Below are 56349 nucleotides of genomic sequence, written 5' to 3'. Positions count from 1 at the left end.
GCCGAGGAAAGATCAAGCAACGAACCCTCGATCAGCATCCTCGCTGGAATATATCCGCATGAGCTTCAGCCAGATGAGCGAAACCCGTTCTCGGATCAGATGCTCAGCTGTCCCGAAAAACCTGACGACGGACAGGCCAACGTCGAAACTATCCGATTGTTTCTTTTGATCTTCCTGGCAGAAGCGACATTGTATCTGCCGCCCCACCGGTGCTATAGTGCTTCGGTCTCAATTTCAGTTCGCAGACGTTTCAGCAGAACGTTGACCCACGACGAGAACCCTCGCCATAGTCATGATCGATAATATCTTTCGGCCAGTCAGTGTCCGCCGCGGCTTCGAGGAAGTCTTGGAGCAGTTTGAAGGTGCCATTCTGGAAGGGCATCTGTCGGCTGGTGACCGACTGCCTCCTGAGCGGGAGCTGGCGGCGAAGTTTGGCATCTCCAGAAATTCCGTTCGCGAGGCTTTACGTGTCTTCGAGGCTTTAGGCGTCGTCAAAGTTCAACGTGGCGCGGAAACTGGTGGATCAATAGTTCGTCGCGAGCCGGGTGACGCATTTGTTCAGCTCTTGAAGCTTTATTTGCTTCTGAAGCACATTTCGATCGAGCATGTCGTCGATATGCTTATCGTTATATCCTCCTGGGCGGCACGCAAAGTCGCTTCCTCGCCGAAGCATGAGGAGATTGCTGCCGACCTAGGCAAATTCGTAACATCCATGAAGAAGTCGGGCCAAAAGCATGAGTCTTATGATGAGATTGATGCAGAATTCCATGTGGCCGTTGTCGCAGCCGCAGGAAATGAGCTCGCCAACTTGGTCATGGAGGGCTGCAGTAGTGCGCTGAGGCGGTTGATCCGTGCTCCATTTGCCGAAAGCCCAGTATGGGACTCCATACACAACCAGCGCGTTAAGGAGCACAGCAGAATCGTTCGGGCGATAAAATCCGGCGACGCAAGTGGCGCCGAGAATCTCATGCAACGCCATATACGGACGTGGAGCGACCGAGCGATAGAGGTCGCGCGTCTGAACGAAATTCCCCTCACTTGATAACAAGGCGCCTTAGTAGGGCATCATAGAATCGCGTCGCTTGTTCGATCCGCGATACCTCGATGTACTCGTCGCAACAATGAGCCAAAGCCGGGTCACCTGGCCCCCAGATGACGGTCGGCACGCCGCCAAAGGCGGGCGTCAGAGCCGACGCATCGGTAATGTAAGGGGCGGCCTCGATGGCCGGCGTTGCTCCGGTCTCCGATTTCACGATCTCAAAGATATCACGGACAAATGGCCCTCTTGGGTCCGTCCATATCCCGGAAAGATCGGCGAGAGTATCAATACGTGCGCCCGTCGCGGTTAGAGCCGCTTCAAGGGCGTCGCGAATGTCCGCATGCCTCATCGTTGGCAGCGTGCGAATGTCGACCTCGACGAAAGCGCGATCAGGAACCGAATTGATGTTCGCGCCGCCACCGATCTTACCGATATTGAGCGTTGCGCAACCCATCAGCGGATCGAGGTCGTCGGGCAGCTTCAGCGCCCGCAACGCCTGAACTGCGTCAGCAATCTTGTGAATCGCATTGACACCAAGCTGCGGCGTCGAGCCGTGGGCGGCAACCCCTTCCGTCTCCGCCCGCACCCACAGCACGCCCTTGTGAGCGATCACCGGCCTGTTGTTGGTTGGCTCCGCGAGCACAAGTCCGCTGACGTTCCCGAGCACGCCAAGCTTAGCAAGATGAAGCGCGCCCTGGCACGCCGTCTCCTCTGCGGCAGTAATGACAAGGAGAACGCCAGCGGTGGACTCGAGTTCGCGTCGCAATCCAGCGACAGCGCTGACAAAGGCTGCGATTCCACCCTTCATGTCTGTGGAGCCGCGACCATAGACCCGGCCGTGCACAATATCGCCGCCGAACGGATTGACCGACCATTCCTGATCTCCGAGCGGGACGACATCGAGATGCCCGCTAAATCCAAGTGGCGGCCCGAGATCCGACCGGCCCAATCGGGCGAGAAGGTTTGGCCGCCCCGGACCATATTCATGATACTCGACGCGGAAACCTGCATCAGTAAGCCATTGGCCAAGATCACGCCCGCAGGCATTTTCAGCTTGAGGCCCGGTGATAGAGTTGTAACGCACCAAGCGGCTCGTCAAAGCCACCGGATCCAACAAAGTATTCATGCTTAGCGCTCCATTGAGGCAGGTGGGGCAGTCAGCCGTTAGAGCGTTGCCGGAATCCCGTAAGAATGATTTGCATAGAGGAGAGGCAAGCCCGGCTTGGAAAGCTTCAAATCCGCCACCTCGCCGATGAAGATCCAGTGCGTGCCATACTGCATTTCGCTCTTCAGCTCGCAGTCAAACGCGACCAGCGCGTCCGACAAAATAGGCGAGCCCGTCTTGAACGTATGCCAGTTCGCGTATTCAAATTTCTTATCTGAGTGCACCTGGGATCGACCTGCGAAAACATCCGATAGCTCCGCGTGTTCCTCGCGCAAGATGTTGACACAGAAAACGCGATTACGATGCACGGCTCCGGCTGCATGGCTCAGGTGATGCATGCAGACCAGGAGCGAAGGACGAACGCCATCGGCGGAGACTGACGTCAAGGTGCTGACGGTCGCTCCTCCCCGCCCCGCTGGTCCGTCCGTCGTTACCAATGAGACCGTGCAGGCTGCTCTACTCATCCCTTGAAGAAAGAGATCTTTTGTCATTGGCCGTCTCAAATTGGAACCAGCGGATAGAGGCGATATTCGTAACAACGCGCGTGGCTTCGAGCGCGTGTCAAGCGGCCTTGCCCCGCTTCGGTTCGATGGAAAGCTCCGGTATCACAGCATCATAGTACGGGAGTGAATCGACACGCGGCTTCCACCGCCCATCCGCAATGCATGCCTTCACATGGCGTGCGATCTCTTCGAGCGGCGCAAACCAAACATTGCCGCGATCGAGCATCTCCTCGATCATTTGAGAGACGCGTACACACCGCGCGAGCCTGCCCGACACGAAGGGATGCCAGACCGTCACCCAAAGGCCGCCGTGGGTCCACATGGCGTCAAATTCCGACATGAAGACATTCATCGCTTCATCCGGCGCTTTTATCGGCATCGAGTAATGCATATCGGGCAAGTGGGTGTAGTGCGGCCAGTCATCCATCGCCCAGTGAGTCGGCAACTCGACAACGTCGCCGGAGACCGTCCGGAGAATGTAGGGAATATCATCACCCATGAGACTCGAATCGTAGATCAAGCCATTGCGTGCGAGATACTCAGCGGAGCACTGGGAGAAATTGTACAGCGGCGCGCGCCAGCCGCGCGGCGCCTGTCCCGTTGTCCGTTTGATGATGTCGATCTGCTTTTCTAGCCAAAACAACTCCTCTTCTGGCGGGAGCTGGTTAGGATTCTCGTGTAAGTAGCCGTGAGCAGCGATTTCGTGGCCATCCTTCAGAATCATCTCGACGAGCCGCGGATAGCGTTCGATGCACCAAGCCGGATAGAAAAACGTTTGGCGAATGTTGAAGCGACGATACATTTCGAGGATGCGAGGTATCGCGACCTCATCGTATTTCAACCACGACATTGTCGAGACGAGCTGTGGCGCGCGCTCCTTATGCTCAAGATGCAAGATGCAGTCGGTGTCAATGTCGAACGTGATGGCGCAAGCGCAACGCGCGCCATTTGGCCACGGAACGGGATTTTGAATCATGGGCGTTTCTCCAAGAAAGTCAGGCAATTTGGGGCGTCATGGCGCGACAGGGGCTAGCTACTTAGCGGGATCGCCGTAGCCCGCCTTTATGAGTTCGCCAAACAGCCCGCAATCGACATGCGCCGCGATGTCGACTTTGGTTTTCATGACGCCGAGCTTTATCCACCAGTCATTGATAGTCTTGAGGCTGTCGAAGATTTGTCCCTTCTTCTGACCAGCCGGCATTTCGCCGTCGGCTTGACCGCAGTAAGTTGCCGCGTAGGAAAACGTGTCGACGTGGAGTGGACCGTCGGTTCCTGAACCGGTCGACCCGATCGTACCTGTCACGTCAGCGAGCGTAAATTGCAGAGCCTTGGCCATAATCGCGTTGGCCTCAGCCGGATTCTTCCTCCAGTAAGCGACTCCGTCCCAATAGGCCTTCATCGCCTTGACCGCGATCTCGCGTCGCTGCGATAAAAATTTATCCGACATGTACATGGCGTCGGCAACGATCGCCGCTTTCTGCAAGTCGGGATCGAGGGTGCTATACACTACGCTCGAGCCCTCGAGTTGTTTGAGAAGTTGGCTCGACCACGGCTCGAAGAGATAGCCGACCTTGATATCTCCGGTGATCATAGGGGCGACTGTCTGCTCGGGGCCGATGCTGACCCATTTGACCTTGTCCACTCCGACGCCGTTCTTCTCGAGCCACATACCCATCATGATCTGGCCGATGAATCCTTCTTGAACAGCAACTTTCTGACCAATGATTCCTGCAGGGATGTCGACGCCGGGCCGGATTAGAATCTTGTCGGCACCATAAGATGCGGTGTGACTGGCGACGATCTTGAGAGGCAGTTTATTTTCCGCGGCGACCGGTGCGTAGTCGACCGTGCTGTCGACGACGTCGATGGCCCCGGCCGCCAAAAGGGCTTGGCTTTGCAATGGATCACTCATGATAGTGATTTCAATGTCGAGGTCCGGAGCGAGGTTTTTTTCCTTCGCTAAGTACCAAAAGCCGTAGCCGGCCCAGGGGTAAGCGAGGCCTATTTTTACGCTCTCTTTCGCAATCGATGGTGCCGCGCCAAGCAGTATTCCGACTGCGGCCAGGGCAAATGTTTTACCGATGCTGAGGCGCGACATAGCAAGTGGGGTGTCAAGCATGGGAACTCCTCTCTGTTGGAAGGGCGACCGGATTCACTGAAGCGTGGTGGGGCTGTCCGCCCGCATCGTGCAGCGGATCTTGCGTTCGAGCGCGATAAAGGCTGGTGTAGTCCTGAGGCTTTCCTTGTCGCCTGCGTTCTTTTCGAGGGCAGGCTCTATGACTTCGCGAATGCGTCCCGGGTTCCGGCCCATGAAGACAATTCGGTCGGCGAGAAGTATGGCTTCCTCGACGTCATGCGTAACCATGATGACCGTGGTTTTAGACTTGGCCATGACGTCCGACATGAGGTCGTGCATCTGCCAACGGGTCTCGGGATCCAGTGCGCCGAATGGTTCGTCCATCAGCAGCACCTCTGGTCTGTTCGCGAGCGTCCTTGCAATTGCGACGCGCTGCTTCATCCCACCCGAGAGTTGGTAGGGATAGGCATCCATGAACCGTTCCAGGCCGACAAGCTCTATGAAGTGCCGCGCCTGACTGGTTCGTTCCTTTCGAGGCATTCCCCTCAACCGCATCCCATACTCGACGTTCTTACGCACCGTGAGCCAAGGAAATGAAGTGTAGGTTTGGAAGATGAGCCCGCGGTCGCGGCCTGGGCTCGTGATTTCACGACCTTCGGCAAAAATCCGACCCGCGGAGGGAACTTCGAGACCCGCGATCATCCTCAGAAGGGTTGATTTACCGCATCCTGATGCCCCAAGCAAAACGACGAATTCGCCGTCATGGATTTTCAGGGATATGTCTTGGAGGGCAGTGGTCCGGCCCATCCTGGATGTAAACCATTTAGAGACGCCGACGATGTGTAATTTTTCTCTCGTGGGCTCCGTCGATGACGGAGTGGGCATTGGCGGTGAGGGCGACATGGCATGTTCCTCCATCTCAAGTTCCTCCGCGTTCGTAGGGAAAGAGAAAGCGCTGAGCGCAAGCAAATAGGAAGTCGAAGACAAGCCCGAGAAGGCCGATCATCAGGATGCCTGCCATGACTTCGTCTGTGCGAACGAAGCGGCTGGCCCGCATCATCATCGCCCCGATGCCGTCGGTCGCCGCGACGATCTCGGCGATGACGAGATAGGTCCAAGACACCGCTAGTACCTGACGCAAGGCGATAAATATGTTTGGTAGGGCTGCGGGAACCACTACGGTCCATAGGATCTGTCTGGAGGTTCCGCCCAGCGTCAGTGCAGTCTCGACGAGTTCAGTGCGCACGGCCTTGGTGTAGTCCATCACGAGTGTGATGAGAAACCAAACGACGCCGAGAAACAGCAACGCCAGCTTCTGGGTGTCGCCGGTGCCGAACCACATCAATAGCAGGGGCACGAACGAGGGCGCGGGCAGGTAGCGCCAAGCTGCAACAATAGGATTGACTAAGGCTTCGATCGGACGGAACGCTCCCATGACAATGCCGAGGGGAACAGCAACGAGGCAGGCGGCGAGGAAGCTCTCGAGCACACGAACGATACTGGCTGTCACGTCGCCGATGAAATCGCGTTCGGCAAACAGCCTGTATAGCGCCGACACGACTGCTGCTGGACCTGGGAGCACCAAGCTCGACATTGATCCTGTCTCGGCGAGAAGCTGCCAAACGGCAAGCAGCACACCCCAGCCCACAATGCCTAGTAGTAACGTGGTTGATCGCGGTAGCACCGCACCGAACTTGAACACACGCAATGGAGCATCTTCGTCCTGCTCCATGCGGGAAAGGTGTTCGGGTGTTGTCGTTGTTTGTTCCGGAGGGATCTGCACTGCAAAGGCCATTTCTCGCTCTCAAATCCAGAGTACTGGCGGGCTTGATCCCACCCGGATTTCCCCTTCGCTTAGCCGGACTCTCACTGCGCAGTAGGGCTCAGCTGAACTACCGACCCAATCCCGGCACGGGCGGTCGTCTGGCGTCAGCGCTCTTAGTGAGGCGCCGACGCCAAATCCGTCGGCTAGGCTAGCTCCGGAACGTAGGCAATGGCCTCAACCTCGATCAGCAAGTCTGGGTAACCCAGTCCGGGGATCCGAACTGCGGTTCCACAAGGCCCGGGCTCCTTTAGGAACTCGAGGCGAACCCGCGTCATTCGCTCCCAATAAGGCGTTAGTTCCTCGTCGGGACCGTCAAAGACATAAAAGGTGTTGAACTTCACGATGTGGCGCATCTCGGCGCCAGCTTCTGCAAGTACGTTTTTGATGGCCGTGAAGACGTTTCGCGTCTGGAGTTCGATATCGCCAACGCCAATGGTCCGGCCCTTGTCATCCGCCGAAATCTGGCCACCGACGTAGATAAACGGGCCGCATTTCCAGCCCTGGGAAAATGGAACTGGCATCGACCAGTCCCAATGCCCTGCAGGCATCAAACGCTTCGCCGGTGTCCATCGGCTTGCAATTGTGTTCATACTAGTTCGTCTCCTCTCTCAGAATCAGTCAGTCGTGTATTGATCGAGTCCGGTTGCCTCGCGGATGAGCCGTGTCGCAGCAGCGACATCGTAAGATTGGTAGACCTGCTGCCGAACCGTCGGCGGCGGAGTCGAGTTGACGTTCTCGAACAACGCCACCCGTGCGGAGTGGGAACTGCAAGTCAGATCCCACACGAAATTCATGAGGCGATTCTTGCCGCGGCCAGTTATGTGATGACCCGGGAGGAACTCATCGACCCATTTGCCGATGTCGGCACGTTCAAGATCCTTGGCCGTAAAGCGGCTCACCAATCCTTGCCCGCACAGCTCACGCACGATCTGCATAACGACGGGCAATTGGGTAATGGCGTAGAGGCGTCCCGAGGTGATCAACGCTCGATCGGGGACGTACACTCCATGAGGACTCTGAGCGCCCTTTTCTTCTCCCGCAAGAATGAAGGCTTCCAAGGCCGAAGCATAGCTGTAAACTTCCGCGACCTGGGCGCGGACTTGGGGAATTTTCTCGGTTCCAAGGACGTCGACGATCAACTTGGCCGTCGCTGCAAAATATTGCGCGCGACGTGCCATGCGCGCGAGGATAGCCCAGTGGGCCAGCAGACCGACATCCAGGTAGTACGCCAGCGTTGCTTTGTTGCGGAAGCTGAACACATGCTCCCAAGGAATGAACACGTGATCAAAAATGATCAGGGCGTCCACTTCTTCTCCGAGATGGTTTATCGGGTGATCTTCCGCGCTGTCGGCAGCGCTCGTAACCTGCTCGCGGGCGACAAACGTTATGCCTTTGGCATTCATGGGTACGTAAGCCCATAAGACCGCGTCCGGATCCATGTTGGGACTGATCAGGGTTGCGACGCCGCCCCAGTTTCCCATGCTCGCGGATGAGGCCACGGGCTTTGTGCCATAAACCGTAATGCCCTCAGCTGTTTCCTTGACGCAGCGAAGCCGGCCAGGATTCTCAGCATGCGGAAGCGATCTATCCGCTTGGGCGTCCGCGATTAAGTCCGTGCTAAGAAGATTGTTCTCACGGCCGAACTCGATGAATTTCTTGATCTTTGCCGACGCATCCGGCTCTGCACCTTCAATAAGGTGCATTGCAGCTAGAAAGCCCATTGCAAGCGTCGGACCGTAGTCGGGCGGCCGGCCGTAAACGCCAAATGTTTTGTCGGTGCTGAATTCGAGCAGCCTGCGGCGCTGAGCGAGATCCTCTTTCGAAGTTGGCACGAGCCACCCTGTGCTCGCTCGCGCGCCGAGCTGGGGATCGAAGTAGGTCGTTATGTCTTGCGTTGCGGGGTCGTGCTGCGCATCAAATAGCTCCGCCCACAGGTCGACCGAGCGGCGAAAGAGAGGATGCGTCGTTACGTCGGCGATCTCGTCACCTCCGTAAACAACGCGCCGTCCGTCTCGAAGGCTCGCGCGAAACTCGTCTCCAGTTTTTAGATAGGGCGAGCGGCCAGCCGCCGCTTTTTTTTCACCGACGTTTTTCACCATATGGGCTCCCCTGGGTCATTGGTTCTACCATTGACCCAGTAGAAGGCTTCGTCAATACCCCAGCGAGGCTGAATATTGAACATTTCGAGCCGATTTTTTGTGCACTGCGCGACGTGGGAAAGCGACGGCGAGCTCGATAAGATGCCCACCAAATCCTTCATCAGGACATGACGAGGAGGACGCCGTAGTCGGGCATCAAGGGCGAAGCTTGTTGGGTCGCAGTCGTCAGGACTTCGTGTGCTTGCGAAATCGTCGAGCTCATTGCACGAGCGAACGGCTTGCAAAGATTTGGGCCACCAAATCAAGATGTTCAGGCGGAAGTCTTTCAGGCAAACCACCCGCCGGGAGACGACGGATCGCCTCGTCAACAAGGTTCTGCGCGGTTTCCCGGGTGACCGGATTGCCCGCATGTTCGCAGTACCATTTTTTGCGATCCTCACCACTGAGATGGTCAGGCATGCTCGGCACATAGGGCCAAACATAAATCGGGGTATCGGGCTCAATCCTCCAACTTGCCGCTAGCGTGCCCGTGTCCAGCGCATCAAACCCGATCTCATCCATGAATCCGGCGACGATGCTTTTCGCTTCTTCGTCGTCGCCGGCAATCGGCAGCGTAGTGCGCTCAGGATGCCTGTGCGGACGGGCGTTGGTAAGCAGGTGATGGAAGTCGAGATTGAAAAGTGCCTTGACCACCGTCGAGCCTTTGATGTGCTGCTGGACTAACTCGCTCGAGGTCAGTTTAGCCTCGTCGAGAATAGGGATGTGGTCATCACCGGTGGGATAGTAGTTCATCGTGTCGATAACAATCTTACCTTTGAGCAAGTCGCCCTGTAGGCTTCGATAGGCGCTCATCGGGATTGCGGCGATGACAATGTCGCCAGTCACTGCAGCGTCTGCGACAGTCGAAGCGGTGGCGCGCGGCCCGAGGTCAGCAACAAGGCCACGCAAACTTTCAGGTCCGCGCGAGTTGCTAAGTAAGACGTCGATGCCGGCAGCAATTGCAAGTCGCGCCAAGGTGGTTCCAATCATTCCAGTGCCAATGAGTCCGATCGTCCGTGTCACAGTCCTACTCCTATTTGGTCGCGCCTTCTCAGGGCAGCCCATCTCGCGCGAAACCGCGCAGAAGAATTTTGAGATGCCACTGAATCTGAGCGGCTGCAATGTGCGAAGCTTTCGTCGTGGTCCAGCATGACCAGAAACATCCCAGCCCTCCCCAGCGTGCCGCGACGCGTCATCGGCGCCCCAGCGGCCATTGGCTGTTGCAGGATGCGAAGGCGCGCTTCAGCGAACTTGTCACGTGTGTGCACAGCGAGGGAGACCGCAGCATGCCACGATGCATGGGCGGGCCGAAGTCGTAGTGATTTCGGCGGAATAGTTTCGCCGTCTGAATGGTGACGCCCTCATCGCGGCGCTCGCAGCATCGCCTCATCGCGATATTTATTTGCAGCCAAGATGCTCGACTATGCCCCAGCGTAAGGTCGAGTTGAGAGTGGGGTGGCTTCTTGACACCAATGTCTTGCCGGAATTGCGCAAGCCGAAACGCGACGCGAAGGTGTCGTCGCCTTCGTGTCGTCAAAGGCGTTGGTGGACCTCTATGTGAGTATCGTGACGTTTGCCGAGATTCGGTTTGGCATCGAAAGCATCGCCGATGCGGTGAAACGCTCAGACCTCAATGCTTGGCTTAGTCCCAAGCTCCGGCCGATGTTTGACGATCGGGTTCTGCCGGTTTACGAGGACTTGATGTTTCAATGACGGCTGCTGGCGGAAAAAGGCGAAAAGTCGTGCACACGTTCTCGCCGCCGGACTTGTTGATCGCGGCAACGCCGCTTTGCCAAGGGCTTACCGTTGTTACGCGCGATGCGGTTGATTTTGAGCGGGCCGACGTTCCAGTGTTGAACCATTGCAAAGCCGATTGAGGACTACTGACTCGGGTGAGATGCCTCTGACCAGGCGAGAGGCCGGCGCACGGGGGAATTCCCCGGGCGCCGGCGAGTCGTTTCAACGCGTCGTGCCGTTGGCGTCAACTTGTCGACGGCGTTCGGCAGGAGATGGGTGAGCTTATCCGTCATCTTCTCCGCCGTGATGCCGGCCTTGTCGGCCAGCCCCTTGAGGGTGTCGGCACCAAGCACTTTCTGCAGCTGCTTGCGCCGACAAAGGGACGAAAGCTGCATTTGCAGATTTGAAGGGAGCGATTGATCGGATCGAGAGCGCCTTCTCTCGGAAAAATCCGAAAGACGTTCTTCGGATGACAACGTCCTTTTATCAGATGTTATTTGAGATCGCCGAGAAACCGGTCGCTTGGAGCGTTGTCCAATCGCTTAACGCTCAGATAAATCATCTTCGCGCGATGACAATTGCTACGCTGGAACGCGCACAACACGCCATTGCCGAAATGCGCGCGCTACACAAAGCGATTTGCCAGCGCGATAAGAAAGCTGCCGCGGCGGCAAGCTTAGAGCACATCCAGCGTGTCGCTGAACTGGCTCGCCTAGCAATCGAGAAATCGGAATTCTGAGGGCAGTCGCGAGCGTTTCAACTCCCGCTCAGAACTCCAAACTTCGAGTTCGAAGGAAGCGCTCGCGCTCATTTCGGCACTGGATTTTGCTCCTGATATCTGCTACTCGAAAGAGCAGTAGCAGGACAAATTATCATTAAAAATCAATTGCTTATTCCCCGCCCCCCCCCCTACGGGGCGCCAAGATCCTTATATTTCAAGGCCTTGTGTTCCCGAACCGGGGGCCATTTTCCCCGAACCTTCCCGCCGTTTCCCGCATCGCTTTCCTATCCCGCTATCGGCGGTCGACGATCTTTCGGTTCGCCTCGTCGTGGAGCATTCGGCTCTGCGTCGCGCCGGCCAGGAGGAGGCAGACGACGAGATAGACGCCCCAATGAATGCCCGGCAGGAAGTACCAGATAACGCCGACGAAGATCCCAGACATCAGTGCGGCGACGATGACGAGTTGCGTAGACTTCGGCATCCCGTTTCTCCGTTTCGGGACGTGTTGCGCCGGGGAGGATAGCGTGGGGCCGGAAACGAAAAAAGGCCCCGCGTCCGGCGCGAACCGGGGCGGGCGCCGCCGCGCTCTGCCTCTGATGCTTCGGCCGCCTCTATGTCAACGAGGCTCAAACTTCCCACACCGTCATGTCCAGCGGAGAGAGAAGACCAAGCTCGAGGTCATACTTCCGGAGCAGTGGAATTCGCGTTCAATCCTCCGGCATTACCGGCACAGGAGCCGCGAAGCTTGCGCGTCGTTCGGTGCGCGCAATCGGATCACGGCGTGCACTTGGGACCCAAATATTTTCCGTCGACAGTCACGCCCATGTGCGAAATGCCCTGTTGCGGCGGATCGAAGGTCATCTTCGACATGGCTCGATACCATGTCGCGAAGTCTCCGGTGAGAACCGTGCTCGTCTTCTGCGATCCGGCATCGGCTTTACACTCGAGATCGACGTAGAGTTCGCCGCCAAGGCGCAGCACTTTCGATATGCTGCAGTTTTTCTGGCCGACGCCGGTGATAATGCTATCCGCCGGCGTGATGCATGTCTCGAACGTCTTCATACCGATGCTCTCGGCTACAGTCGTCAGTCGCCAGAGCCCCGGCCTTCTGACGGGCAACTCATCGGCGCAAGCCGGAGCTGTCGCTTCGATGGCCGTGATCGCAGCGCCGATTAGGGCGAGCGGAATTGCCCGCAAAAGCCTTGGCTTCATTGCATTTATTTCAGTTCGACGAAACTTTCGGCGGCTCGATCGCGATATTTTCGCCGACCACGAAAGTGCCGTCGAAGAGTCGCTTATCGGGTTCCGTCACTGGAGCAACGATATTGCGCGCGGGAAGCCCTGTCGCTTTATCGACGTAGACGCTTTGCTGGTTGGGAACAGAAACTGCCGAAACGCGCGGTCCTTTGTCCTTTGCATCAGCGGGCAGAGGTGTCGCGAGCACGCCTTGGTAGACGGCATATGTCTTGCCTTCGAATTCCTTGTCGCCCGCGCATTTATAATCGGTCGCGGCCTTGGGCGCGTCGGTCACCGTCTCCTTAATTTGATTGGCAACAGTGTTCGAAAAGGCCTCGGGAAGCTCGACCCAGCCCGCCCCCTGGTTGGACCAGGCTCGCTTGCCCACAACAATCATTTCCATCGGGACGCCGTCCTTACCCAGCACCACTTTCTGATGCATACGATCGGGCAGGACGTAGTCCGAACTCATCTTCAGCGAACCTTCGGCATTGGTGATCGTCGTTTCGAACCTGAAGGATTTGGCCGCGCGCAATTTCGCGAATGCAGCGTCGACCTGCTCCCTGCAGCTTTGTTCTGCGAAAGCGGGAGCCGAAGTGAGGACGAGAATGGCGGTCAAAAATATGCGCATGACATATCCGAGTTGAATGACAGAAAGGCGCAAAAGGAATTGCGCGAACACGACTGCCAAGTCATGGCAATTTTTCTACCAGTACTTCCCGGTCCTTGACGTCGGCGCGGGCCGCTCGCCTATCCCCTGGCCCGACATCTCGGGCAGGTGATCAATTGCAATACGCATGAGCTCGGGAAGCGACTTGACGCCAAGCTTCCCTTTGATCTGCGAACAGGTGTTGGCAATTGTCTTATAGCTGACGTTAAGCTCCTCGGCGATTGCCGTGTATTGCTTTCCTTGGGCGATTAGCTCGAGCGTCTGAAGTTCTCTCAGCGTCATCGCGCTCAAAGGATTGGATCGGCCTTTCGTTTCCATAACCGCAATCGCTGATGCGATCGCGTGACTGAGAAATGGTTTACCTTGGCGGACGGCCTGCAGCGCCTTGATGATGTCGACGGAGGACGTGTCCTTCAGGATGTAGCCGTTAGCGCCGAGCCGCAACGACTGACTCGCGATCATCGGATCTTCATGCATCGTCAGCACCAGAATGGGCGTATGTTTGTCGTGAACCCGAAGCCGCCTAATGAATGTCAGCCCGACGAGAACTCCCTTCTTGATGGCGAGATCGATGATGATCACGTCCGGCTTGTCGCTTCTGTAAGCACGGAAGCCTTCGATCAAATTCGACGCTAGCGTAATATCGGTGATGCCTGCGTCCTCCAGAACTCGGCGGCAGCCCAGCAGCACAATCGGATGGTCGTCGATAACAAGAATTTTGGTCATGCGGATGCCCTGTTGGCGTCATCCATAGCGCGTCTTTCGAATTCGCTGGGTAACGCCGGAATTTTTATCGATAGTGTCGTACCAATCGGCTCATGACCTTCGACAATGAGACTTCCTCCGGCGGAGAGCACGCGTTCGCGCATCGCCGATAATCCGAAGCCTGCCTCGGTGCCGGGCTTCAGCCCCGTCCCTTCATCGCTCACTCGAAGACTGATGAGACTTGGTGCATTCTGTCCATGTTTGCTGCCGCTATCTCTCTCCTCATTGAGTTCAACCACGATATTCGCTGCCTGACCGTGGCGAATGGCATTCGTCAGAGCCTCCTGTGTAGCGCGATACACGATCAGGTCGATTTTATCTCCATAGACCCGCGCGAAATTGCCCACGGACGAAACGATGCGCACATCGGGGTGACGGCGTTCAAAATCGCGGATCAAATCCTGAATCAACGCTATCAATGGAACCTTGCCGATGGAAATTGGATGCAGACGCTTCAGAAGCGCCCGGTTCATCACTTTCAATCGATCCGCTATCGCCAGAATTTCGTCGGTTCGCTTGGCAATCTGATTGGCGTCTTCCTCGCTCAGCCTTCCCGCGAGTCTGGCGACCGATTCCGCATTCGCCGTGATTCCGAACAGACACGGCCCCGCTTCGTCATGCAGTTCGCGCGCGATCTCTCGTCGTTCCTCTTCTTGAACAGACTGTATTTGACGATAGAGCGCGCCATTTTCCGCGCGCGCTTGATCGAGCGATGCGGCGAGTGAATTGAACTTCCTCGCTATGTCGGCGACTTCTCCGACCTTTGGAATGCTGAGACGCTGAGATCGCTCGCCCGCTTCGAGGGCGACCAACCCGCGAGCAAGTGCTACCAGGGGATCGAGAATCCACCCGAGCACGAAATAGAATGCTGCGACGAGCAAAGTTATTGCCACGATCGCGACAATGGCCAAGGCCGAAAGCTCACGCCATTTCTCCGCGATTTCATCGTCCGGATCGCCCTTGAGAAAAAGAGATCTTTCGCCTTTCGGAACCATGATCAGACGCGAATGATCGTTGCCTCCCTTTGGCATCATCAGATTTTCAAACCAGGCAGGCGTCTGATCGAGTGTTTGGCCGTCGTCCTCCAACGTCGGTTCGGGCTTCAACAGCTTCGGAGGGGCGCCCGGATCTTGGACATAAACGCGCGCGTGCCTCAAATGCTTCACTTCGCGGGACACGAGATAATCGAGATCGGCTAATCTATTCTCGGCCGCTATGCGCTGTACAAGCTCGCGGATATTGCCCTCGGCAAAGTCCATCGAGGCTTCTATTTCAATGTCGACCGCTTTGCGTCCGTTGAAGACAGCGACCGTCGCCGCGACGAAAGCTGCGAACACGAGCAGCGCGGAAATTGCCAGCATCACCTGGTTGCGAATCGAGCGACCGATCCACACCCTGTCCGACAGCCGGCCAACAAAAGTGTGAGGCGAGAGCGTGGGCATGGCTCAGCCCTCCGGACCGTAACGCTTGGATAGTTCATGGAAGGCGCGCTCGCTGGTAAAGCCAGCCTTTCGCATGTTGTAGTATTGCTCTCCTGCCGCACCAAAACTTGCGATGCGTCCCGGCAGGAAGGCCTTGGTTAGCCCGCTAATCAGCAAAACCGCGGTTTCATCGCCGCCTTCTTCCCTCAGCATTTTCTCAAGCTGCACGGCGCGATTGGCGACCATCCGCGGTGAATCCTTGAACCTCGCCGAAGCATCGGCGAGCGACTGACGAAGCTTATCGGCGTCACCCGGAACAAGTTTGGCGCCTGACTTCATTTCGCGCGCAAGCAACCAGTCTCCCGGCGCAGTTTCGTCCTGCATCGAAAGCCAATCCGTTTGTTCGGCTTTGATGAGACCGGAACGTTTTTCACCGCTTTGCTGACGCGGCTGCTCGTCACCGCACCCTGAGAGGAGCAACGAGAAGATGAAACCCGAGAGCGTCAGTATGGTCCGTGTCGATTTCACGATGATGGCCGTTTTCAGAGCTGATTGAATCCAACGCGGCGACATATGGCAGACGCCTCCAACATCTTCCAGGTCAACGGTTGCAGGGTTCTTTGCCGAATCTTCCCGGCTCTATTTGCCGCTCCATCTAAAGACCGGCTGTGCACACATCGATAGGTTCGCCCCGTACCGCCCGCGAAAATGCCGAACAACCAGCAATCCGGACGGTACGCATCGAAGGGTGGATAGGGGTTTGATCGCCCATGATCCGCTCGAGCCTCAAGGAGGAAGCACCGGCACTCAACCGTCTTCGGTTGACCGGCGCTGTCCGACAAAAAAAGCTGGCTTTGGAAACGCGAGGTTATATGGGCATGAAGAAAGTCATTGGCGCTTCGATGCTGATGTCGGCGTCCTGCATGGCGATGGCAGTCGCACTGCAAATGGGCGTTGCATCCAGCGCTCAGGCGAATGAAAAGCTTGTCGAGCTCTCAAAGAGCAAAGAAAACTGGATTATGCCGGGTCGTAACTACGACTCCAACAACTACAGCGAAGACGACCAGATCAACGCTACGAACGTCAAGCAGCTGAAGCACGCTTGGTCGTTCTCGACCGGCCTGCTCCACGGCCACGAGGGTGCTCCTCTCGTCGTCGACGGCATCATGTACGTCCACACCTCTTTCCCGAACAAGACGTTTGCTCTCGACCTCAACGATCCGGGCCATATCCTTTGGCAGCACAGCCCGAAGCAGGATCCCGCCGCTCGCTCGGTCGCATGTTGCGATCTCGTGAACCGTGGCCTTGCGTATTGGCCGGGTGACGGAACTGTTCCGGCGCTGATCATCAAGACGCAGCTCGACGGCCACTTGGTTGCCCTCAACGCCAAGACCGGCGAAGAGTTCTGGAAGGTCGAGAACGCGGACATCAAGGTCGGCCAGACGGAAACGCAAGCGCCTTATGTCGTGAAAGACATCGCGATCGTCGGATCATCGGGCGCTGAGCTCGGTGTTCGCGGCTATACCACGGCGTACAATATCAAGACCGGCGAGATGATCTGGCGCAAGTACGCCACGGGTCCGGACAACGAGATCGGCATCGGTGACGACTTCAACAAGGCCAACCCGCACTACGGTCAGAAGGGACTCGGCACGGCAACCTGGGAAGGCGACGCCTGGAAGATCGGCGGCGGCACGAACTGGGGCTGGTACGCTTATGATCCAGGCACGAACCTAGTTTACTACGGATCGGGCAACCCTGCGCCTTGGAACGAAACAATGCGACCGGGCGACAACAAGTGGACCATGACGATCATGGCCCGCGACGCCGACACCGGTATGCTCAAGTTCGGCTACCAGAAGACGCCTCACGATGAATGGGACTTCGCCGGCGTCAACGTCATGATGCTCTCCGAGCAGAAAGACAAGGACGGCAAGCAGCGTAAACTTCTGACCCATCCGGACCGTAACGGCATCGTCTACACGCTCGATCGCGAAAATGGCGACCTGATCTCGGCTAACAAGCTCGACGATACGGTGAACGTGTTCAAGACTGTCGATCTCAAGACGGGTCTGCCTGTTCGCGATCCGGAGTATGGCACGCGCATGGATCACAAGGCGACGGAAGTCTGCCCGTCGGCCATGGGTTACCATAACCAGGGACACGACTCCTACGATCCGACCAAGCAGTTGTTCTTCATGGGCATCAACCACATCTGCATGGACTGGGAGCCCTTCATGCTTCCCTATCGTGCCGGTCAGTTCTTCGTCGGCGCAACGTTGTGGATGTACCCGGGTCCGAAGGGTGACCGTCAGAATTATCTGGGTCTCGGTCAGATCAAGGCCTACAACGCCATTACCGGCGATTATAAGTGGCAGCACATGGAGCGCTTTGCAGTCTGGGGCGGCACGCTCGCGACCGCAGGCAACCTCGTATTCTACGGGACGCTCGATGGCTTCATCAAAGCGCGCAACTCGGACACGGGCGAACTGCTTTGGAAGCACAAGCTGCCGTCCGGCGTGATCGGTTATCCGATGACGTACGAACACAAGGGCACGCAGTACATCGCGGTTATGTCGGGTGTTGGCGGTTGGCCGGGCGTCGGTCTGGTATTCGACCTCCAGGACCCGACCGCTGGTCTCGGCGCAGTCGGTGCCTTCAAGAACCTTCAGAACTACACGCAAATGGGCGGCAGCGTCGAAGTGTTCTCGCTGGACGGCAAGAACCCCTATGACGACGTGAACGTCGGCGAGTACGAAAAGGGCTGATCTCGGCTCAAGGTTGCGGCATCAGAAAATAGATCTGATGCCGCAACTACCTGCCTCGCCGTTGGCATCTGAAAATCGTTCTGGGCCGCGCAGCGATTGCCGATTTCACATCACGACTGCAGCGACCAACCTGCGCGGGAAACGGCTCGCAATTTGAGAGTCCCGCTAGCTCGAAGGCAGTGTCGCCATGCGACACCCGAACTTAAAAGGTGCTTCCAGTATGACGCGCGAGCAGAATGAAAAGCGTTTCACCAATTCTCTGCCATCAAGCATCCAGCTCGCAGCAGTGCTCGGCATCACAGCACTAGCCATTTTCTCGTCCAGTCCATCGCATTCGGACGACACGTCGGCGACACCGGCAAACGATGCGTCCGTGCTTCGGATTTGCGCGGCGGCCAAGGAACTTCCCTACTCCGCGAGCGATAAATCGGGCTTCGAGAACAAGATCGCAGAAATTCTTGCAGCTGCGATGGGCCGAAAAGCTGAATTCGTCTGGTCAGAGAAGCCTGCGATTTATGCAGTCCGCGATCAACTCGATAAGAAGCTCTGCGACCTCGTGATCGGCGCCGACACCGGCGACGACCGTGTTCTGACCTCCCGGCCCTACTACCGGGCGCCTTATGTCTTCATCATCCGCAACGACTCGCCGTTGAAGATCGAGAACTGGGACAGCCCGGACCTCGCGAAAGCAAATCTGATCGGCTTCGTTCAAGGCACGCCTGCCGAAGTCATGATGAACAAGATCGATCTTTACAACGACAGTATCAACTACGTTTCGTCTCTGACGAACTTCAAGGACAAGCGGAACTCCTACACGCGCATCCCGCCGGAGCGGATGGTCGGTGAAGTCGCGGATAGGACGTCAGCGCTCGCCGTCGCGTTCGCGCCAGAGGTCGCTCGTTACGTCACGGCGAACAACGCCCTGAAGATGGTCGTCATCTCCGACAACAACGTCCGATCGGACGGCGAGAGAGTGCCGTTTCACTTCGATCAATCATTCGCGGTGCGGAAAGATGACAAAGATCTGCTGACCGCCATCGACGCAGCATTGCCCAAGGCGCAAGCGAAAATCGAGTCTGTCTTGAAAGAGGAAGGCGTCCCCTACGTGCCGCCGGCGCCGCGCACATAAATGGTCGGGAGGGGGAATTGCGCTGTCGTGTCAAAGGAAGAGTGGAAGAGAAATAGCATATGAAATTCGCAGTTATTGCAGCGGGTATGGCAGTCTGTGCGTTGGTGACGAGTGGGCAAGAAGCCGTTGCACAGCAAGACTTCAGGAACACGGTAACGGGCGATGTTCTGGACGTCGACGCCATAGCGCCGAAAGAGGGAAGAGACACGCCGGCAGTTAAGAGCTTCCTGAAGACGGGCGTCGACCCCTACGTGGAAGTCACAGGCTGCCTGCCGAGGGGCGAAGAGATTTATCTCGAATCCTGCTCCGGCTGCCACGGGCACGTTGGCGAAGGAAAAGTCGGACCAGGCCTCAACGACGCCTATTGGACGTATCCGAAGAACACCACTGACAAGGGTCTGTTTGAAACGATCTTTGGCGGCGCGAACGGCATGATGGGCCCTCATGGGCAAGACCTCGAGCTCGATGACAATCTGAAGCTGATCGCTTGGATACGGCATATCCAAAAGGATGACGTGAAGGATGCAGAATGGCTCACACCCGACCAGAAGAAATCATTCAAGCCATTCAAAATCGAGGACTGGGAAAAGACAGGCCGCGCGGCGGCTCAGAAGGAGCAATGCAAGATTTCCGCGCACTAGCGCAACGACCCGACGCGGCAGCATCGCGCAAGTTGGCTGGTACGGAAACAATGAGGGTGGAGTGAACCCACCTGATCGTGAGTAGCAAAAATGGAGGAAAGCCTATGAAACCGATTTCACTCCCGTTGATCGCTAGCACCATCGTCGCTCTCGCGGGCCTCGCCGGAGCTACCGCACCTGCAGCTCTGGCCTACGACGGCACGCACTGCAAGGCGAACGGGAACTGCTGGGAACCGAAGCCCGGTTTCCCGGAAAAGATTGCGGGCTCGAAGTACGATCCGAAGCACGATCCGAAAGAACTTGCGAAGCAGAGCACCTCGATGAAGGCGGCGGAAGAGCGCAACAAGCTGCGCGCCGATAACTTCAAGAAGACCGGCAAGTGGGTCTACGACGTTTCGAAGATTCAGTAGCCCCACCCAAATCTACCCTCGGATCTTGCTACGCTTGCAGGACCACACATTCCTCTCCGAGGTGACTGGGGTGCTGTCTCGGCAGCACCCTCTTTTTTGGCGTCAAGATTATATCCAACCGCCCCGCCGGCGGGAACAAAGGCGCGCTTGGGATAGATAATAATGCCCTCCCCAACAGTTCAGCAGCCGCAAGCCGACGAGCAGACCGGACCTCTCGAACTCGATGATTGGTGCCGCTGTGCGCTCGATTTCGAGCGAGAAATCGCGAAGGCCGTCATCGGCCAGAACCGCGCCATTCGGCTATTGACGATTGCTGTTTTCGCGCGGGGACACGTGCTTCTCGAAGGCGATGTCGGAGTCGGGAAGACTACACTTCTCAGGGCAGTGGCGCGCGCTCTCGGCGGTGCCTACGAGCGCATCCAAGGCACCATCGATCGGATGCCTTCCCAAATTATCTACAATACTTATCACAATCAGGAAGGTAAGCCGCGGGTAGCGCCTGGCCCGGTGCTGCGCCACGGCAGCGATCTCTCCGTATTCTTTTTCAACGAGATCAACCGTGCACGTCCTCAGGTGCATTCCCTGCTTCTGAGGCTGATGGCCGAGCGTAGCGTCACGGCATTCAACCAGGAGCATCAGTTTCCTCACCTGCTCGTCTTTGCGGATCGAAATCGCATCGAGCGCGAAGAGACATTCGAGCTGCCTGCCGCAGCTCGCGATCGCTTTCTGATGGAAGTCGAGATCTCGGCACCATCGGATGAAAAATCGCGGCGCGAACTTCTTTTCGCGACGCGGTTCCACGACGTCGATAAGCTGATTGCATCGCTCAAAGACGGCGTGCTCGACTATCGCCGGCTCAACACTCTCGCCAACGTCATCCAGAACACCATCATCGTGAGCCCTGCTCTCGAGCGCTACGTTCTCGATCTTTGGAAGGCCATCCGAGAGCCCGCATCGGCCGGCATTCAGATCGCCAATGTCGATGTCAACAGGATGATCGCGGGCGGATCGAGTCCCCGCGGCATGAGCTATCTCATTCGCGCGGCGCGCGTCGCAGCGTGGCTTTCCGGCCGCGACATGGTCGTGCCGGAAGACATTCGAGATATCTTCCATGAGTGCATGGCGCATCGCATCTTCCTCACGCCCGTATACGAGCTGAGACGCGAGGAGATCGTGCGATCGTTGATCGCCGATGTCTTTGCCAAGGTCCCGGCGCCATGAACGATGAGGCGAGAGATCTAGCCTATAGTATCCCGTGGCGAACGAGCAGCATTCGTGTCGGTTCGCATAAAAGCTTTCTATCGGGAAGCGGCGGTTTATTTCGCGATATCGTGCCGTTGTCGACCTTTCCCGATCCACGCCGCATCGCCATTCGGGCGTCACTCAGCGATCCGTTCGAACGACTTCTCGTCCGCCGGGCCGAGCAGCCAAGCTCTATCGACGTCGCTGTGCTTGTCGACGTCTCTCAGTCGATGGCATTCGAAGGCCGGTGCGATAAGATTGCCCTTGCGGCGGATATCGCTCAGGCATTGGCCATCGGTACCGAGCGCGCCGGCGATACCTTTGCGCTCTATCCTTTCGACAACGTTCTTCGGCAGGATCTTCTGCTGCGCAAGACTTTGTCGCGGGCCGCGCACGCCGATGCTATCGAACGCCTTCGTCAGTTCGCACCCGATCACCCCGGCGTCGATGGCCTTGCGGAAGCCGGCGCGGCAATTGCCGGATCAAAGAAACTTGTTTTTCTCATTTCAGACTTCCTATGGCCGCAGGAGGCGGCTCGGGCGGCGGCAGAAGCGCTTGCTCTCCATGACATCGTTCCGATCGAGATCAGGGACAGCCTCGAACTCGATGGTCTTCCCGAATGGGGTCTCCTCAATCTGCGAGATCTCGAAACCGGACGGCATCGGCTCGTGGCGATGAGGCCGACGCTCAAGGCCCGGTGGCGCGCGCAGAGAGGCAAGCAACGCCAGGGCATTTTTCAAGCGTTACAAGCGGCGTCGCGCGAAACATTCACGGCCAACGATCATATCGACTGGATGCGGTTCACATCGTTTCTGCTGCACGGAGCGGCCTGATGCGAAGCTGGCTCGCAATAGTATTCCTCCTACTGAGCGTCGGAGGAAGTTCAGCTGCCATCGATGCGGTGAACGTCTACGAGCCGCGAAAGTTCGGACACTTTCTCGGCGATACGCTGGAGCGACGGGTTGAAGTCATAACAAGCGGCAACACCGAGCTCTTCACGGCGGCGTTGCCCCGGCCGGGAGCCCTGACGTATTGGCTCGATCTCGTGTCGATCGATCTTAGCGAGCGCGAAGAGAACGGGCGCAAGATTTATGACATCACCTTGAAGTACCAGATTTTCTATTCGGCGCTCGAGGCCAAGCAGCTCGACATTCCGTCGTTTCCTCTGCGGTTCAAGAACCCGAACAGTGTTGCCCCCAACGGCGAAGCGCCTAGCGAGCCGTCTGACGCTTCTCAAGGCGGCAATTATTCCGCGACCGTTCCGGCGCTACGGTTGGTGATTTCTCCACTTCGCGACATCGTCCTCGATGATTTGATGCCGGAGAAAACCGGCGACATCTCCGATGTCATGCGGCCGGATGCGGTCCCGCAAGAGATAAACGTTGTTCCGAGGGAGCGGCTACTCTTGGCTTCTGCAAGCGCGCTCGCCGGTGCAGGTCTGCTGCTACTTTGGCATTATGCGATCTGGCCCTTCGCACGCCGCCCCAAGCGCCCGTTCACGCAAGCCGACCGACAGATCCGGAGCCTTCAGTCTGGTGGAGCGGGCGAAGCTCCCTATCGCGACTCCCTGCTCATTCTGCATCGCGCATTCGATCAATCCGCCGGCCGCCGAATCTTCGCGGCCGACGTTCCGGAGTTCGTCGCGCAACATCAGCGCTTTTCAACCCTGCTGCCGCGGCTCAAGTCGTTCTTTGAAAGCTCTCAACTCTACTTCTTTTCGGATGACCGGCGTGCTGCGGAAGATCGCTTTCCCATCAGCGATCTGGCTCGGCTCGCGGCTGACCTCGCGCGCGAGGAGAGGTCGGCGGCATGATCTTCACCAACCCGATTGCGCTCTATCTCCTCCCGCTCGCGCTCATTCCGCTCTTTCTCGGAATGCAGCGGCAGGAATCCTATCCCTCTCTCGCCGGCTTCGAGACGGATCGTCTTTCCAGGGCGATAGGCTGGGCACTCCGTCTCGCAGGGGTCGCCGCACTTGCAAGCCTCATTCTCGGCATGGCCGGCGTTGCATTGCGCGAACGAACCATCGAGCGCTTCGGTCAAGGTGCGCATATTGTTTTGCTGATCGATCGCTCGGCTAGCATGAACGATACCTTCGCTGGCAGGCAGCCAAGCGGTGCGGAAGAATCCAAATCCTCTGCAGCCAAGCGGCTGATCAAGGAATTCGTCGTCGAACGTGAGCACGACCGGTTCGGCGTCGCTGCGTTTTCGACGGCTCCGATGCATGTCGTGCCGATTACCGATCATAAGGGGATCGTTCTCAGTGCCATCGATGCGATAGATCGGCCGGGGCTCGCCTTCACGGACGTCGGGCGCGGCCTCGCAATGGCTCTCAGCATGATTGAAGAAGATGTGCATCAAGGCTCGCGCGCGATCGTATTGGTTTCCGACGGCGTGGCGGTGGTCGGACGAAAAATCCAGGATGCCCTTAGAACCGAATTCGCGCGCAGACCGGTCCATCTCTATTTCGTTTATCTGAGGACCGAAGGCGCTAACAGCATGTTTGCGGAGCCCGCACCCGGCGTCGAGGACACGCCGCAGGCGCTGCCTGAGCGTCACCTGAATAAATTCTTCCAGAGCTTGCGCATTCCCTACCATGCCTATGAGGCCGAGAACGCGGCAGCGGTAAAGGGCGCCATCACCGATATCGGCAAGCTCGAGCAGACGCCGCTCGTCTACACCGAACGCATCCCGCAGTACGATTTGTCTCGGTGGGCTTATGCGCTGGCGGCGCTCGCTCTCGGTCTTCTGCTTGCGGCAAAGCTCTGCGAACGCACTCTCAAACTTCCGGGGGCGCCAGGCCATGCGGCTTAATTCGATCCTTACGTTCCTGGCTCCGCAGCGCGGCACAGCCTTTTGGATCCTCGCCGCCGCCAGCGTTCTGTGGTTTGGATACGCAGCTGACAGCCTGATCAGCGCTAGGCGCTCAAATGACAACATCCGGCTGCTTGTCGAGCGTCACGACGTTCCGATCGACGTCAAGCGGGCGCATCCGCAGGAAATCCTGGCGCGCATCGATGAATCGGTGCGCCGTGATCATATCGACGACGCGCAATCTATACTCAGCATTGCGGGCGATCGGCTTCCTCCCTCGGTGCGCGCGGCCGCGCTCTACAACATCGCCAATACAAGGACCCGCATGGCGGCCGAGGCTGTCCGCAAGGGCCAGATCGACAGCGCGACGGCCATGATCAATCTCGCGAAGTCAGAATACCGCCTGGCGTTGAAACTCGACCCCGAGAGCTGGGACGCGCGGCACAATCTCGATGTTGCAATGCGCGTCGTTCGCGATTTTCCTCAAGCCGACAATCCGGATCTTTCCTCGCCCGATGCCCCGAAGAAGCTATGGACGGATCTTCCCGGCATCCCAAAGGGATTGCCATGAGCTTCGCCGGCGTCAACTTCGACCGACGCATGCTTTTGCTGCTTGGTGCGCTGGCTGCGACGATCGTGGCAACCATCGGCATTCACATCATTCGCGATCAGCGAATCGCTGATGTTCTCGCCATCGTTGATATCACCGGCAGCATGAATACGCGGGACATGGGCAACCCTCGCGGGTCGCTCAACCGGCTGGAAGCTTCGCGTCAGGCCCTCATCGATATGATGCAGGACCTCCCATGCCAATCGCGCCTTGGGCTCGGCATTTTTTCCGAACGGATTTCGTTCCTGCTGCTCGATCCCGTGGAGATCTGCAGCAATTATGATGCTCTCGAAGGTGCTATTTCTGGACTCGACTGGCGCATGGCCTGGCAAGGCGACAGCTTCATCGCCAAAGGGCTTTATTCCGGAATCGACATCGCATCGAGCCTCAAATCCGATCTGATCTTCCTCACCGACGGCCACGAGGCGCCGCCGCTTCCATTTACCGGCGTCCCTGAGTTCGACGGCAAGCCCGGCGCGGTGGAGGGCCTGATCGTCGGCGTCGGCGGCAGCGAGAAGACGCCGATCCCGAAGTACGACGACGAGGGCCGCCAGGTCGGCGTCTACAATGAGACGGACGTTCCACAGGACAATCGCATCGGCGCGGCGCCAAAGGATGCCGAAACTCGCGAGGGTTATAATCCGCGCAACGCGCCTTTCGGCGCCATGCCAACGAACGGAGATGAGCAGCTGTCTTCGGTGAAGACCGCCCATTTGAAAGACCTCGCGTCGCGTACGGGCCTCGCCTATGTCGAACTGCAAAACGTCCGTGGCATCGCGCCCAAGCTTTTGTCGTCGACCGAACCGCGCATCGTTCCCGTCAATACGGACATGGCCTATGTGCCGGCGCTCTTCGCGCTTCTATCAATCTTGGCGCTCTACGCGCTGCAGCTCATCGAACGGGCACCGATGCGCCGCAGTCGGGTCTCGCCGGCCGTCTTTGAATTCTAAGCTAGAAGGAGCTTCCTTGAATGCCGATTAAGTTTCGTTCTCTTCTTGCGTTCGCAATCCTTTCGATGGGCGCCCACGCCGCCCTGGCGCACGGGCCCACGCCGCAGAAGGTCGAAGAGAAGATTGCAATTTCGGCTCCGCCGGCCACCGTATGGCAACTGATCAAGGATTTCGGAAGCATCGGCACGTGGCATCCTTCCGTCGCGAGCGCCAAAAGCGAAGGCGGCAACGCCAGCGGCGCGACCCGCACGTTCACTCTCAAGAGCGGCGGCGGCGAACTCGTCGAAAGCCTCGACGACTATCAAGAGAAGGACATGTCGTACGGCTACCGGCTCGCGACCGAAAACGACGAGGCTTTCCCGGCAAGCTTCTATTCCGATACGATTCAAGTCGTACCCGCATCCGGCGGCAGCGAGGTTGTATGGGGCTCGCGCTTCTATCGTGCGGACACCACAAACGAGCCTCCTGAAAACAAGAACGATGCCGCGGCGATCAAGGCGACGGAAGATTTTATCAAAGCCGGGCTCGCAGGCATCAAGGCGAAAGCGGAAGGCAAGGGATGAAGGCCCTTGCTGGCCTCATAACGCTCGTCGCGCTCTATGCTGTCGTATCTGTGGGTACGATAGCGGCGCGCGATAGCACTGCCGAGACTATCTACGTTCTCAGTCAAGACGACGGCATCCTTTCGGTCATCGACCCGAAGGTGGACGAGATCACCGGGAAAATTAAGTTTCCTGGAAAGCCGGCGGCCTTTACGATCAGCTCCGCTACGGGCGAAGCCTTCGCTACGCTTCCCGACAGCGGAGAAATTGCCGTTGTCGATCTTCAAAGCCAAAAGCTTGTGCGCGTGCTCAAGGTCGGCGGCCAGCCGTTCGGCATCGCAGTGCGTGCGGACGGCCGATTGTTCGTTGGAGATTGGAGCGCGAACCGCGTCTCGATCGTCGATCAGACATCAGGCGACATATTCGCGAAGATAGCGGTGGGCCGTTCGCCGGCCCATCTAGTTCTGACGCGCGACGGCTCCCGCGTTTATGTTGCCGATCGCGAAGCGAACAGCGTTGCCGTGATCGATGCCCAACGCTTCGAGGTGATGAAAGAAATTCCGGTCGGGCGTGCACCGTTTGCGCTGGCGTTGAGTTCCGACGAGGCTCAGCTCGCCGTTGCCAACGTGCAGTCTGCGACGTTGTCGGTCGTCGATACTTCCAGCCTCGAAATTTTATCGTCACCCGCAACGCGCGCGATGCCGTATGGCGTGGCCGTTACGCACGACGATGCAGAGATCCTTGTCTCCAACCAGCAGAGCGGCAGCATCTCGATCATAGACGCTAAGACACACACGCCCCGTGCAGAAATCAAAGTCGGACGCTATCCTGAAGGTGTCGCTGTCCTGAAGAACGGTAGCAAGGCCTATGTCGCGAACTGGTTTTCGGCGAGCGTTTCCGTACTGGATCTCAAGGCCAATACGGAGATCAAACGCATCAGCTGTCCGGAAGGCCCGCGGATGGTTCTTAGCGCTTCGGCAGCCCCCTGACCGCGTTCACATCTTGTTGTCAGAGCTCGCGGACGGTCTTCGTTGATCGCATCGATCCAAAGTGCGTGCCGGTCCAACGCTCGACTTTCTCGGGCAGAAAAACAAAGCTCTGCATCTTGTAGACGATGCCGTCGCTGATAACGGTCTGATCGTTCACGGCAATCGCTTGGGCTGGCAGGAAGAAAGCGCAGATCTGCTTGCCGGCAGCCTTGTTGACGGTATTGGCAGCAATCTCTCCGGTATCACCGGCCGCTTGGCGCTGGAGGAATGCTATCTGGTCTTTCTTTGCGTCGCAAAAATATCCGGAAACCCGAATGGGATCATCCGCGCGTGCCGCGCCAAAGGCGAAAATTGTCGTTACTGCGAGGAGGTAAGAAGCGCACCATGCGTTCGTCCACTTCATCGGACATCTCCAAAGGGAAATGGTTCATAAATGCGTGAACCCGAACCCCAAGCTCTCCAGACCCTTCTTCTCAATTTTCCTCAAGCGTGAAGGAAAACTCGGCAAACCACAACTCTGGAGTGGTCACACCCCCGGTAAAAATTCCACACAGCGCCGAGCGAAGAAAGGACCGCCTCGTTACGACTTCCGAGTGAACAGGCGTCAACGAAACTATTCAATGGGAAGCGGGAATTATTTCCCGGCATAGCGCGCCATTATGTGGTTGTCCGCTTTGGCGGTCATGCAGACGTAATCACGACACGCAACGCATAGCGACGTGCGATGACGCGCTCCGCCTGCTGATCGAACATCGATCCTAGTTCGCGAAAAACGCCCTCAGAAAAAACAAGCCGATATTGCAGCTCCGTAGTTTTACGGAGGGCTTCGTACAGAGGCCAACAGTCGGTCAGTTGTCAAACAACGCCTGCAACAACGGAAAGGAGTTTGGGCAAATGTAGCATTAGGGGGGTAACAAGTGAGGTTCTCAGTCATTGTTAGTGCCATGGCGTTTGGTGGTTTAGCGGCTTCGGCAAATGCTGCCGACCTGGGCGGGGCCAATGCGTACGGCGCGTATAGTTCGCCGAGTTCTCCCGCGCCGCTCATTGCCAACTTCTTCGATGGGGCGGCACCTGGCTCCATGACGGTCGCCGGGATAACCATCTACGGCGCAGTCGACTATAGCGCCGTTTACAATTCGCACGGCGCGACTCCAACCGGCACCCTTTATCAGGGCTCGCTGTATCAAATCTCGAAGATCAGCGGGGGACCGCAGTTCAACGCGACCAATAGCGCCATGAGCCAATCGTTCGTTGGCATGAAGGCGAACGAAAAGCTTTCGGACCTTTTCGGTGTCGACTCTCTGACTGGCTGGTCGTTCATCTCCGATGCGCAAATCGGCTTCGATCCGGCCTGCGGGGATATTGCCGACGTCTGCAGAACGTTACGTATGAACAACGGCCTCGGAGCTTTTCCCCTTGAGCAGAGTGCAAATCTCGATGGCAGCCGTTGCGGACAAATCTTCAACGGGGCGCTTTACGGCGGCATCAAGAACAACGACCTGGGCCAATTGACCTACGGCCGTCACAACTCCCTCTTGAACGACGCTCTCGGCGCATATGACCCCGAGGCTGGCTCATATGCTTTCTCGCTCTTCGCTTTCTCGGGGACGGTCGGCGGCGGCGGTGGCGCCACCGAGGATGCACGCTGGAACAACTCAATCCGCTACGCAAATACCATCGGTATGTTCCGAGTCGCCGGCATGTACCGATTCGAAGGTATGGAACAGGGGGGCGACGCCTATTCGGGAAATATCGGTGTCGATCTACCCGGCGAACTCAAGGGGCTATCGATCGATGGGGTTTATGGCCACTTCAATAATGCCATCGCAGCCAGCAATCTGTCGGCCGGCGACTGTGCAGCGCTTGCGACCAGTATTGCGGCCTGTCAGCGCCTCGATATCTTGAGCGCCACGGTTTCGGATAACGACGTTTGGTCGATCATGGCCAAGTATAATTTCGGCCATTTCGGTTTCGACAACGTCACCACCATGGGTGGTTATGAGCACATCAATTTTTCAAATCCGGACAGCCAGCTCAACAGTCTGACCACCATCGGCGGTTATCAGCTGTTTGCCGGCGATGTGAACTACAACAAGTATCTCACTGACAAGCAGCTCGAGCTATTCTGGTTCGGCGGCAAGTGGGCGATCACGCCGAAGCTGACAGCTGGGGCGGTCTGGTATCATTACGATCAGAACATGTTCGTCACGAATTCCGGAACGAGCACGACCGCTTCGCACTGCAACGGTAAGTCGGGGACAGCCGCGAGCGGGAACTGCGCCGGTTCGTTCGATTGGGTTAGCGCTTCGCTGGACTATCAATGGACAAAACGCCTCGACGTCTATGCCGGCGTCTCGTATTCGCAGGCCGATGACGGCCTGGCCAGCGGCTTCACTTACACCAACACTTGGAACCCCGCATTTGGCGCGCGCTTCCGCTTCTAGAAAGGTGCCCTAAGCAGCTATGGCGGCACGCTTTCGATAGGCGTGTCGCCCTATCGCAATTCAAAACGGGACCTTCTCAGCGATCTCCACTTGCATCAGGCGCGGCTTCGGCGGCGCCTGCTTTGTTTTGTACGGGTTTGCACTGCGAGGAACGCGAGTGCCTTCCGCCCGCTACTTCTGCTTCGCGGGAAATTGCCACCGTATTTCTGCGGATGTGTTTGTGCGTGCGTCGAAGGGCGGACGGAAGCGAGCGGAATAACGCTCTGCAATCATACCAATTAAATTTAGCGGCGATGCAGATCCAATAGCGCGGACGTGAACTGCATCCACGCCGTTGCATCCTCCAGCATCGAACCGTTCAACTCCGGACAGGGATTATCGCGATGTTTAAGCTTCCCGTCGCCGCTTCCATTTCACTTCTAGCTCTAGGATTCGCGACCGCCGCAAGCGCCCAAGGTCGATGTGACGGCGACTTCCAGATGGTCAACGGAAGCTGGGTTGCCACGAGATATTGCCAACGCATGGTGGCAGAGCGCGTCGCGCACGCCGAGCACGCCCACATCACTCGCCACACGGTTCGTCGGAGCGACGAAACGCCGGAAGAATTTTGCCGCTGGCACAATGGTGAAATCGAAACCGAGACCTACTGCTCCAGCTACAACGACTAGTCCAAAAGCGACGTGGAGATCGATATGAATCGCATGCTGAGCGCTGGCGCGATCGCGCTCGCCCTTTCCACCGCAGCCGCCATGACGTCAGCCCAAGCAAGGTCACTCTGCGATGGAGATTTCGAGCGCACACCCGGCGGTTGGATTTCGACCCCTCGTTGCCAGGAATATGAAGCTGCAAAGGTGGCGCGGGAAATGCACCAACACCTCACGGATATAACTTCATCGTCTCGAGATGTGACGCCGGACGAATTCTGCCGCGGCAACAACGACATCAGGGTTTCGACCTTCTGCGCAGCGTACAAGGACTAATAGCGTTCGGTGTCGCCTTGAGGGTGATTCCGGTTGGCTCCCAAAGAACCGATCATCTCCTCCAGGCGCACCGCAATTCTGACGAGATCCGCGATATTGCGAGCGCCTGTCCTTTCCATCACCCAGGCCCGATACGTTTCAACCGTACGGGGACTGATTTTGAGCGCGAGCGCTATTTCCTTGTTGGAGAGGCCTTTGACGGCAAGATCCATCACTTGGCGTTGTCGATCGGACAGCTCGTTGATGCGCGCTGCGAGTCGGATCGTTTCCTGATCCTGATTGCGCTGATTTTTGGCTTCTCCAAGTGCCGAAGCAATGCTTTCGATCAAACGATCGGGAGTGAATGGCTTTTCGATGAAATCATGCGCCCCGGCCTTGAGGGCGGAAACAGCCATGGCCACGTCACCGTGGCCGGTAATCAAGATAAGGGGGACCATTGGCCATTTTTTAGCGAGATCTTTCTGCAGATCTAAACCTGTCATACCCGGCATGCGGATATCGCAAACGACGCACGATGGTAGGCGTTCGGCGTCTAACGCAGAAAGAAACTGCTCGGCAGAGGAAAATGCGTAGACGCCAAATCCGCGATTGCTGAGCATCAGCGACAAGGAATCTCGAACCGGTTCGTCGTCATCTATGATTGCAATTGCCGAGGCTAACGTCACTGCACCATCTCCCTTGGAAATGAATTCAACCGAATACGAACGAGGGCACCTTTGCCGTCGTTTTCCAGAAGAAGCTCGCCCCCGTGTCCTTCGACGATCGTTCGGCTAAGCGAGAGGCCCACGCCCAAGCCGTCCTTTTTGCTCGAAGAGCGGATGCCCGCTTTTCGAAGATCAAAGCCCGTTGGAAATCCAGGCCCGCTGTCCTTAATTCGAATTTCGATACGGTTGCCGTCGATATTGCTGGCGCTGATATTGATCAATCTCTCTTTAGATGGATCGTTGTCGCTCATCGCATCGACTGCGTTCGATATGATGTTCATCAGGACTTGCTCGATCTGCAGGCGATCGACTGCGGCATTGCGTATGTCACGGGGAATTGCGACCTTTACCGACGCACCTGTGCGTTGAAGATTGGGCTCCAAAAGATCAAGCGCTTCCCTTATGAGCAGATGTGGATTTTGCTCGCCGATCTGTCGGCGGCCAAGCCTTATAAAGTCGCGAAGATTTCGAACGACGTCGGTGCATCTGCACATGCGTCTGCGTTGGCGGCAACGCTTGCATTCAAAGTGAGATGTGCTCCGGCGAGCATTGAGACGGCACTCGTCGATGTGCGCAACAAACGCATTTCGGATCGTCTCCGATAATCTCGCGGTCGGCACATCGTGACGGCGATGTCAAACGCCGGGGTGATCTTGACGCGGCCGAGGAGATCTCCCCTCTCTCCTGTGGTCCTGCCCTCTGCTGCTGGACTTTCCTAGATCCGTATGAATACGGACCGTCCTTCCCCGAGGATGTGCTCCCGACACGACGGCCAATGGCCTCTCGCGATATAGCGACATGGAAATAACATCGGGGGGCATCAATGGGAAATTTGAAAACCTTCGACACGCCACTCCTTTCAGCCGTATTTTGCGCGTCTCCGGCCGCAGCTGGCGACATGTCAGGTTCCTTACCACCGGACCTGAATGTGCCGGTTGCGAGCTACCTTGGTGCCACTTCAGGAGAGGACGCGGATGGCGCCATACAAGATTTTCTCACGCGCTGGCAGAAAATCTCGCACGCCTCCAAAGCTTCGCAGCCGGATTGGATGACACCACTTGTTACGGTGACGCCGAGACTCGAACAGGAGTTTCGGTCCGACCAATTTTTCGAGCAAATGGGGAACGGTGGCCATCTCGACGTCTACGGAGGAGGAAAGGGCTTCGAATTCATCCCGACGATGACGAATGAAGTCTTGATCAATCTGCCACCCTACGAAGAGCGGTCGCACGTCAAGTCGGCGTCAGGCTGGGGCGATTGGCCTGCCTTTACGATCAAGCAGCGTCTCATCAGCGCGAACAAGGACGATGGCGATTATATCGTGACAGCTTTCTTCGGCGTTCAGGCGCCGACGGGTGACGAAGCTTTCACCAACGACGCTTGGGTCGTGACGCCGACGCTCGCGGCGGGCAAAGGGTGGGGTGATTTTGACATTCAAGCGACCGTCGGCGTTCCAATTCCCCTCGAACATGAAGATGAAATTGGAACCTCGATCGTGACGAACGTGACGTTCCAGTACCACCTCGGCCAGTACTTCTGGCCGGAGTTCGAAGTCAACTATACCCATTGGGCCGGCGGCGAGCGGAGCGGCAAGGACCAGGTGTTTCTAACGCCGGGGCTCATCCTCGGGCGGTTCAAGGTTTGCGACGACAGCAATCTGATTATCGGTGGCGGTTATCAGTTCTCTGTATCGCCGAAAACCACGTCGCCGGTTCTCACGCCGACTTACGACAGCAACTGGATCATCACGACAAGGCTCTCAATCTGATGACACCCGCAGCGTAGATCTACCGAGGGATGCGTGCGCGGTTTCAGGATCACGCTATATGCTTATGGTGACGCCGTTACAGACCCAAACTTCGGCCCAGTCTTTCCCAAAGGCTGGGCCATTTTTTGCTCTCGTGACACTTGCTCTTTTCGGCTGCCGCGACCCATTTGGCGAGCTCGGGTTTGCGCCAGAGGCCGCGTCACCAAAGCGGCCAAGCTTCCCGCGATGTTGATGTCGCCGTCCTCCATTCTGCCTTCGAAGCTTGCCATCGGTCACTGATCCGCTACAGTCCGGCAGTTGGCCGACGCGACCGACAGAGCAGAATGGACGAACCTCGTGCAATACATCACGCTGCTTGCTGTGATCGGCATTCTGCTTCTGCAATGGACCGGCTCGATTCCGCTCGCGAGCGTCGGCGGGTCGATGACGATCGCGCTGGCTTTTTTCGCCGCCGCGCTGGCTGTCGGGATCCACGAGGCATGGACGAAGAAACGTGGTGTTTTCGGCTGGATCGTAAACATCGTTGTCTCGTTCGTCGGTGCGTTTGTGGCCGCCCAGATCGGCGGCATGGTTATGGCGATGTTACTCGGCGGCGTCGCGAATTTGGATGGGTCGCTGGCAAAAACGGGAGGTCTCGTGATGTCTGTCGCGCTCGCCGGCGGGATAGTCGCTACGATACTGGGTTCGTGGGGCGCGCTGCTGATCGTGAACCGGTGGCGGTGAGATTCCTCTGGACACCAATTGCACAAGAGCCATCGCGGCACGATTTCGGGGTTCTTGCTGCTGACGATTTGGAAGCTACCAAGAATAAATTGACACCTCGCTTTACGCAAACGCCGATGTCGTCGCCCAAGGGTTGCCGCTAGCCATTAAGTCGGCAAGGACTTTCGTAGCTCGCTGGAGAACGTCATTGCTTTCGGCTGCCGAGAGGCAGACGCGAACGGCATCATGCGCATTCTTCGGATCCAAATTGAAGAATGCGGCTGGGCTTACGCCAACGCCGCGGAGTTTGGCTTCGACAGCAAAGACTTCGCTTTGCCAATCCGCCGGCATCTGCAGCCAAACGTGAAAGGAGTTTGCGTTCGATGAATAGGACAAGCCGCGAAAAGCCTGTTCGGCAATACGTTGCCGTTCCGCGTTTCTCGTCCGCTGAGCGTCCTCAAGTTGCTCAATGAGACGGGAGCGCACGAGCCGAGCTGCTATTTCCGCCTCGATGGGGGGCGCCATCAGCGTGGTCGCACGGAGCGCGGTTCCCACGGCGCGGCGCCACTGCTCGGGCACGCGCATATAGCCAAGGCGGAAGCCGGGCCCGCAGCTCTTTGAAAAACTTGTGATGTAAATCGCTTGAGAGCTGAGCCGAGCCGCCAGCGGCTCCTGGCGCGGCGAAACGAGAAACCCGTAAACATCGTCCTCAATCACCGCGATCTTGTAACGTTCGCAAATTCTGGCGATTGCCTTTCGACGGGCCGGAGGCATGATCGTCGTGGTGGGATTATGCAGAGTAGGTGCGCAGTAAAGCACCCGAGAATGGCTTGAACGCAGCACTTCCTCGAGCGCGTCAGGCAGCAATCCATCATTGTCCATCGCAACGGGAGCGACGTTCCGACCCAGCATTCGGGCCGCCGTTCGTGCGCCGTAGAACGTCGTCGCCTCCATGAGTATGCTTTCTCCTGGCTCCGTAAGCGCGGCAATAGCAATGGCGATACCGTGCTGCGCACCGGCACAAACGACGATATCGTCGCCGACAGCCTTCACGCCCAAAGTCTCTAAATAGGCGGCTCCCGCCGCGCGATGGGAGACCGTTCCGATATCGCTTTGTCTGCCGAGAAGCACTCCGTAATCCAGGTCGCGGGCGACTTCGTTTGCAAGCTCGCGTAAGTTCGGAAGAGGCGGCGCCCCCGCAGGGAAGTTGTGCGAGAGATCGACGAACGGCGCATTGTTCGCCGCTGCCAATGACGATGCCGGCGAATCTGGAAGGCTCGCAAGCACGAACGTCCCTTGGCCAACGCGTGCCTCCGCGAGGCCCCGCCGCTGAATTTCTGAATAGGCTCGCGTTACCGTAGTAACATCGAGTTCCAATTGATCCGCGAGAGAACGATGTGTCGGCAATCTGGTGCCATTGAGAAGTTCGCCGCCGTCGATCGCACGCGTGACAGCGTCGGCGATCGCGAGATATCGCGGGCCTTTGAGACGCCTGACTTCAGAAATCCACTTCATGTCATTCCTGCGCGATGACCCTTGGTCAGTGTATGGATTTCCGCGCGCCGTTGAAGACTCTTTGTCTGCATATAATGGAAGCACACCGCCATTCAGTTGGGCAAATCCCGACGCCACCTCGCGCGCACGCTTTCTCCCGATAATCAAAAAATATCGGATTTTCGCAGAGAAAACCGGAAGCCGCGCGGCCCCGCACGTATCATCAGCGCCGTGGCACATGCCTTGCAAAATCTAGTGCAGACACTTTCGCTGTATGGATCCGTTCATGTCTGCAAATATCGCAACCTCGGGATTGAGCTTCTACATGGTCCCGAACGCTCCGGAGCCGGTTGCCACCTTCTCTCATGCGGTTGAAGCAGGAAGCTTCATTCACGTTACAGGCCAGATGCCGACTTATCCCGGCGAGCCCGAACGCCTCCTTGCCAACGACATCGAAGAGCAAACCCATCGCGTGATGGCCAATCTCTATCTCGTGCTCACAGGACTGGGCCTCGATTGGTCAAGCGTTGTGCGCGCTGGCGCATATCTCACGAACTTCGAAGAAGATTACGCGAGCTTCAACGAAATCTACGCGAGTTACTTCCCCGCTGATCGGTTGCCGGCGCGAACGTGCATCGGGGTTACTGCCCTTGCGCGTGGCGCCCGCGTGGAAGTCGATCTCGTCGCTTTTCGCCCTTTCACACGATAGGAGGGCATTAGCTCGATGAGCGCGATCCAGCCCAGCACAACAATCCAATTACGACGCAGCATTCCGACGCGCCAATATCGTGTCCTTGCCGTGATCGGATTTGTGCTCTGCCTCCTTGTTTGGGGACTAATCAGCGTTTCCACCATCGTCGATCCGGTCTTTCTTCCCTCGCCGGTCGCCGTTGCCCAAACGATGACCGAGATCTTCCGCGATCCAACGATTTGGGCCGATCTATGGGTCAGCTTCATGCGGGTGACGATCGGCTTTCTGCTCTCGGCGCTCGTGGCACTACCGATGGGTATCTTGATAGGTTCGTTCAAACCCATTGAAGCCGTCGTTCAGCCGGTGACGGAATTCGTCCGCTACGTACCGGTCCCCGCGCTCATTCCGATTTTGATGGTCACGCTCGGTATCGGCGAAGAATCCAAATGGGCCCTGATTTTTATCGGCACATACTTTCAGCTCGTTCTTATGGTCGCTGATGAAGTACGGCGCGTCCCCTTTGAGTTGCTGCAAGTGGCTCAAACACTCGGCGCAACACAGGGCGAAATCATCCGCCGCGTTCTCTGGCGATCCGCGATGCCCGGCATCTTCGACGCTCTCCGTCTCTGTAACGGCTGGGCTTGGACCTATCTGATTGTCGCTGAGCTTGTTGCCGCAAACGAGGGCCTCGGGTTTCGAATACTGAAATTCTCGCGCTTCCTTCAGACCCCAAAAATCTGGGTATATCTCATCTTGCTCGGCACGGTCGGTCTACTTCTCGATCTGATGTTCCGTGCGCTCAACCGTCGATTATTCAAATGGGCGGAGAGCGGAAAATGAACCCGATCCTGGAAGTTCAGAACGTCTCGAAAGTCTATCCCACCGACAACGGCGGCGTCGAAGCCTTGCGCCCGACGTCGTTCAAAGTGGAGCGCGGCGAGTTCGTCACGCTGATCGGCCCATCCGGCTGCGGCAAGACGACGATGCTGTTCATCCTCGCCGGTCTCGAAGAGCCGACAGATGGATACATGTTCGTCAGCGGTCGCCAGGCCATCGGACCGGGCGCAGAGCGCGGCATGGTTTTCCAGAACTACACTCTCTATCCTTGGCTGACGGTATCCCAGAACATTCTTTTCAGTGCGACGCTGAAAGGCTCTCGCCAAAGTGGTGAGAACCTGAAAGCCGCGAAGGAGCGATGCGACGCGCTTCTTTATTTGATGGGGCTCGAGGCGTTCGCCAATGCTTATCCACGCGAGTTGTCCGGGGGCATGAAGCAGCGCGTTGCCATTGCGCGCGCGCTGCTTCCGCGCCCAGCTATCCTCCTTATGGACGAGCCATTCGGCGCACTCGATGCGCAGACGCGTGAAGAAATTCAGCAGCTAACGGCACTTCTCAGCCGCCACGAAGGCACGACGGTGCTGATGGTGACGCATGACGTCGATGAAGCGCTCTTTCTATCGACCCGCACGTTGGTGTTTTCCCCTCGCCCGGGCAAGATCGTTGACGATATTCCGGTTCCGTTCGGCGAGGTCCGAACGCTCGACCTCAAGCTGGCCCCCGAATTCATTTCTCTCAAGCGGCGCATGCTCAGCCTGCTAAGGCGCGAGTCTGATGCAAACCGCGACGATTACCTGCAACGGTTGCTGCGGGCGCAGGAGCCGGAATTGTCCCATGTGAGTCAGTTGCACAAAGCGCGAAAGGGAAGCCAATGAAAGCTGTGTCAAGAGTGTTGGCAGTCGGTCTTGCTCTAGGGTTGTCGGCCATCTCGTGGTCTGCGGCGCAAGCGGAGGCGCTGAAACCCTACAAAGTCGGTTACAATAGTTGGATTGGCTACATCTCGCTTTTCATCGCGAAGGAAAAAGGGTTCTTCAAAGACGAAGGTCTGGACCTCCAGATGCAATCGTTCAGTTCGCCGGGTGATGGCCTCGCACCGCTCCTCGGAGGCCAGCTCGACGCGCACTTCACGACAGCCGATAGCGTCATCACGGCGCTCGACAAAGCTCCAGGGCGCCTGGAGATCGTCTACATGACCGACACATCTGCTGGCGCCGACGCCATTCTCGCGAAGGCGGATATCGCGACAGCCGCAGATCTCAAGGGAAAGACTGTTGCCGCGACCGCCGGGCAGTGCAACGAACTCCTCCTCCGCAAAGCGCTTACGAAGTATGGTCTGACGCCGAGTGATATCAAGCTGACGAACATGAACCCCGACGATGCTGGCGCTGCGTTTGCGGCCGGCAAGTTAGACGCCGCCGTGACCTGGGAACCTTGGATCACCAAGGTCGAGGGCGAGAAAAAAGGGCATGTCATTTTCTCGTCCAAAGAGGCACCAAACCTCATCCTCGACGTTGTCGCCATCAGCGACAAGACAGCAAAGGACAAGTCTGATGAGACGAAGGCTTTCCTTCGTGCGTTGAACAAGGCCAACGAACTGGCGATTTCCGATCCAAAGGCGGCTTCGGAGATCGCCGCGAAATCCCTCGAACTGAAGCCCGAGGAAGTCCTCGATATGCTGCCCAAGGTGAAGCTCTATGGCGCAACCGACAACGTCGCTCAGATGAAGGGACCGGCGATCGAGGTTGGAAAGGAACTCGCCGGCTTCTTCAAGGAAGTCAAAGTCAACGATGGCGTGGTCGACACCTCGAATACTTTCAATCCGTCCTACATAGGCAAGTAGCCCATGGAGCCGCTTTACCGAGCCGTACCTGCAGGCAGAGTCGGGACGCAAAACACGGCCTTGCTCGTGATCGACATGGAACGCGACTTTGTCGATCAAGGCGCCGTCCAAGAAACACCGGGAGGGCGGGAAATCATTCCCGCCATCAACCGGCTCATCGGATGGGCTCGGCAGAACGCGATGCCCGTCATCTTCACGCACGAAATGCATCGGGCGGATCACAGCGACTACGGGATCGAGTTGGAGTTCGACCCCGTACACTGTCTCGAAGGAACGCCCGGCTGCGAGCTGACCGAGGGCCTCGATGTACGTTCCGGGGATTGGCGCATTCGCAATAAGCGGCGATACGATTGCTTCATCGGAACGGATCTCGATCTTCTATTGCGCTCGCGCGGTATCAAGAACCTTGTCTGCTGCGGAGTTACGACGCACTGCTGCGTCATGAGCACTGTTTATTCTGCGCGCAACCTTGATTATCGCGTCATAGTTCCGACCGATGCAGTAGCGGCCGTTTCGCCTGCCCATCAAGCGGCTGCGCTTCTCTGCATGAGCGATGTTTTCGCCTATCTCTCGTCGACTACCGCCATCACATCGTGGCCGGTCGCGGCGGGCACCTTCGATACAGCGGTTCAGCTTCAGCATGCGGATGTCTGAAAACACCCCAACAAATCCGGCAAACGTCTCGAAGCTTTACGCATCGGGCGAGAAGGGTTGTATCTCAGCTCCGCACTATGCTGCCGCGGAATCGGGGCGTTCGGTGCTCGCCGAGGGAGGCACTGCAATCGAGGCGATGGTTGCCGCAGCAGCCACCATAGCCGTCGTTTACCCGCATATGAATGGCTTGGGCGGCGATGCGTTCTGGCTGATTAAGCGCAAGGGCGAAGAGCCCATCGTCATCTCGGGCTGCGGCCGCGCCGCCGAGCGCGCAACAGTGAACTATTATCGCGATCGCAGTTACGCGGAACTTCCAGTGCGTGGCCCCGATGCGGCGCTGCTAGTTCCCGGTGCGATTTCCAGTTGGAAATTGGCACTCGATCTTGTCCCCGAAGCACGACGTCTCCCGTTGGAACGCCTGCTGCGGGACGCGACGGATCATGCGATCAACGGTTGCCCTGTATCCCGCAGTCTTTCCCGGACTCTCGATATCTTTGGGCCAGAACTCAGCACGATTGATGGTTTTGAGCAGGTGTTTTTGCCTGATGGGCGAGTACCTGTTGAAGGCGAACTTTATCGTCAGCCCGCGCTTGGAACGACGCTTCGCAGGCTTGCAGCCGAAGGTCTCGACAGCTTTTATCGGGGCCCTATCGCAGAGACACACGCACACTTCCTCGAAAAAGCGGGCAGCCCACTCGGGCTCGGAGATTTTCAATCGTATACGGCGGAATACACTAAGCCTCTATCGATCGCCGTTTCCGCTGGCACGCTCTATAATACTCCGCCGCCGACTCAGGGACTGGCGTCCTTGCTAATCCTCGCAATCTTTGATCGATTGGGAGTGAGATCAGACGACGGCTCTTCGTACATTCATCATCTCGTCGAAGCGACGAAGCGTGCCTTCGCAGTCCGAAACGCCAAACTCGGCGATTCAGATTCGATGGAGGTGAATGCTTCGGCACTCCTTGCGCCTCATCTCATTACCGAAGCTGCAGCGTCAATCGATGCGACGAGGGCGGCGCCGTGGCCCGGCCCATCGCAACTGGGCGGAACGATATGGATGGGCGCCGCCGACAGCGAAGGCGCGGTCGTCAGCTTCATACAGAGTTTGTTTTGGGAATTCGGCTCGGGATTGACGTGCCCGGAAACCGGCATCGTCTTCGAAAACCGAGGCGCGGGCTTCTCGCTTGCGCAAGGGCCAAATCAGTTGGCTCCGCGAAAGCGACCTGTCCACACGCTCAATCCGGGGTTGGCTGAACTCAACGACGGTCGCGTTCTGGCGTACGGAACAATGGGCGGCGACGGCCAACCACAAACACAGGCAGCGCTATTTACGCGTTATGTCCTCTTTGGCCGCACTCTTGCGGATGCGATTAGCCAGCCGCGCTGGCTTCTCGGAAAGACCTGGGGCAACAGCAGCCTGTCGTTGAAGCTCGAAGGACGTTTCTCTGCTGAAATCGAAAATCAGCTCAACACGCTTGGCCACAACACGGAGCGCGTCCCGGACTACTCCGAAATGATGGGACACGCTGGCGCGGTAGTTATGCATCCTTCGGGGCAGCTGGAAGGCGCCAGCGATCCACGATCGGACGGCGCGGCCATCGCGTGTTGAAACGCCGACAATCCGAAATTGGAGGCAAGGTGACGAAGCACTTCATAGAGGCGGACCCATATCCCTGGCCTCACGACGGCGACCTGCGCCCAGAGACGACGGCTTTGCTCATTATCGATATGCAGCGCGATTTCTGTGATCCGCAGGGATATCTCGCCTCGTCGGGGTATGACATCGCCGACACACGAGCGATCGTCCCGGCTGTAGCCTCCGTCTATCAGCGTGTCCGGTCCTGGGGTGGTCTCGTGATCTTCACACGCGAAGGACATCGGCCCGATCTCAGTGACTTACCGCCCCTCAAGGCTTGGCGTTCGCGACGAGGCGGAGGCGAGATCGGAACGCCGGGGCCGATGGGACGATTGCTCGTCCGCGGCGAACATGGTTGGGACATCATTGACGAACTCAAACCGCAGTCGGGCGATGTCGTCGTCGACAAACCCGGCTACAGCGCATTTTACGCCACAGATCTCGAACGCATTCTGAGCACGCGAGGGATCAGAAATCTTATTCTGACCGGCGTAACGACCGATGTGTGCGTTCACTCGACGCTGCGAGACGCTGTGGACCGAAATTACGAATGCTTGGTGGTTGGGGATGCGTGTGCTGCAAGCGTTCCCGAGAACCACACTGCTGCGTTACGTACGATCGCAACAGAAGGCGGAATATTTGGCGCAGTTACGCGTTCTGTCAGCCTTCTCCTTAAGTCAACGGTCTAAGACAAGGCTCTCGCGGACGGCGATGTCGGCTTCCTCCGCAAAGCTGCTTTCAGCGACTATCGACTTTGCCGACAGCAGACTTAGATCCCGTGTCCGCTCCGGGTCGGTATCCTTTACCAAAGGAACAGCGTTCCCGCCGCATGAGCGGATTTGCGGAAGTCGTCGAAGAGCGTGACGATTTGATACGAGAAAACAAATGCGGCGCCGTAGAAGGCGCTTGGATAATTCATCTCCATTGCGAGCAGTCGTGGAACGAGCCAGGGCCACTCTAAAAGGGCTTTGACCGAAACAAGAACAACCGAGATCCCGATCAACGCGCCCGCGAAGATGTCGCTTGCGTAGTGAAGCCCGCCATAGACCCTTGGCATACAGACTATGAAGAATGACCAGAAGTAGCAAACAAGGCCGAGAGGACGGGAGATCAAGAAGATAACGGTTGCGAGCGCAAAGCTGATGACTGCGTGATCACTTGGAAATGAACTCCATTTCGCCAGCGCACGGTCGTCAACATAAAACGGAAGAACGAAATCGTGAGCTCCCGAAAAGAGGGGCCGCGGTCGCTCGGGTAGAACATCCTGCAAAAATCGGCCGATCACGAATGCTGCTATCGCACCAATCAATCCGGCGGCAATAGCGGATCGGTTCGGTTCTCTGTCATGCTTGCGGAACCACAGCGCCCACACCAAGGCCACGATTGGCAGCAGCTTGATGCTGCCCAAACCTAGAAAGCGGATGATGAATCGGTCGGCGGTTTCAGATCTATGAGCGTACTGCCCAAGTATGCGCATAACTTGGGTGTCAACTGTATTCACGTCCCTGCCTCGCAAGGTCTAAATGATTTTAAGCCAGCGCGGACAACGGATGTCTCTCCTGGGGCAGGCAATCATTTTCAAGACTGGCCGAAAGTACCGACAAATTTCTGGCGGTGGAACACCCCGGCTCGGTTGAGAGAGTTGGCGGGCATTGCTTGCGAACGTCTGCATGCGCGTACCGATACATTCAATTGTATGCATCAATCATTCTTGGTCATTTCGTGTCGATGGCCGCGAGGACGTCGCCGTCGCGGCGTGGCAGTCAGATCTGGGGCGCCGATGCTTGTACCTTTGGGTACTTCGGATTAACGGCCTCAACGAGCGAGCGGTTGTGGCAAATGCCACCGCGCGAACTTCGATCTCTAGACATCATGCATTGATCAGGCACTTGCTTCATGAGCCATGAAGCAAGTGCCGGAACAAATGGAAAGGAGAAGCGTGTCATGAGGTCGATGACAAAAGCGGCATTCGCTCTGGCAATAGGGGTATTTACGGCGCATGTGTCCGAAGCGGGCCAAGCCGGAGATCCCACTGCTACACGAGAGCTCAGACCGAACCAGAGCGCTGCATTCCCGGTCGAAGCGAAGGCTACTCTCAGCTACTTCACGAGCGAGGATGGGATTTGCAAGGCGGTCATGTGGATTGCCGCACCGCCGACGTGGCAAGAAAAGGTCGCAACCTTCGCGACAACGAAGTACGAGGCCAATATCCCGGTCGGACAATCCAGCATAATCACTCCAGTACCCGGCAAAGCATTCGCGTTCGAATGTCGATCGGAAGCACAGGTCATGACGATCCGCCCGCTTTTGCTGGAAAACCTGGAGCGTTGATCGAAGCTCTCTCTCTCTCTGTCTGGCCACTCCGGACGGCATAACCGCCTCCGGGTGGCAGACGCGGATGATGTTCCATCGCTACCTGCATTTTGCAGCAAGTTCGTCTTCTGCGACTGCCGCCAAGGCGCGACGGCCCTGGATGCTCTCGGCCGATAGCTGTGAGATTTGCCACAAGATGAAAGAATTTCGAAAATTGCCGAGTTTCTGAAAGTTGACGGCGAACTCCAACAAAGTGTCGGCTCAACACTGCCGCCGATTGCTCGATTTGCGGTTTCGTCCGTGCTAGCGTGGCACCCATACTTGAACATGCCGCATGCTGACGACCTGATGTCTCTCCAAACGTGTGGAGGCAGTCGGAATGGACGATCCGGTCAAATCAAGTGAAGCGCTCCTGCAGGAGGTTGCGCGACTTCGCGATAAGATCGCAGAACTCGAAGCGCGCGGTCCGGAACGGCAATCCGAGAAGGAACTCAAGAGCGCTCAAGAGCGCTTCGAACACCTGCTCTCGTCGAGCCCTGCCATTATTTACACCACGCTCGCCTCGGGCACTTACGCATGCACCTATGTGAGCGAGAACATCCGCTCAATTATGGGTTTCTCGCCCGATGAAATGACAACGGATGCAAAGTGCTGGCCGGATCAGCTTCACCCCGACGATGCGGAACGCGTTCTGAGCGAACTGGGCCCATTGATCGAACACGGAGGCGGAACGGTCGAATATCGCTTCCGGCATCGGAACGGGCATTACGTTTGGATTCAAGATAGTTTTAAGGTCGTCTACGATGATACGGGCGCTGCGACGGGCGAGTGGCCGAGCAACGCAACTCGCCCTCTCGAGCTGATCGGCGCCTGGGCCGACATCACAGAGCGCAAGGAAGCCGAGCAAGCAGCGCTGCGCGCGAATGCCCAGCTCCAGGAAACCAAGCGCTCGCTTTCGCGTCTTATTGAAAGCTCGCCCGATGCAATCATTTCGACCGACAAGGCCGGCTGCATCGTTCTTTTTAATGAAGGCGCAGAAACGCTTCTCGGGTATCGCTCCGACGAGGTTGTAGGGAAAAGCGTTTCCCGCATTTACGGCGGCGAGGCCGGTGCGAACGAAGTCTTGCGGGAAATGCGCAAGCGCGGCGGCACGGTATCCGGATTTGATAGCGTGCTTTGGGCCAAGGACGGCACGTCAATTCCAGTGCTCATCTCAGCTTCAATGCTCTTCGGCGATGACGGCGAGCAGATCGGCACCGTCGGGTTTGCGACGGATTTGAGGGAACGCAAGCGTTCGCAGGAAGAATTGCAAAATGCCTATGACGAATTGGAGAAGCGGGTCGAAGCGCGCACGACGGAGCTGAATGAAGCGCGCGGTCGTCTCCAATACCTTCTCACAGTGACCCCGGGGATCATGTACACAAATCAGGTGACGGACGGCTACAGATGCAGTTTCGTCAGTCGCAACATCGATCCCATCATGGGCTTCTCAGAGTGGGAGATGCTTGAGGATTCGGAATTCTGGTTGAAGCGCGTCCATCCGGAGGACACTGAACGCGTTTTTCAGGAGATGGGGCCGCTCGTCGAGCAAGGCGGTGGTTCGATCGAATACCGCTTCCGGCACCGGGATGGCAACTACGTGTGGATCCAAGACACGTTCAAGGTTGTCGAGGATGACTCCGGAAAGCCCCTTGAGATCGTGGGGTCCTGGGCCGACATCACCCACCGCAAACAGGTTGAGCAGGCACTCGGCGAACGCATGGCGTTGATGAACGACCTGCAGAACCTCGTCGCGGCAAGTCCCGCAGTCATTTACACGACCAAGGCCTCGGGCAATTTCTCATGCACGTTCGTCAGCGAAAATCTGAAAACGACCATGGGTTATGCGCCATGGGAAATGCGTGAAGATCCAAAATTCTGGCTAAAACGCCTTCATCCCGAGGACGCCGGCCACGTATTCAATGAGCTGGCAAAGCTTATCGCGCAGGGTGGTGGCGTTATCGAATACCGCTTCCGGCACCGGCGCGGTCACTACATCTGGATCCAGGACACGTTCACCGCGACCAAAGACAAAGACGGCAATCCCATGGAGCTCATCGGCTCATGGGCCGATATCAGTGACCGCAAAAAAATCGAGGCGGAATTGAAGAGGCTTGCCGGAGAGGTCGAGGTTCGCAACCGATTCATACGGGATACATTCGGCCGCTATCTGACGGATGAAGTCGTCACGACGCTCCTCGATTCCCCGAGCGGCATGCAGATGGGCGGCGAGAAGCGCAAAATTACAATGCTGATGGCAGACTTGAGAGGGTTCACGTCGCTTTCGGAAAGCTTGGATCCGAAGTGGGTCGTAAACATGCTCAATCGCTATCTGTCCAGCATGGTGACGATCATAAAGAAATACGGCGGCACGATTGACGAGTTTATCGGCGACGCCGTGTTTGTGATCTTCGGCGCTCCGACTTGGCACGATGATGATGCTCAACGGGCCGCTGCGTGCGCCGTCGAAATGCAGCTCGCAATGAAGACCGTCAATGAGCGGAACAGAACAGATGGCCTTCCCGATATAGAAATGGGAATTGGCCTGCATACGGGTCAAGTCATCGTCGGCAATATCGGCTCGGCCGAACGACTGAAGTACGGCGTCGTCGGGAGCCACGTGAATTTGACCTCCCGCATCCAATCACTGACGGTCGGCGGTCAAATCCTGGCTTCGGAGAGTACGCGCCGCGAAGTTGGAACAATGCTCAAGATCGCAAAGCAGATGGAGGTGCGAGCGAAGGGATTCGAACAGCCGATAACGATCTGCGAAGTCGTGGGTATAGGCGGCCCACACAAGCTCATGCTCTATCAATCGAGCGAACCTCTCGTCGAGTTGGCGCAAGCTCTTGAATTCACCTATCAGGTTCTCGAATCCGACCTTCAGGACGATGACGTCTTCAGCGGACGCTTTACGAAGCTCGCTTCGAAACGGGCAGAAGCTTACTTGGCCAAACCCGTATCTGCCCTCTGCAATCTCAAGATCCGCATTCGGAGCGGCGATAAAGGCTTTGTAGCTGGAACACTCTACGCGAAGGTCGTCGCAACCGGTTCGAGAAACGACGTGATGGTGCACTTCACGTCGATGCCTCGCGAAGTAGAGGTCGTTCTGCGGGCTTGTCGTGGAGAGCCCGAAGAATGCGAGTGTGCTCCGCTTCCACCAGCTTCCGAGTCAAATGGGGAACCCGGCATCCAATTGGGTGCCGCCTAGGAAATTTTTCAAAGTTTCTTGCGCGTTGTGACAAAGCCCACAGCGTGTGTCGGCAAAGACCCTCATGATCCATCCAGCATCGAAAAGCGATGCGAACCGCAACACAACCGACGGACCTAAAGGAGAATTGCCATGGAAAAGTTCACCACCCTGCTCAAAGCAACGCTTTTAGCTGCCACGATTTCCGGATCGGCGACAGGAATTGCACACGCCGGAAACCCCACGAGTGGGACTGTCATGAAGCCCTTACAAGGGATCACCTTCGCGGCAGGTCCGAAGCGCGCTGTCGGGTATTTCTATTCTAAAGATAATCGTTGCAAGCTCGTAGTGACCGTTGCCGACACCCCAAACGGGGCCGGCGATACATTCGATGTCCTGCGCCACGAAGCAAGTGTTGGACCGGGCGATTTCGACCAGCTCAACCTGAACAACGGCGAGACACTGGAATTCAACTGCGCGAACGACGTGCGGACAATGGCTATCCGGTCCGTCGAACACATCGCAACTGGAACCGTCAAGTGAGGAAATTTCTTCGACACTCGTCAACTTGAGTTTCAGCTTCACGATGAAGGAAGACGTGAGATGAAACAAGCTACTTCGGCCTCATCCATACCTTCGTTTGCAAAGATCGAACCGTTCCGCGGCTTGACCGCGGAAGCACTCGAGCGCGTGCAACAACACTGCAACTGGAGGCATTACGCGGCGGGCGAACTGATCCTCGACTACCGCGATAAAACGGATGAGGTCTTCTTCATCACGGAAGGCGACGTTCGCGTGAGCATCTATTCGATCGACGGCAAGGCTATTACGTTCAGCGACCTCAAAGCGGGCGACATGTTCGGCGAAATATCCGCAATCGATCACGGGCCGCGGTCCGCGAGCATCGAGGCTCGGTCGCGATGCTGCATTGTCTCGATGACGGGCGTCGCCTTCGTTTCATTGTTGAAGACAGAGCCTGAACTGGCATTCGAAATACTATTGCGCTTGGCTCGCAAGATCAGAGAGCTGACCAACCGCGTTTATGAATTCAGCAGCCTGGACGTCGCCAATCGGACCAGAGCGGAACTTTTGCGGCTTGCACGGCTGGGCGCACGGCAAGGCGAGCTCATAAAGATAGATCCTGCTCCGACCCATGCTGATATCGCGAGCCGTATAAGCACGCATCGCGAAGCCGTTACACGCGAGTTGAACCGTCTCTCAAAGCTTGGCATCGTCGAGCGGCGAGGCACGATCCTCATCGTGAACGACATCGAAAGATTGGAGGAAATGGTGGAGGAGTTGAGTTAGACGGTCCACCACTTCCGCTTTCGGACTCCGGCGATTCTCGCAGCCCGTGCCACGATAGACGTGAACGCGATGGCGATCATATTAGGCATCGATCGCTTCATGCCGGGGGCGCGCGTATTGAGCGACCTTATCAGCGTCCGGTGCATCGAAACATGGCTCAGAAAGTTCGATGCGAAGCTCCGCGCGCAAGCCGCCATCCGAGCGGTTTGAGAGCGCGAGACTTCCCTTCGCGCGAGTGAGCGCAAGATCCACAATCGTGAGGCCGAGCCCGCTTCCGATGGCAGTCCGATTTCGCCCGCGGAAAAAACTATCCCTCACATTGGCAAGCTCATCGGCGGGAATGCCCGGCCCCTCGTCATCGATACGGATTACCGCGACGTTACCCTCTCGCTCGGCCGAACACCGCACGATACCAGAAGGCGGAGAATGAAGGATGGCATTCTCGAGGAGATTGCGAGCGGCCATCGCAAACAGGATGGGATCCATGTTCAGCCGAATGCCGTCGAGGCTGCGATCAAAATGCACCTGCGCCGAGTGCGATAGCTGATAACGAAGTTGCTCATCGACGAATTCCAAACTCTTGCGAAGTTCGATCCCATCTTCCGGCGGATAGACTTCACTCGATTCGGCCGCCGTTATATCCATCAGTTGGCGAAGCAGGCGGGCTGTACGATCGACCCCGAAAGCAACCTGCCGAAGAGCGCTATTGCGCACGGCGGCATCTTCGCTCGAAAGCGCTATTTGGGCTTGCACTTTCAATCCCGCGATCGGCGTTCGCAACTCGTGCGCGGCGAAGGCCGTAAAGTTTCGCTCGTGCTCGCGCGCCGCAGTGACACGATCAAACAGGCCGTTGAGCGATTTGATGACCGGCCCGATTTCGGACGGCGCTCCACTCTCGACGAGCGGACTGAGATCGGACGCACTGCGAGTCTGAAGTGCGCGAGCCATCCGGTTCAAAGGAGCAAGTCCCCGGCCAACGCTCAGCCAAATGAGGGTGGCCATGATGGGGGCAATCAGCAAGAGTGGAAGCAGAAACCCTTTCATGACCCCAGCGACGAGCCGATCCCTCACCCGCAAGTTGTCGCCTACAAGCACCCGAATTCCGGCCGCCCGGTTCTCGACGGCATAGACGCGCCAATGTTCGCCACCGACGTTGTTTTCCGAAAATCCCGACGCATCTCCAGTCAGCGGCGTTTCGGGCGCATCGTCGGAGCGCCCGACGAGCGAGCCGTCGAGAGCCCAAATCTGACAAGACAGCTGCCGCTCATAGAGCGTGCGGTTTGCGGCGGGGTTGAGCGGACTTTGCCCAGGACGACCGGAATGCTTCTCCTGATTGGTGATCAACGAACTCACCATTCGCGCCGCTTCGATCAGGCGGGCGTCAAGCACCCGCTCGACCTCGGCGCTCGTGCTGAAATAGATCCAGCAGGCTGCACCCGTCCATGCGCCGCCGGTGGTCAGCATCAGAATGAGAAACAAGCGTGCGCGGATGGACCTCATGATGCGTCCTCATACAGCCGATAGCCGATGCCACGCACTGTCTCGATCACGTGATTACCGAGCTTGGCGCGCAGGTGATGAATGTGGACTTCGACCGTGTTGCTTTCGACATCCTCCTGCCAGCCGTAAAGCTTTTCCTCGAGCTGGCGTTTCGAAAGGATTTGCCCGGGTCGATCCATCAAGACTTTCAGAATGGAAAACTCGCGCCGGGAAAGCCGCACCTGATCGCCGGATTTTCTGACAGTCATCGACGCGGGCTCGATTACAATATCCCGCCAGGCAATGGTCTCCGTCGCGCGCCCTGCGGCGCGCCGGATCAGCGCTCGCAAGCGCGCGACCACTTCGTCCAGGTCGAACGGCTTTCCGAGGTAATCATCAGCGCCGGCATCTAGCCCCGTGATCCGGTCGACCACAGTATCTCGCGCCGTCAGCAACAGCACGGGAACGGTATTCCCGCGTTGACGCAATGATCCCAACAAATCCAAACCGGAACCGTCCGGCAACATCTGATCGAGCACGATCGCATCGAATTCGCCTGCACGCAGGGCCGTCTCGGCGTCGGCGTAGCAGGCGGCGATTTCCACGGTGAAGCCACTGAGGTTCAGTCCCACCTGCAAACCATCGAGCAGAATGGCATCATCCTCAACAACGAGGATCCGCATCGATCTTCCCATCCTATTCTTCAGCGCATAGCGCTCAGGCGCCGCTCGCCAACACCATCATCATGACATCAGTGAGACGCCGCTTAAGGCTGGCTTAAGAAGAGCAAACATCTGCGACGTTTTCTACCCGACATCAGCTGACACCTTGATCTTTTGTCGCTTGGACATCGACCTTATCACCCTCGCGCAAAAGCGCATTTGGGCTGATGACGACACGATCTCCGGTTGTCAGCCCTGACGTAACGACGACGCGCTCACCCAGGTCGCGGTCGACGACAATTGGCTTGACGCGCACCACGCCCTGATTGTCGACGACGATAACTGCCTGGCGACCGGCACGCGTAACGATCGTGTTTGTCGGCACCAGCACGGAGCCCTTGGCGTCGCTCACATCAATCTTCACTTGGCCGATCAATCCGGCGGGGATGCGCCGCTCAGGATTCGGCATGAGAAATTCCACGCGCATCGTGCCTGATGACGAATCGATGAGACCCGATGAGCGCCCGACGCTGGCGTTAAACGTTTCCCCGGGCAGCTCCGCAAACGCGACACGAGCGCCAGTCCCCGCGCCGACCTTGAGCGAAGACGATTGCGGGACGTCAATTTCAAGCCTCAACTCTTCGAGCCGGCCGATCCGAAGCAGATAGCCTTCGGATTGGGTTTGATTGGCCGTGACTTTGTTGCCGCGCTCGACCTGGCGCGCGATGATGGTGCCGGCGAAGGGTGCACGCACGGTCTGGAAACTTTGAATTTCCTCGAGCCGCTTCACCTCGGCGCGAGCCGCTGCGAGATCTGCCTCGGCCGTCAACTTTGCTGCAAATCGCTCATCGCGAATTTGCACCGAGACATGCCCCTTCGGCACTAGAACCTCTGCACGCCCGAATTCCAACGTTGCAAGGGTGAGCCGTGCTTCGATCTGGCGGACCGCCGCGCGCGCCCGCATCAACTCCTGATCAACCTCCGGCGCCTCGATGCGCAAGAGCACGTCGCCAGCTTCCACGCGATCGCCGATATCGACTCGCCTCTCGGCGACGACGCCGCTCACGCGTGACAAAATGTAGGCCTGCTCTGCGGGCGCAGTCCGCGCGGACAGTGTGAGCGTGGAGGTCTCGGAAGCGGGCTCGGGCTTGACGACACGGACCGAGCGGACGCCGGGCCCTTTTTTGTCGAGCGAAGCGCCGCCCGCTGCTTCGGCCGTACGTCCCCAACCGATCAGCTTCTTGGCCTCCGTGAGGAAGCCCACAGCGCCTCCGTCCTGAACCACCCAGACGCCAACGCCTGCGCACAAGGCAAGGAGAATGGTCGCGGCGATAAACTTCTTCGGGGCCATTCAATGTGCTCCTGTACTGTTCGTGATGGATAATGAAACGCCACCGTCCGCGTCAGCGACTGGCTGCTGTCCCGTTCGGCGTTGGCGTAACGAGATCAGCGTGGCGAAGAGAAACGGCACGAACGTCAGCGTCGCGCCGGTCCCGAACAAGAGCCCGCCGACGACGGCGCGTCCGAGCGGCGCGTTCTGTTCTCCGCCTTCGCCGAGACCGAGCGCCATCGGCAGAATGCCGACGATCATCGCCGTCGCCGTCATCAGCACTGGCCTAAGCCGCGTTCGCACGGCATCGAGCGCCGCCTGAGCAGGCGTTTCGCCCTCATGCAGGCGGTCGCGCGCGAAGCTCGTGACCAGAACACTGTTTGCCGTCGAAACGCCGATGACCATGATGAGGCCCGTAAGAGCGGGAACGGAAAGCGGTGTGCCCGTCACGTAGAGCGCAAACATTGCCCCGGAGATTGCAACCGGCAGACCACCCATGGCGATCAGCGGCATCAGCCACGATTGGAAATTCACGACCATCACGAGATAGACGAACACTGCCGCCATCATCAGGCCGGAAATCATCTCGCCGTAGGCCTGCGCCATCGACTGAGCCTGACCGGCGATTTCGATACGATTACCGGGCTTCAGGCGCGGCCTCACTGCATCCACCGCGTGTTCCACGTCTTGGTAGACGCCGCCGAGATCGCGCCCCTCGGTGTTGGCCAACAGGGTCGTCATGGGCTGCAAGGTGACACGGTCGATATTGGCCGCCAACGTTCTAAGCTGCAGGGTAGCAAACGATCTGAGCGTGACCTGCTGTCCGTTGACCGCCGTTTTTACAGGCGTATTGAGCAGCTGCTCCAACGATGTGAGATTTACGGGCGGCGCGACGACCTGAACTGTATACGACATGCCCTGATTGGGATCGCTCCAGAAGTTCGGTGACACTGTTCCGGAGGCGCCGAGAACAGCTAATAGGGCCGTTGCGGCGTCTTGCGGAGTCACGCCGAGCTGCAGGGCACGCACCCGGTCGATTTCGAGATAATAGGACGGCAGGTCGCGCACTTGTCGCGGTGTGATGTCGACTGCGCCAGGGATCTCCTTCATGCGTGCCATTAAATCCCGAGCGATCTCGGCATTGCCGGTAACGTCACGTCCGATCACCCGCACCTCGATCGCGGTCTGGGTGCCTGCCGCCAGCGTCTGAGCCGTCGCGTCCGCCGGGCGGAAATAGAACGCCAGTTCAGGGAAACGCTCTTTGAGTTTCTGGCGAATTTGGCTGACGTATCCCGCAGTCGGTGCGTGCGGATCGGCAAGCTGCACGAGAATCTCGCCGTCGAAGGAGCCGATGACCCCGCTTTCGACCCACGCGAGATTGATCGGCTCCGGACTGCCGATGGTCTCGGCAATGAAGCCGACTTCGCCATGGGGAATAATGCTGCGAATCTCGTGCTGCACGTCGGCAAACTTGCGCGCGGTTTCTTCAAGCCGCAGCCCGGTCTGCGCGCGGACGTAGAGCCTGATCATGCCGGCGTCGGCTTCCGGAAAGAACTCACGGCCGACGTTCGTGCCAGCGAACGTACCGAGCGCGAGGGCGAAGACAAGGCCCGCAACCGGAAGGACTTTCCAAGCAAGCAGAAGCTGCGCGATGCGGGTCATTCCCCGTTCGAGGTAGGCCAGGCCACCTTCAACGGAGCGTGAAACGAGGCCCGGGCGGTGCGGCTGATGCGGGTCGTGGGCGCTCAACATGAGCGAAGCGAGAGACGGAACCAGAGTTCTCGAAAGTATGAACGAAGCCGCCATCGCGAACACGACGGCTAGCGCCAGCGGAACGAAGACGAACGCCGCGATGCCCGTCAGCAGGAAGAGTGGCGAGAAGACGATGCAGATCGCAACCGTCGAGACAAACTCCGGAAATACGACCTCGCTGGCGCTCTTCAGGATGCCATCCCGCAACGGAAGCCCGGCCTCGAGGTTGCGATTGATGTTCTCGATCTCAACGAGCGCATTGTCCACAAGGATGCCGATGGCCAGCATCAAGCCGCCGAGCGTCATCAGATTGAACGTATTGCCGGTCAGCGCCAGTCCGGCCACGGAGGCAAGAAGCGCCAGCGGGATGGACGTGAGAACGATAAGCGACGACCGCCAGCTGCCCAGAAACACCAGGACCACAAAAGCCACAAGAAGGCCGACGATGATTGCCTCGATCGCGACGTTATCGATCGCGCGGCTAACGAATTGAGACTGATCGAATACCGGCGCTATGGTCACGCCCTCGGGCGCCGCCGCCTGCAGCTCTCCCATGCGCTGCTTGATCTGCTGGACGATGCCGACGGTCGAGGCATCTCCAAGCTTCAAAATCGAGACGATGACAGCGTTTTGCCCGTCGAGACGGGCGATATTCGTCTGCACGGCTTGTCCATCTCGCACGCTCGCAACATCAGAGACGCGGATCACGCGGCCATCCACGGACCGCAACGGAAGTTCGGCGAAACTCGCGACCTGCTCGGGGCTTGCATTCGTCGTGATGGTAATTTCCCGGGTATCGATCCGCAGCGCGCCCGATGGAAGCGTCAGGTTCTGCGTGGCTGTTGCGCGCGCGACCTCGCTCGGCGAAATGCTATAGGCTTGTAGCGCCTCTGGCTTCAGATCGATCATGACCTGGCGCGACGCGCCGCCATAGGGCAACGTCAGCCGGATGCCGGGGATGGACTGAATCTGCGCGCGGAGTTGAAGCCGCGCATAGTCGTAGAGGGCCCCGTCGGACAGCGTATCGGAAGCGAGCACGAGTTGTAGGATCGGCACGCTGGAGGGAACATAGGGCACGATCAACGGCGGGCTCGTTCCCGGCGGCATACGCCTCAGAATGGTTTGACTCACCGATGTCACCTGCGCGAACGCATTCGTCACATCGGTGCCCGGCTGGAAGGCAACTCGGATGATTCCGACGCCGTTGATCGTTTCGGAACGGACCTCGCGAAGATTATCGACGTTGTTCATGATCGCGAGTTCGCTGAAGGAGGTCAGCTTGCTCGCCATCTCTTGCGGATTTAGCCCGGGATACGTCCAGATGACGTTGATCGCGGGAATGTTGACCGCCGGGAGAATGTCGGTCGACATGCGCCGGGCCGCCATCCCGCCGACAAGCAGCAGAAGCATGGCGAGCACCCCGATGCTGTGGCGATGGCTGATCGCGTAACGAACAATCCACATGCGTTCCTGCCCTCTGATGATCTTACAGGGCAGCAACCCCGTGCAGTATCCCCATGCCTCTCCAATCTGGCGCACCTTAAGCCAAGCTTAAGTTCGCGCTCTCAGGACTTGGAGCGGCCGCTCCAATTTGTCGCTAACCGTTCAACGTACGACTCGTTGAGCGCTCCGGCGCGACATCGATAGGCCGGAGTAGTCGCGCAGTTGCGCGTGCGGCTTATCGCTCACAACAAAACATAGCCCACAGGCTGTAGTTCATCGGGCAACGGGCCCATGCCCAGAAAGTCCATTGTCTCTCGCTCCATCGTCCTAACCAGCGATCGAATAGGAAGACTATTGTCGGCTGATCCGAAGGGTTCGGCCAAATCATCGCCGATCGCATCCAGGCCGAAGAACGTATAGCTGATGAACGCGACGATGACTGGCGTGCCCCAGCCAAGCTGAGGCGCAAGAGCGAACGGCAGCAGGGCGCAAAACAGATAAACCGTTCGATGAATGAGAAGCGTGTAGGCAAAGGGCAACGGCGTTGTCTTGATGCGTTCACAGGCTGCTTGCACATTGGAAATTGCATTCATGCGGATCGCGGCAGACGAATAACGCCAATCCGAGAGCTCACCGGATTTGTTGAGCGCGAGGAGTTCTCCTCCAATCTGCCTGAGAATGGTATCGCAGACGTTGGGACCAGCCGAGGGGGTTATCCCCCAGGCCCGCGCTGCGGCAACCTCATCTTCGTCGCGAAGGCGCGCCGAAAGCGCGTTTACGTAGGCGATAAGCGGGACGAAAATTCTCTTTTTTGCCTCGTCGTCTAAATTCGACAATTCCCGGCACAGCGATCGGGCTTGCACCAGAAGCTCACCCCACTGCTTGCGTCCCTCCCACCAACGATCGTAAGCCGCGCTGTTCCTGAAACTCATGAATACGGATATCGCGATCCCAATCAGACCAAACGGGGCCGTGCCGAGATGCGATAGCGGCTCGAAGTGAAAATTGCCGAGGTAGACGACCAAACACGCCAAAGCTGTAATGAACAGGCAGCGCCAAGCGACCCGGCCCGCGATCGAACCGCGAACCGCGAACAGAATGTCGAACAACGATGCTTTCGGTCTGACGATCAAAGAAATTTCTCCTGGGGTGGCAAGATTGGTCTGGAAAGACCTAGCGGACGCATGGATTCGAGTCTGTCTTTAGGACATTTCCCGACACGCGGACGTATCGATTTGCCTCATCGGCCGGAACTTGGCCTATACTCCCCGAAAATCCTAAGACTTTGGGGGAGTCCGAAATAATGTTGCCGAACGCGCCGCCAGGCGATGAGCTGCCTGAGGCTTCGTCCAATAGGCCCCTTTACTCCCACCTCTACGTGCAGGTGCTGGGCGCCATCGTGGCCGGCGTTCTGCTGGGTCACTTCTATCCCGATATCGCAGTCCAGATGAAGCCGCTCGGCGACGCTTTCATCAAGCTCATCAAGATGATCATCGCGCCGGTCATCTTCTGCACGGTGGTGCACGGAATCGCTTCGATGTCGAACCTGAAGGCTGTCGGCAGCGCGGGCATAAAGGCACTCGTCTACTTCGAGATCGTGACGACGCTGGCGCTCATCATCGGTATGGCCGTCGCGAACATCATTCGCCCCGGCGCGGGCATGAACGTCGATCCGAGCCAGCTCGATG

59 protein-coding genes (1 of these 59 running past the window's edge) are annotated in these 56349 nt (G+C 57.7%); 33 read left to right on the top strand and 26 right to left on the bottom strand.

Features of this window, described 5'->3' with window-relative positions; translation table 11 throughout:
* Positions 1-292 precede the first annotated feature (292 nt).
* Positions 293-1042 carry an FCD domain-containing protein gene (locus K2Q04_RS02880; protein ID WP_291158962.1) on the top strand — a complete coding sequence of 250 codons (750 nt, stop codon included), beginning with the start codon at positions 293-295 and terminating at the stop codon, positions 1040-1042.
* Here the strand turns inward: K2Q04_RS02880 and K2Q04_RS02875 are convergent.
* The 9 genes from K2Q04_RS02875 to K2Q04_RS02835 form a co-directional block, all read right to left on the bottom strand.
* Positions 1035-2165, bottom strand: a complete 1131-nt coding sequence (locus K2Q04_RS02875) for a M20 family metallopeptidase (RefSeq protein WP_291158960.1) — start codon at positions 2163-2165, stop codon at positions 1035-1037. The two genes, K2Q04_RS02880 and K2Q04_RS02875, sit on opposite strands and share 8 nt — an antisense overlap.
* A gap of 38 nt (positions 2166-2203) precedes the next feature.
* A complete protein-coding gene (locus K2Q04_RS02870) occupies positions 2204-2695 on the bottom strand; it encodes a flavin reductase family protein (protein WP_291158957.1) in 492 nt (163 codons plus the stop codon).
* A gap of 70 nt (positions 2696-2765) precedes the next feature.
* A complete protein-coding gene (locus tag K2Q04_RS02865) occupies positions 2766-3683 on the bottom strand; it encodes a polysaccharide deacetylase (protein ID WP_291158954.1) in 918 nt (305 codons plus the stop codon).
* A gap of 57 nt (positions 3684-3740) precedes the next feature.
* Entirely contained in the window at positions 3741-4826 is a 1086-nt protein-coding gene (locus tag K2Q04_RS02860) for an ABC transporter substrate-binding protein (RefSeq protein ID WP_291158951.1), read from the bottom strand.
* 33 nt (positions 4827-4859) lie between these two features.
* Positions 4860-5591: an ABC transporter ATP-binding protein gene (locus K2Q04_RS02855; protein ID WP_291158948.1), complete on the bottom strand. Its 732-nt coding sequence runs from the start codon at positions 5589-5591 to the stop codon at positions 4860-4862.
* Between the two features lie 112 nt (positions 5592-5703).
* Entirely contained in the window at positions 5704-6579 is an 876-nt protein-coding gene (locus tag K2Q04_RS02850) for an ABC transporter permease (protein ID WP_291158946.1), read from the bottom strand.
* Positions 6580-6752: 173 nt separating this feature from the next.
* Positions 6753-7199: a RidA family protein gene (locus K2Q04_RS02845; protein WP_291158943.1), complete on the bottom strand. Its 447-nt coding sequence runs from the start codon at positions 7197-7199 to the stop codon at positions 6753-6755.
* Positions 7200-7223: 24 nt separating this feature from the next.
* Positions 7224-8708, bottom strand: a complete 1485-nt coding sequence (locus K2Q04_RS02840; RefSeq protein WP_291158941.1) for a 4-hydroxyphenylacetate 3-hydroxylase N-terminal domain-containing protein — start codon at positions 8706-8708, stop codon at positions 7224-7226.
* A 258-nt stretch (positions 8709-8966) separates the two neighbouring features.
* Complete coding sequence (locus K2Q04_RS02835) at positions 8967-9770, bottom strand: NADPH-dependent F420 reductase (RefSeq protein ID WP_291158938.1); 804 nt, start codon at positions 9768-9770, stop codon at positions 8967-8969.
* 504 nt (positions 9771-10274) lie between these two features.
* Here K2Q04_RS02835 and K2Q04_RS02830 point away from each other — a divergent pair.
* Positions 10275-10460 carry a hypothetical protein gene (locus K2Q04_RS02830; RefSeq protein ID WP_291158936.1) on the top strand — a complete coding sequence of 62 codons (186 nt, stop codon included), beginning with the start codon at positions 10275-10277 and terminating at the stop codon, positions 10458-10460.
* A gap of 167 nt (positions 10461-10627) precedes the next feature.
* Here the strand turns inward: K2Q04_RS02830 and K2Q04_RS02825 are convergent, their stop codons facing one another.
* Complete coding sequence (locus tag K2Q04_RS02825) at positions 10628-10879, bottom strand: YidB family protein (RefSeq protein WP_291158935.1); 252 nt, start codon at positions 10877-10879, stop codon at positions 10628-10630.
* An 8-nt stretch (positions 10880-10887) separates the two neighbouring features.
* On the opposite strand from K2Q04_RS02825, the gene K2Q04_RS22165 reads away from it, so the two are divergent.
* Entirely contained in the window at positions 10888-11223 is a 336-nt protein-coding gene (locus K2Q04_RS22165) for an FCD domain-containing protein (RefSeq protein ID WP_366935734.1), read from the top strand.
* A 274-nt stretch (positions 11224-11497) separates the two neighbouring features.
* Here the strand turns inward: K2Q04_RS22165 and K2Q04_RS02820 are convergent, their stop codons facing one another.
* The 6 genes from K2Q04_RS02820 to K2Q04_RS02795 form a co-directional block, all read right to left on the bottom strand.
* The gene (locus K2Q04_RS02820; RefSeq protein WP_291158933.1) at positions 11498-11686 is read right to left on the bottom strand and encodes a hypothetical protein; all 189 of its coding nucleotides are present in this window, start codon (positions 11684-11686) and stop codon (positions 11498-11500) included.
* Positions 11687-11979: 293 nt separating this feature from the next.
* Entirely contained in the window at positions 11980-12417 is a 438-nt protein-coding gene (locus tag K2Q04_RS02815) for a DUF3617 family protein (protein WP_291158927.1), read from the bottom strand.
* A 10-nt stretch (positions 12418-12427) separates the two neighbouring features.
* Entirely contained in the window at positions 12428-13072 is a 645-nt protein-coding gene (locus K2Q04_RS02810; protein ID WP_291158924.1) for a hypothetical protein, read from the bottom strand.
* 75 nt (positions 13073-13147) lie between these two features.
* Complete coding sequence (locus K2Q04_RS02805; RefSeq protein ID WP_291158922.1) at positions 13148-13837, bottom strand: response regulator transcription factor; 690 nt, start codon at positions 13835-13837, stop codon at positions 13148-13150.
* On the bottom strand, positions 13834-15318 hold the full coding sequence (locus tag K2Q04_RS02800) for a histidine kinase (protein WP_291158920.1): 1485 nt from the start codon (positions 15316-15318) through the stop codon (positions 13834-13836). Before K2Q04_RS02800 ends, K2Q04_RS02805 begins: the two co-directional genes overlap by 4 nt.
* Before the next feature lie 3 nt (positions 15319-15321).
* Positions 15322-15870, bottom strand: coding sequence for a hypothetical protein (locus tag K2Q04_RS02795; RefSeq protein WP_291158918.1), 549 nt, complete (start codon positions 15868-15870; stop codon positions 15322-15324).
* Between the two features lie 335 nt (positions 15871-16205).
* Here K2Q04_RS02795 and K2Q04_RS02790 point away from each other — a divergent pair, with 335 nt between their 5' ends.
* From K2Q04_RS02790 to K2Q04_RS02735, 12 genes are all read left to right on the top strand, one after another.
* On the top strand, positions 16206-18065 hold the full coding sequence (locus K2Q04_RS02790) for a methanol/ethanol family PQQ-dependent dehydrogenase (RefSeq protein ID WP_291159120.1): 1860 nt from the start codon (positions 16206-16208) through the stop codon (positions 18063-18065).
* A 220-nt stretch (positions 18066-18285) separates the two neighbouring features.
* Positions 18286-19194, top strand: coding sequence for a methanol oxidation system protein MoxJ (moxJ, locus tag K2Q04_RS02785; RefSeq protein ID WP_291158914.1), 909 nt, complete (start codon positions 18286-18288; stop codon positions 19192-19194).
* An 86-nt stretch (positions 19195-19280) separates the two neighbouring features.
* Positions 19281-19835 (top strand): cytochrome c(L), periplasmic, encoded by a 555-nt coding sequence (moxG, locus tag K2Q04_RS02780; RefSeq protein ID WP_291159118.1) that lies wholly within the window; start codon positions 19281-19283, stop codon positions 19833-19835.
* A 113-nt stretch (positions 19836-19948) separates the two neighbouring features.
* A complete protein-coding gene (locus K2Q04_RS02775) occupies positions 19949-20245 on the top strand; it encodes a methanol dehydrogenase (protein WP_291159116.1) in 297 nt (98 codons plus the stop codon).
* 162 nt (positions 20246-20407) lie between these two features.
* Positions 20408-21466 carry a MoxR family ATPase gene (locus tag K2Q04_RS02770; RefSeq protein WP_291158912.1) on the top strand — a complete coding sequence of 353 codons (1059 nt, stop codon included), beginning with the start codon at positions 20408-20410 and terminating at the stop codon, positions 21464-21466.
* Positions 21463-22320: a VWA domain-containing protein gene (locus tag K2Q04_RS02765; RefSeq protein WP_291158909.1), complete on the top strand. Its 858-nt coding sequence runs from the start codon at positions 21463-21465 to the stop codon at positions 22318-22320. The genes K2Q04_RS02770 and K2Q04_RS02765 overlap by 4 nt, the downstream gene beginning before the upstream one ends.
* Complete coding sequence (locus tag K2Q04_RS02760; protein ID WP_291158907.1) at positions 22320-23300, top strand: nonribosomal peptide synthetase MxaA; 981 nt, start codon at positions 22320-22322, stop codon at positions 23298-23300. Before K2Q04_RS02765 ends, K2Q04_RS02760 begins: the two co-directional genes overlap by 1 nt.
* On the top strand, positions 23297-24301 hold the full coding sequence (locus tag K2Q04_RS02755) for a VWA domain-containing protein (RefSeq protein ID WP_291158904.1): 1005 nt from the start codon (positions 23297-23299) through the stop codon (positions 24299-24301). The genes K2Q04_RS02760 and K2Q04_RS02755 overlap by 4 nt, the downstream gene beginning before the upstream one ends.
* A complete protein-coding gene (locus tag K2Q04_RS02750) occupies positions 24291-24872 on the top strand; it encodes a hypothetical protein (protein WP_291158903.1) in 582 nt (193 codons plus the stop codon). Before K2Q04_RS02755 ends, K2Q04_RS02750 begins: the two co-directional genes overlap by 11 nt.
* The gene (locus tag K2Q04_RS02745; protein WP_291158900.1) at positions 24833-25861 is read left to right on the top strand and encodes a vWA domain-containing protein; all 1029 of its coding nucleotides are present in this window, start codon (positions 24833-24835) and stop codon (positions 25859-25861) included. The genes K2Q04_RS02750 and K2Q04_RS02745 overlap by 40 nt, the downstream gene beginning before the upstream one ends.
* 20 nt (positions 25862-25881) lie before the next feature.
* A complete protein-coding gene (locus tag K2Q04_RS02740) occupies positions 25882-26424 on the top strand; it encodes an SRPBCC family protein (protein WP_291158897.1) in 543 nt (180 codons plus the stop codon).
* Positions 26421-27392, top strand: a complete 972-nt coding sequence (locus tag K2Q04_RS02735) for a YncE family protein (protein ID WP_291158894.1) — start codon at positions 26421-26423, stop codon at positions 27390-27392. Before K2Q04_RS02740 ends, K2Q04_RS02735 begins: the two co-directional genes overlap by 4 nt.
* A 19-nt stretch (positions 27393-27411) precedes the next feature.
* Here K2Q04_RS02735 and K2Q04_RS02730 read toward each other — a convergent pair whose 3' ends face one another.
* Positions 27412-27795, bottom strand: coding sequence for a hypothetical protein (locus K2Q04_RS02730; protein ID WP_291158892.1), 384 nt, complete (start codon positions 27793-27795; stop codon positions 27412-27414).
* Positions 27796-28309: 514 nt separating this feature from the next.
* Here K2Q04_RS02730 and K2Q04_RS02725 point away from each other — a divergent pair.
* The 3 genes from K2Q04_RS02725 to K2Q04_RS02715 all read left to right on the top strand — a co-directional run bounded on the left by K2Q04_RS02725 (position 28310) and on the right by K2Q04_RS02715 (position 30816).
* A complete protein-coding gene (locus tag K2Q04_RS02725; RefSeq protein ID WP_291158889.1) occupies positions 28310-29836 on the top strand; it encodes a porin in 1527 nt (508 codons plus the stop codon).
* A 383-nt stretch (positions 29837-30219) separates the two neighbouring features.
* Entirely contained in the window at positions 30220-30504 is a 285-nt protein-coding gene (locus tag K2Q04_RS02720) for a hypothetical protein (protein ID WP_291158887.1), read from the top strand.
* Positions 30505-30528: 24 nt separating this feature from the next.
* Positions 30529-30816: a hypothetical protein gene (locus K2Q04_RS02715; protein WP_291158884.1), complete on the top strand. Its 288-nt coding sequence runs from the start codon at positions 30529-30531 to the stop codon at positions 30814-30816.
* On the opposite strand, the gene K2Q04_RS02710 is transcribed toward K2Q04_RS02715, so the two are convergent.
* Both K2Q04_RS02710 and K2Q04_RS02705 read right to left on the bottom strand, forming a co-directional pair.
* Complete coding sequence (locus tag K2Q04_RS02710; RefSeq protein ID WP_291158881.1) at positions 30813-31481, bottom strand: response regulator; 669 nt, start codon at positions 31479-31481, stop codon at positions 30813-30815. The genes K2Q04_RS02715 and K2Q04_RS02710 overlap by 4 nt on opposite strands.
* The gene (locus K2Q04_RS02705) at positions 31478-31801 is read right to left on the bottom strand and encodes an ATP-binding protein (protein ID WP_291158879.1); all 324 of its coding nucleotides are present in this window, start codon (positions 31799-31801) and stop codon (positions 31478-31480) included. Before K2Q04_RS02705 ends, K2Q04_RS02710 begins: the two co-directional genes overlap by 4 nt.
* A gap of 6 nt (positions 31802-31807) precedes the next feature.
* Between K2Q04_RS02705 and K2Q04_RS02700 the strand changes: the two genes are divergently transcribed.
* The 3 genes from K2Q04_RS02700 to K2Q04_RS02690 all read left to right on the top strand — a co-directional run bounded on the left by K2Q04_RS02700 (position 31808) and on the right by K2Q04_RS02690 (position 34011).
* Positions 31808-32125: a hypothetical protein gene (locus tag K2Q04_RS02700; RefSeq protein WP_291158876.1), complete on the top strand. Its 318-nt coding sequence runs from the start codon at positions 31808-31810 to the stop codon at positions 32123-32125.
* Positions 32126-32418: 293 nt separating this feature from the next.
* On the top strand, positions 32419-33288 hold the full coding sequence (locus K2Q04_RS02695) for a hypothetical protein (protein WP_291158873.1): 870 nt from the start codon (positions 32419-32421) through the stop codon (positions 33286-33288).
* A 297-nt stretch (positions 33289-33585) separates the two neighbouring features.
* A complete protein-coding gene (locus K2Q04_RS02690; RefSeq protein ID WP_291158870.1) occupies positions 33586-34011 on the top strand; it encodes a hypothetical protein in 426 nt (141 codons plus the stop codon).
* 102 nt (positions 34012-34113) lie between these two features.
* On the opposite strand, the gene K2Q04_RS02685 is transcribed toward K2Q04_RS02690, so the two are convergent.
* The gene (locus K2Q04_RS02685; RefSeq protein WP_291158868.1) at positions 34114-35505 is read right to left on the bottom strand and encodes a PLP-dependent aminotransferase family protein; all 1392 of its coding nucleotides are present in this window, start codon (positions 35503-35505) and stop codon (positions 34114-34116) included.
* A gap of 265 nt (positions 35506-35770) precedes the next feature.
* On the opposite strand from K2Q04_RS02685, the gene K2Q04_RS02680 reads away from it, so the two are divergent.
* The 7 genes from K2Q04_RS02680 to K2Q04_RS02650 are packed head-to-tail and all read left to right on the top strand — an operon-like array spanning position 35771 to position 41834.
* On the top strand, positions 35771-36193 hold the full coding sequence (locus K2Q04_RS02680) for a RidA family protein (protein WP_291158867.1): 423 nt from the start codon (positions 35771-35773) through the stop codon (positions 36191-36193).
* A gap of 15 nt (positions 36194-36208) precedes the next feature.
* Positions 36209-37015, top strand: coding sequence for an ABC transporter permease (locus K2Q04_RS02675; protein WP_291158866.1), 807 nt, complete (start codon positions 36209-36211; stop codon positions 37013-37015).
* Positions 37012-37887 (top strand): ABC transporter ATP-binding protein, encoded by an 876-nt coding sequence (locus tag K2Q04_RS02670; protein ID WP_291158865.1) that lies wholly within the window; start codon positions 37012-37014, stop codon positions 37885-37887. The genes K2Q04_RS02675 and K2Q04_RS02670 overlap by 4 nt, the downstream gene beginning before the upstream one ends.
* Complete coding sequence (locus tag K2Q04_RS02665; RefSeq protein ID WP_291158863.1) at positions 37884-38852, top strand: aliphatic sulfonate ABC transporter substrate-binding protein; 969 nt, start codon at positions 37884-37886, stop codon at positions 38850-38852. The genes K2Q04_RS02670 and K2Q04_RS02665 overlap by 4 nt, the downstream gene beginning before the upstream one ends.
* A 3-nt stretch (positions 38853-38855) precedes the next feature.
* Positions 38856-39506 (top strand): isochorismatase family cysteine hydrolase, encoded by a 651-nt coding sequence (locus K2Q04_RS02660; protein WP_291158862.1) that lies wholly within the window; start codon positions 38856-38858, stop codon positions 39504-39506.
* Positions 39499-41118 carry a gamma-glutamyltransferase gene (locus K2Q04_RS02655; RefSeq protein ID WP_291158860.1) on the top strand — a complete coding sequence of 540 codons (1620 nt, stop codon included), beginning with the start codon at positions 39499-39501 and terminating at the stop codon, positions 41116-41118. Before K2Q04_RS02660 ends, K2Q04_RS02655 begins: the two co-directional genes overlap by 8 nt.
* A gap of 29 nt (positions 41119-41147) precedes the next feature.
* A complete protein-coding gene (locus K2Q04_RS02650; RefSeq protein WP_291158858.1) occupies positions 41148-41834 on the top strand; it encodes an isochorismatase family cysteine hydrolase in 687 nt (228 codons plus the stop codon).
* A gap of 113 nt (positions 41835-41947) precedes the next feature.
* Here K2Q04_RS02650 and K2Q04_RS02645 read toward each other — a convergent pair whose 3' ends face one another.
* Positions 41948-42646: a phosphatase PAP2 family protein gene (locus K2Q04_RS02645; RefSeq protein WP_291158856.1), complete on the bottom strand. Its 699-nt coding sequence runs from the start codon at positions 42644-42646 to the stop codon at positions 41948-41950.
* A 443-nt stretch (positions 42647-43089) separates the two neighbouring features.
* On the opposite strand from K2Q04_RS02645, the gene K2Q04_RS02640 reads away from it, so the two are divergent.
* The 4 genes from K2Q04_RS02640 to K2Q04_RS02625 all read left to right on the top strand — a co-directional run bounded on the left by K2Q04_RS02640 (position 43090) and on the right by K2Q04_RS02625 (position 47995).
* Positions 43090-43476: a hypothetical protein gene (locus tag K2Q04_RS02640; protein WP_291158854.1), complete on the top strand. Its 387-nt coding sequence runs from the start codon at positions 43090-43092 to the stop codon at positions 43474-43476.
* Positions 43477-43837: 361 nt separating this feature from the next.
* Positions 43838-46708, top strand: a complete 2871-nt coding sequence (locus K2Q04_RS02635; protein ID WP_291158852.1) for a PAS domain-containing protein — start codon at positions 43838-43840, stop codon at positions 46706-46708.
* A 132-nt stretch (positions 46709-46840) separates the two neighbouring features.
* Positions 46841-47230 (top strand): hypothetical protein, encoded by a 390-nt coding sequence (locus K2Q04_RS02630; protein ID WP_291158851.1) that lies wholly within the window; start codon positions 46841-46843, stop codon positions 47228-47230.
* Between the two features lie 60 nt (positions 47231-47290).
* Positions 47291-47995, top strand: coding sequence for a Crp/Fnr family transcriptional regulator (locus K2Q04_RS02625; protein ID WP_291158849.1), 705 nt, complete (start codon positions 47291-47293; stop codon positions 47993-47995).
* Between the two features lie 81 nt (positions 47996-48076).
* Here K2Q04_RS02625 and K2Q04_RS02620 read toward each other — a convergent pair whose 3' ends face one another.
* The 5 genes from K2Q04_RS02620 to K2Q04_RS02600 all read right to left on the bottom strand — a co-directional run bounded on the left by K2Q04_RS02620 (position 48077) and on the right by K2Q04_RS02600 (position 55794).
* Positions 48077-49495 carry an ATP-binding protein gene (locus K2Q04_RS02620; RefSeq protein WP_291158846.1) on the bottom strand — a complete coding sequence of 473 codons (1419 nt, stop codon included), beginning with the start codon at positions 49493-49495 and terminating at the stop codon, positions 48077-48079.
* On the bottom strand, positions 49492-50157 hold the full coding sequence (locus K2Q04_RS02615; protein ID WP_291158844.1) for a winged helix-turn-helix domain-containing protein: 666 nt from the start codon (positions 50155-50157) through the stop codon (positions 49492-49494). The genes K2Q04_RS02620 and K2Q04_RS02615 overlap by 4 nt, the downstream gene beginning before the upstream one ends.
* A 133-nt stretch (positions 50158-50290) precedes the next feature.
* Positions 50291-51487 carry an efflux RND transporter periplasmic adaptor subunit gene (locus K2Q04_RS02610; RefSeq protein WP_291158841.1) on the bottom strand — a complete coding sequence of 399 codons (1197 nt, stop codon included), beginning with the start codon at positions 51485-51487 and terminating at the stop codon, positions 50291-50293.
* Positions 51488-54682 (bottom strand): efflux RND transporter permease subunit, encoded by a 3195-nt coding sequence (locus K2Q04_RS02605; RefSeq protein WP_291158838.1) that lies wholly within the window; start codon positions 54680-54682, stop codon positions 51488-51490. It lies immediately after the preceding gene.
* A 221-nt stretch (positions 54683-54903) separates the two neighbouring features.
* The gene (locus K2Q04_RS02600; protein WP_291158836.1) at positions 54904-55794 is read right to left on the bottom strand and encodes a bestrophin family protein; all 891 of its coding nucleotides are present in this window, start codon (positions 55792-55794) and stop codon (positions 54904-54906) included.
* Positions 55795-55964: 170 nt separating this feature from the next.
* Here K2Q04_RS02600 and K2Q04_RS02595 point away from each other — a divergent pair, with 170 nt between their 5' ends.
* Positions 55965-56349, top strand: partial view of a dicarboxylate/amino acid:cation symporter gene (locus K2Q04_RS02595; protein ID WP_291158834.1) — the 5' portion only. It continues 968 nt past the right edge of the window; 385 of the gene's 1353 nt are visible here — the first part of the coding sequence; it begins with the start codon at positions 55965-55967; its stop codon lies off the right edge, out of view.

It is taken from the genome of Hyphomicrobium sp. (assembly GCF_019753045.1).
Lineage (GTDB): Bacteria > Pseudomonadota > Alphaproteobacteria > Rhizobiales > Hyphomicrobiaceae > Hyphomicrobium_B.
The sequence above is the reverse complement of the archived record's forward strand: the minus strand, read 5'-3'. Positions and strand labels throughout refer to the sequence as shown.

What these genes read in the sequence shown, in the direction of transcription:
- K2Q04_RS02880 (WP_291158962.1), top strand. Translation starts at nt 293, where the DNA reads ATGATCGATAATATCTTTCGGCCAGTCAGTGTCCGCCGCGGCTTCGAG.
- K2Q04_RS02875 (WP_291158960.1), bottom strand. Translation starts at nt 2,165, where the DNA reads ATGAATACTTTGTTGGATCCGGTGGCTTTGACGAGCCGCTTGGTGCGT.
- K2Q04_RS02870 (WP_291158957.1), bottom strand. Translation starts at nt 2,695, where the DNA reads ATGACAAAAGATCTCTTTCTTCAAGGGATGAGTAGAGCAGCCTGCACG.
- K2Q04_RS02865 (WP_291158954.1), bottom strand. Translation starts at nt 3,683, where the DNA reads ATGATTCAAAATCCCGTTCCGTGGCCAAATGGCGCGCGTTGCGCTTGC.
- K2Q04_RS02860 (WP_291158951.1), bottom strand. Translation starts at nt 4,826, where the DNA reads ATGCTTGACACCCCACTTGCTATGTCGCGCCTCAGCATCGGTAAAACA.
- K2Q04_RS02855 (WP_291158948.1), bottom strand. Translation starts at nt 5,591, where the DNA reads ATGGGCCGGACCACTGCCCTCCAAGACATATCCCTGAAAATCCATGAC.
- K2Q04_RS02850 (WP_291158946.1), bottom strand. Translation starts at nt 6,579, where the DNA reads ATGGCCTTTGCAGTGCAGATCCCTCCGGAACAAACAACGACAACACCC.
- K2Q04_RS02845 (WP_291158943.1), bottom strand. Translation starts at nt 7,199, where the DNA reads ATGAACACAATTGCAAGCCGATGGACACCGGCGAAGCGTTTGATGCCT.
- K2Q04_RS02840 (WP_291158941.1), bottom strand. Translation starts at nt 8,708, where the DNA reads ATGGTGAAAAACGTCGGTGAAAAAAAAGCGGCGGCTGGCCGCTCGCCC.
- K2Q04_RS02825 (WP_291158935.1), bottom strand. Translation starts at nt 10,879, where the DNA reads ATGCAGCTTTCGTCCCTTTGTCGGCGCAAGCAGCTGCAGAAAGTGCTT.
- K2Q04_RS02820 (WP_291158933.1), bottom strand. Translation starts at nt 11,686, where the DNA reads ATGCCGAAGTCTACGCAACTCGTCATCGTCGCCGCACTGATGTCTGGG.
- K2Q04_RS02815 (WP_291158927.1), bottom strand. Translation starts at nt 12,417, where the DNA reads ATGAAGCCAAGGCTTTTGCGGGCAATTCCGCTCGCCCTAATCGGCGCT.
- K2Q04_RS02810 (WP_291158924.1), bottom strand. Translation starts at nt 13,072, where the DNA reads ATGCGCATATTTTTGACCGCCATTCTCGTCCTCACTTCGGCTCCCGCT.
- K2Q04_RS02805 (WP_291158922.1), bottom strand. Translation starts at nt 13,837, where the DNA reads ATGACCAAAATTCTTGTTATCGACGACCATCCGATTGTGCTGCTGGGC.
- K2Q04_RS02800 (WP_291158920.1), bottom strand. Translation starts at nt 15,318, where the DNA reads ATGCCCACGCTCTCGCCTCACACTTTTGTTGGCCGGCTGTCGGACAGG.
- K2Q04_RS02795 (WP_291158918.1), bottom strand. Translation starts at nt 15,870, where the DNA reads ATGTCGCCGCGTTGGATTCAATCAGCTCTGAAAACGGCCATCATCGTG.
- K2Q04_RS02790 (WP_291159120.1), top strand. Translation starts at nt 16,206, where the DNA reads ATGTCGGCGTCCTGCATGGCGATGGCAGTCGCACTGCAAATGGGCGTT.
- moxJ (WP_291158914.1), top strand. Translation starts at nt 18,286, where the DNA reads ATGACGCGCGAGCAGAATGAAAAGCGTTTCACCAATTCTCTGCCATCA.
- moxG (WP_291159118.1), top strand. Translation starts at nt 19,281, where the DNA reads ATGGCAGTCTGTGCGTTGGTGACGAGTGGGCAAGAAGCCGTTGCACAG.
- K2Q04_RS02770 (WP_291158912.1), top strand. Translation starts at nt 20,408, where the DNA reads ATGCCCTCCCCAACAGTTCAGCAGCCGCAAGCCGACGAGCAGACCGGA.
- K2Q04_RS02765 (WP_291158909.1), top strand. Translation starts at nt 21,463, where the DNA reads ATGAACGATGAGGCGAGAGATCTAGCCTATAGTATCCCGTGGCGAACG.
- K2Q04_RS02760 (WP_291158907.1), top strand. Translation starts at nt 22,320, where the DNA reads ATGCGAAGCTGGCTCGCAATAGTATTCCTCCTACTGAGCGTCGGAGGA.
- K2Q04_RS02755 (WP_291158904.1), top strand. Translation starts at nt 23,297, where the DNA reads ATGATCTTCACCAACCCGATTGCGCTCTATCTCCTCCCGCTCGCGCTC.
- K2Q04_RS02750 (WP_291158903.1), top strand. Translation starts at nt 24,291, where the DNA reads ATGCGGCTTAATTCGATCCTTACGTTCCTGGCTCCGCAGCGCGGCACA.
- K2Q04_RS02745 (WP_291158900.1), top strand. Translation starts at nt 24,833, where the DNA reads ATGGACGGATCTTCCCGGCATCCCAAAGGGATTGCCATGAGCTTCGCC.
- K2Q04_RS02740 (WP_291158897.1), top strand. Translation starts at nt 25,882, where the DNA reads ATGCCGATTAAGTTTCGTTCTCTTCTTGCGTTCGCAATCCTTTCGATG.
- K2Q04_RS02735 (WP_291158894.1), top strand. Translation starts at nt 26,421, where the DNA reads ATGAAGGCCCTTGCTGGCCTCATAACGCTCGTCGCGCTCTATGCTGTC.
- K2Q04_RS02730 (WP_291158892.1), bottom strand. Translation starts at nt 27,795, where the DNA reads ATGAAGTGGACGAACGCATGGTGCGCTTCTTACCTCCTCGCAGTAACG.
- K2Q04_RS02720 (WP_291158887.1), top strand. Translation starts at nt 30,220, where the DNA reads ATGTTTAAGCTTCCCGTCGCCGCTTCCATTTCACTTCTAGCTCTAGGA.
- K2Q04_RS02715 (WP_291158884.1), top strand. Translation starts at nt 30,529, where the DNA reads ATGAATCGCATGCTGAGCGCTGGCGCGATCGCGCTCGCCCTTTCCACC.
- K2Q04_RS02705 (WP_291158879.1), bottom strand. Translation starts at nt 31,801, where the DNA reads ATGAACATCATATCGAACGCAGTCGATGCGATGAGCGACAACGATCCA.
- K2Q04_RS02695 (WP_291158873.1), top strand. Translation starts at nt 32,419, where the DNA reads ATGTCAGGTTCCTTACCACCGGACCTGAATGTGCCGGTTGCGAGCTAC.
- K2Q04_RS02685 (WP_291158868.1), bottom strand. Translation starts at nt 35,505, where the DNA reads ATGAAGTGGATTTCTGAAGTCAGGCGTCTCAAAGGCCCGCGATATCTC.
- K2Q04_RS02680 (WP_291158867.1), top strand. Translation starts at nt 35,771, where the DNA reads ATGTCTGCAAATATCGCAACCTCGGGATTGAGCTTCTACATGGTCCCG.
- K2Q04_RS02675 (WP_291158866.1), top strand. Translation starts at nt 36,209, where the DNA reads ATGAGCGCGATCCAGCCCAGCACAACAATCCAATTACGACGCAGCATT.
- K2Q04_RS02670 (WP_291158865.1), top strand. Translation starts at nt 37,012, where the DNA reads ATGAACCCGATCCTGGAAGTTCAGAACGTCTCGAAAGTCTATCCCACC.
- K2Q04_RS02665 (WP_291158863.1), top strand. Translation starts at nt 37,884, where the DNA reads ATGAAAGCTGTGTCAAGAGTGTTGGCAGTCGGTCTTGCTCTAGGGTTG.
- K2Q04_RS02660 (WP_291158862.1), top strand. Translation starts at nt 38,856, where the DNA reads ATGGAGCCGCTTTACCGAGCCGTACCTGCAGGCAGAGTCGGGACGCAA.
- K2Q04_RS02655 (WP_291158860.1), top strand. Translation starts at nt 39,499, where the DNA reads ATGTCTGAAAACACCCCAACAAATCCGGCAAACGTCTCGAAGCTTTAC.
- K2Q04_RS02640 (WP_291158854.1), top strand. Translation starts at nt 43,090, where the DNA reads ATGAGGTCGATGACAAAAGCGGCATTCGCTCTGGCAATAGGGGTATTT.
- K2Q04_RS02635 (WP_291158852.1), top strand. Translation starts at nt 43,838, where the DNA reads ATGGACGATCCGGTCAAATCAAGTGAAGCGCTCCTGCAGGAGGTTGCG.
- K2Q04_RS02630 (WP_291158851.1), top strand. Translation starts at nt 46,841, where the DNA reads ATGGAAAAGTTCACCACCCTGCTCAAAGCAACGCTTTTAGCTGCCACG.
- K2Q04_RS02625 (WP_291158849.1), top strand. Translation starts at nt 47,291, where the DNA reads ATGAAACAAGCTACTTCGGCCTCATCCATACCTTCGTTTGCAAAGATC.
- K2Q04_RS02620 (WP_291158846.1), bottom strand. Translation starts at nt 49,495, where the DNA reads ATGAGGTCCATCCGCGCACGCTTGTTTCTCATTCTGATGCTGACCACC.
- K2Q04_RS02615 (WP_291158844.1), bottom strand. Translation starts at nt 50,157, where the DNA reads ATGCGGATCCTCGTTGTTGAGGATGATGCCATTCTGCTCGATGGTTTG.
- K2Q04_RS02610 (WP_291158841.1), bottom strand. Translation starts at nt 51,487, where the DNA reads ATGGCCCCGAAGAAGTTTATCGCCGCGACCATTCTCCTTGCCTTGTGC.
- K2Q04_RS02605 (WP_291158838.1), bottom strand. Translation starts at nt 54,682, where the DNA reads ATGTGGATTGTTCGTTACGCGATCAGCCATCGCCACAGCATCGGGGTG.